Genomic DNA, 57,671 nt, shown 5'->3' on the forward strand with positions numbered 1-57,671 from the left:
TGTTGGGGTTTTGGTGGAGGGTGATTGCGTAGCGTTGGCTTAAGATAAAATAAAGAACGCTCTTTTTAAATTCTTTAATTTCTTTATCTCCCCACCAATTCGCCACAGCGATTTTTAGGGGGGGGGGAGATTTAGAGGCCATTTTTTCAATGGAAGCGCTTTCTACATAAGCGTCTAATAGGGGTTGGAACATGGTTATCCTTATGATTTAAAGGAGTATTTTACAAAAAAATTTTTTTAAATCAAAGGCTTGATTAGGGCTAAATCAGGCTCATTGATGCAATGCGTGGCGTGCTGTTTTAAAACCTCTTTAGCGTTGAAAGCGATTTTAATATGGGCATGTTTGAACATGCTCAAGTCATTCGCTCCATCGCCCACGACTAAAGTGTTCGTTTGACTGATATTTAATAAGCGTTGTAAGGAAAGGAGCATTTCGCCTTTAGAGTGTGAAAACATCATATGCCCGGTAACCAAGCCGTTTAAGGCGTTATTTTCCACTATCAGCGTGTTACTGAAAGCCGCATCTAAATTTAATAAATCCCTATAATAATTCGTCGCTAGATCAAAGCCCCCGCTGAAGCAAACCACCTTGTAATTTTTCTCTTTTAAGGCACTAATAAGCTCAAGCACCCCATCAAATAAAGGCAGATTTTCACAAACTTCTTTGGCTAGTTTTAAGGGCATGTTTTTGAGTTTAGACACCCTTAAAATAAGACTTTTATGAAAATCTGTCTCGCCATTCATAGCTTTCAAAGTGATCTTTTCCACTTCATCAAACACCCCCCACGCCCTCGCTAAAGACTCAATCGTCTCAGCATTGACTAGCGTGGAGTCAAAATCAAAAACGGCTAGTTTTTGCACTCAATGACCCTAAAATTAAGATTTCCTGCTTTTAGCGATCCCTTTGACATACTGATCAGCCAAATACAAGCCATGGTTTTCATTACCAATCAACTCAATTTTATCCAAAATATCCTTGAAAAGCACTTCTTCTTCATGCTGTTCAGACACATACCATTGCAAGAAATTGAAAGTCGCATGATCTTTGCCTTTTATGGCGTGATCGACGATATTATTAATAGACTCGCTGATGTGTTGCTCATGTTCATAGGCTTTTTGGAAAATTTGAGTCAAACCTTCAAACTTATGCTCAGGGGCGCTGATGCTGGTCAATTGCACAGGCACATTGTTTTCATTCAAGAAGATGATAAGCTTTTTGGCATGCTCGTATTCTTCAGCCGCATGATCAAACAAGAAAAGCCCCGCGCCATCTAAGCTATGGGTATAGCACCAAGAACTCATGCTCATATACAAGTTGGAAGAGTTCATTTCCTTATTCACTTGTTCGTTTAGCAACTTAATGATGTCTTTTGATAACATAGTATCTCCTTTGTGTTGGTTTAAGTTGTCCCATAATTATATCATAAATGATAATGAAAAAGTAAACAAGAGTATGAAAATTTTTAAAAACTTACAAAAATGAGAGAGAACACCAGCTAATGGCTTGACAGAGCTTAGATTTTATCATAAAAATCCTTTTAATGAGAATTAGGTGAAAAAAGGGGTTGGCACCAATTAGGAGGTTAAAAAGGGGGTATTATTATATAATGTATAAAAAGCATTCTTAAATCTAAAAATGCTACAATGTTTGTTTTTAAAACGAAAGGGCAATTCAACCATGGACTTTTTAGAAAAAGTATTAGACAATCAAGTTACTGAAAGTCAAGAATTAGTGAGGCTTTATGATTATGATTTATACACGCTAGGGGAAGTAGCGGATCGCATGCGCCAGAACATGCACCAAAAAATCGTGTATTTTAATGTCAATAGGCATTTAAACCCTAGCAATATTTGCGCGGACGCTTGTAAATTTTGCGCTTTTTCAGCCCACAGAAAAAACCCTAACCCTTATGAAATGAGCTTAGAAGAAATCCTAGAAAAGGTTAAAAACTCCTACAATAAGGGGATTAAAGAAGTCCATATAGTGAGCGCCCATAACCCTAATTACTCTTATGAATGGTATTTAAAGGTGTTTGAAACCATCAAGCAAGAAATGCCTAATTTGCATTTAAAGGCCATGACCGCTGCAGAAGTGCATTTTTTAAGCGCCAAATTCAACAAACCTTTTGAATTGGTGCTAGAAGACATGCTCAAAGCCGGGGTGGATTCCATGCCTGGTGGGGGAGCGGAGATTTTTGATGAAGAGATCAGGCGTAAAATCTGTAATGGTAAGGTGGGATCTTCTCGGTGGTTAGAAATCCATGCTTATTGGCACAAATTAGGCAAAATGAGTAACGCTACCATGCTTTTTGGGCATATTGAAAATAAAATCCATCGCATCGATCACATGCTAAGAATCAAAAAAATCCAAAGCCCTAAAGATAAAGTAGAAAATAAAGAAGGGGGCTTTAACGCTTTTATCCCTTTATTGTATCAAAAAGAAAACAATTATTTGAAAGTGGAAAAATCCCCTAGCGCGATAGAAATCTTAAAAACCATCGCCATATCTCGTATTCTTTTAAACAATGTCCCCCACATTAAAGCTTATTGGGCGACTTTGGGCTTGAATTTAGCTTTAGTGGCTCAAGAATTTGGTGCTAACGATTTAGACGGCACGATAGAGATAGAGAGCATTCAAAGTGCAGCAGGCGCGAAGAGCCGGCATGGTTTGGAAAAAGAAGATTTGATATTTAAAATCAAGGACGCTGGTTTTGTTGCGGTAGAAAGGGATAGTTTGTATAATTTTATACAAAAATTTTAATAATCTTTAGCGTTTTTAAGAATGATTAGTTATAATAACGCTACTAACAACACTCAAGCTAAAATCTATTAAGGAAATCAGTATTAAAAAATTAATTCTATCTTCTCTTGTTTTCGCATGTATCAATACCAGCGTTGAAGCTTTAGAAAATGACGGCTCTAAACCAAACGGTTTGACTCCACCAAAAGAAGCCTCTCAAGAATCTCAAAAAAATGAGACTCAAAGAAATGAAGCTCAAAACGAAACCTCTCAATCAAGTCAAACGCCTAAAGAAATGAAAGTCAAGTCCGTTTCTTATATCGGGCTTTCTTACATGTCTGACATGCTCGCTAATGAGATTGTAAAAATTCGTGTGGGCGATATTGTGGATTCTAAAAAAATAGACACCGCTGTTTTGGCTTTGTTCAATCAAGGGTATTTTAAAGATGTTTATGCCACTTTTGAAGGCGGCATATTAGAGTTTCATTTTGATGAAAAAGCCAGAATTGCCGGGGTAGAAATCAAGGGTTATGGGACTGAAAAGGAAAAAGACGGCTTAAAATCCCAAATGGGGATCAAAAAGGGCGACACCTTTGATGAGCAAAAATTAGAGCATGCTAAAACGGCTTTAAAAACCGCTTTAGAGGGGCAGGGCTATTATGGGAGCGTGGTGGAGGTGCGCACCCAAAAGGTCAGTGAGGGTGCGTTATTAATCGTGTTTGATGTGAATAGGGGGGATAGTATTTATATCAAACAATCCATTTATGAGGGAAGCGCGAAATTAAAACGCCGCATGATTGAATCTTTGAGTGCAAACAAGCAACGAGATTTCATGGGTTGGATGTGGGGCTTGAATGATGGGAAATTGCGTTTAGATCAATTAGAATACGATTCTTTGCGTATCCAAGATGTGTATATGCGTAGGGGTTACTTAGACGCTCATATTTCTTCGCCTTTTTTGAAAACGGATTTTTCTACCCATGACGCTAAGCTTCATTATAAAGTCAAAGAAGGGATCCAATACAGGATTTCAGACATTTTAATAGAGATTGACAACCCGGTAGTCCCCTTAAAAACCTTAGAAAAAGCGCTTAAAGTTAAAAGAAAAGATGTCTTTAATATTGAGCATTTAAGAGCGGATGCACAAATTTTAAAAACCGAAATTGCCGATAAGGGTTATGCGTTTGCGGTGGTGAAGCCAGACTTGGATAAAGATGAAAAAAACGGGCTTGTGAAAGTCATTTATCGTATTGAAGTGGGCGATATGGTGTATATCAATGATGTCATCATTTCAGGGAACCAGCGCACGAGCGATAGGATCATCAGAAGGGAGTTATTGTTAGGGCCTAAGGATAAATACAACTTGACCAAACTGAGAAATTCCGAAAATTCTTTAAGGCGTTTAGGGTTTTTCTCTAAAGTCAAAATTGAAGAAAAAAGGGTGAATAGCTCACTGATGGATTTGTTAGTGAGCGTAGAAGAGGGGCGCACTGGGCAGTTGCAATTTGGGTTAGGCTATGGCTCTTATGGAGGGCTTATGCTTAATGGGAGCGTGAGCGAAAGAAACCTTTTTGGCACAGGCCAAAGCATGAGCTTGTATGCTAACATCGCTACAGGGGGGGGCAGATCTTATCCTGGCATGCCAAAAGGAGCGGGGCGTATGTTTGCTGGGAATTTGAGCTTGACTAATCCAAGGATTTTTGACAGCTGGTATAGCTCTACGATCAATCTTTATGCGGATTACAGGATAAGCTACCAATACATCCAACAAGGCGGAGGCTTTGGGGTGAATGTCGGGCGCATGCTGGGTAACAGAACCCATGTGAGCTTAGGGTATAACTTGAATGTTACCAAGCTCCTTGGTTTCAGCAGCCCTTTATACAACCGCTACTATTCCTCTGTTAATGAAGTGGTTTCTCCAAGGCAATGTTCTACCCCCGCATCAGTGATTATCAACCGCTTATCAGGCGGTAAAACCCCCTTACAACCTGAAAGCTGTTCTAGCCCTGGAGCGATCACCACTTCACCAGAAATAAAAGGTATTTGGGATAGGGATTACCACACGCCTATCACTAGCTCTTTCACTCTTGATGTGAGCTATGACAACACCGATGATTATTACTTCCCTAGAAATGGGGTTATCTTTAGTTCCTATGCGACAATGTCTGGTTTGCCAAGCTCTGGCACGCTCAATTCGTGGAACGGGTTAGGCGGGAATGTCCGTAACACTAAAGTCTATGGTAAATTCGCCGCTTACCACCATTTGCAAAAATATTTATTGATAGATTTGATCGCTCGCTTTAAAACGCAAGGGGGCTATATCTTTAGGTATAACACCGATGATTACTTGCCCTTAAACTCCACCTTCTACATGGGGGGCGTAACCACGGTGAGAGGCTTTAGGAACGGATCGGTTACGCCTAAAGATGAGTTTGGCTTGTGGCTTGGAGGCGATGGGATTTTTACCGCTTCTACTGAATTGAGCTATGGGGTGTTAAAAGCGGCTAAAATGCGCTTAGCGTGGTTTTTTGACTTTGGTTTCCTAACCTTTAAAACCCCAACTAGGGGGAGTTTCTTCTATAACGCTCCCTTCACGACAGCGAATTTTAAAGATTATGGCGTTATAGGGGCTGGGTTTGAAAGAGCGACTTGGAGGGCTTCTACAGGCTTGCAGATTGAATGGATTTCGCCCATGGGGCCTTTGGTGTTGATTTTCCCTATAGCGTTTTTCAACCAATGGGGCGATGGCAATGGCAAGAAATGTAAAGGGCTATGCTTTAACCCTAACATGGACGATTACACGCAACATTTTGAATTTTCTATGGGAACAAGGTTTTAAAATGCGCATCAACAGAGAAGAAATTTTGGATTTAATGAAAAACGCGCCCTTGAAAGAATTGGGGCAAAAGGCTTTGAGAGTGAAGCAACGCTTGCACCCTGAAAACTTGACGACTTTTATTGTGGATAGGAATATCAATTACACCAATATTTGTTTTGTGGATTGCAAGTTTTGCGCGTTCAAACGCACCTTAAAAGAAAAAGACGCCTATGTGTTGAGCTATGAAGAAATTGATCAAAAGATTGAAGAATTGCTCGCTATTGGCGGCACGCAGATCCTTTTTCAAGGGGGGGTGCACCCGCAGCTAAAGATTGATTATTATGAGAATCTAGTCAGCCATATCGCTCAAAAATTCCCTACTATTACCATTCATGGTTTTAGCGCGGTTGAAATTGATTACATTTCTAAAATCTCTAAATTGTCTTTAAAAGAAGTTTTAGAAAGGTTGAAAAACGCTGGGTTAAGCTCCATTCCAGGAGCGGGAGCAGAAATACTAAGCGATAGGGTGCGCGATGTCATTGCTCCTAAAAAATTGAGCAGTGATCGGTGGATTGAAGTGCATAGAATGGCACACCTTTGTGGGATTAAAAGCACGGCTACCATGATGTTTGGGAGCGTGGATAATGAAGAAGATGTGGTGGAGCATCTACAAAGAGTGCGCGATTTGCAAGATGAAACCGGCGGCTTTAGGGCTTTTATTTTATGGAGTTTTCAGCCCGACAACACCCCTTTAAAAGAAGAAATCCCAAGTATTAAAAAAGCGAGTTCCAATCGGTATTTACGCTATTTGGCATGCAGTAGGATTTTTTTAGATAACATTCAAAACATACAAAGCTCATGGGTTACTCAAGGCTCTATGATAGGGCAGTTAGCCTTATTGTTTGGAGCGAATGATTTAGGGAGTGTGATGATGGAAGAAAATGTAGTGAAAGCGGCCGGAACGAGTTTTTGCATGAATGAAGCGGGAATGATAGAGCTTATTGAAGACATTGGGAGCGTGGCGGCTAAACGAAACACCGCTTATGAAATCTTAAAGCGTTATCCGGCTAAAGCAAAGGTATAAACAGCATGAAAAAAATTTTAATCACTTTATTATTAGGAGTTTTTATGGGGTTACAAGCGAGCGCTTTGACACACCAAGAAATCAATCAAGCTAAAGTCCCTGTGATTTATGAAGAAAACCATTTGTTGCCTATGGGGTTTATCCATTTAGCTTTTAGAGGGGGTGGGAGCTTAAGCGATAAAAACCAGTTGGGTTTGGCGAAATTATTCGCGCAAGTTTTAAACGAAGGCACTAAAGAGCTTGGTGCGGTGGGATTTGCGCAAGCGTTAGAGCAAAAAGCGATCAGTTTGAATGTGGATACCAGCACAGAAGATTTGCAAATCACTTTAGAATTTTTAAAAGAATACGAAGATGAAGCCATTACGTGCTTAAAAGAGCTTTTAAAATCCCCTAATTTCACTCAAAACGCTTTAGAAAAAGTCAAAACCCAAATGTTAGCCCAACTTTTACAAAAAGAAAGCGATTTTGATTATTTGGCTAAATTGACTTTAAAGCAAGAGCTTTTTGCTAACACCCCTTTAGCTAACGCAGCCTTAGGCACTAAAGAGAGCATTCAAAAAATCAAGCTAGACGATTTGAAACAGCAATTTGCTAAGGTCTTTGAACTCAATAAACTCGTGGTGGTGCTTGGGGGCGATTTGAAAATCGATCAAACCCTTAAGCGTTTGAATAACGCTCTTAATTTCTTGCCGCAAGGTAAAGCGTATGAAGAGCCTTATTTTGAAACGAGCGATAAAAAAAGCGAAAAAGTCCTCTATAAAGACACTGAACAGGCTTTCGTGTATTTTGGCGCGCCCTTTAAAATCAAGGATTTAAAACAGGATTTAGCGAAATCTAAAGTCATGATGTTTGTGCTTGGTGGGGGGTTTGGCTCTCGTTTGATGGAAAAAATCAGGGTTCAAGAGGGCTTGGCTTATAGCGTGTATATCCGTTCTAATTTTTCTAAAGTGGCACATTTTGCGAGCGGGTATTTGCAAACCAAGCTCAGCACTCAAGCTAAAAGCGTGGCCTTAGTTAAAAAAATAGTCAAAGAATTTATAGAAAAAGGCATGACGCAACAAGAATTAGACGACGCTAAAAAGTTTTTACTAGGCTCTGAGCCTTTAAGGAATGAAACGATCTCTAGCCGCTTGAACACCACTTACAATTATTTTTATTTGGGTTTGCCTTTAAATTTCAACCAAACGCTACTCAATCAAATCCAAAAAATGAGTTTGAAAGAAATCAATGATTTCATTAAAGCGCACACTGAAATCAATGATTTGACTTTTGCCATTGTGAGCAATAAAAAGAGTAAGGACAAATAATGCCATTTGAAGCTGTAATCGGGCTAGAAGTCCATGTCCAACTCAACACCAAAACCAAAATCTTTTGCTCTTGTTCTACAAGCTTTGGAGAAACCCCCAATTCTAACACCTGCCCTGTGTGTTTGGGTTTACCGGGAGCTTTGCCGGTATTGAATAAAGAAGTGGTCAAAAAAGCCATCCAATTAGGCACAGCCCTTGAAGCTCATATCAACCAGTATTCCATTTTTGCGAGGAAAAATTATTTTTACCCTGATTTGCCTAAGGCTTATCAAATTTCGCAGTTTGAAGTCCCCATTGTGAGCGATGGGAAGTTAGAGATTGACACCAAAGAGGGCGCAAAAATCGTGCATATTGAAAGGGCCCACATGGAAGAAGACGCCGGTAAAAATATCCATGAAGGTAGCTATTCTTTAGTGGATTTGAACCGCGCTTGCACCCCTTTATTAGAAATTGTCAGCAAGCCGGACATGAAAAATAGTGAAGAAGCCATAGCGTATTTGAAAAAGCTCCATGCTATCGTGCGTTTTATAGGGATTTCTGATGCGAACATGCAAGAGGGGAATTTCAGGTGCGATGCGAATGTGTCCATTAGACCCAAAGGCGATGAAAAGCTTTACACGAGGGTGGAGATTAAAAACCTAAATAGCTTTAGATTCATCGCTAAAGCGATTGAATACGAGATAGAGCGCCAAAGCGCGGCGTGGGAGAACGGGCGCTATAATGAAGAGGTGGTTCAAGAAACGCGCCTTTTTGACACCGCCAAAGGGATCACCCTTTCTATGCGCAATAAAGAAGAGTCAGCGGATTACCGCTATTTTAAAGATCCGGATTTGTATCCTGTTTTTATTGATGAGAAACTTTTAAAAGAAGCTCAAAAGATCAATGAATTGCCTAGTGCAAAAAAAACCCGCTACATGAAAGATTTTAACCTCAAAGAAGACGATGCGAATTTATTGGTGAGCGATCCTTTATTGGCGGAGTATTTTGAAAGCATGCTTAATCTTGGGGTTAAGGCTAAAACGAGCGTAACATGGCTTTGCGTGGAATTATTAGGGCGCTTGAAAGCCGAAACCACTTTAGAAAATTGCGGAGTTAGCGCTCATGCGCTAGGCACTTTAGCCAAACGCATTGATGAGGGCAAGATTTCAGGTAAGAGCGCTAAAGACGTGTTAGACAAGCTTTTAGAAGAGCGAGGGGGCGATGTGGATGCGCTCATTGAACAAATGGGATTGTCTCAAGTCAATGACACGGAATCGATTGTTAAAGTGGTAGAAGAGGTGCTTAAAAACAACGCTGATAAGGTGCTTGAATACAAAAGCGGTAAGGACAAGCTTTTTGGGTTTTTTGTAGGGCAAGCGATGAAAAATCTAAAAGGCGCTAATCCTAGCGTGGTGAATGCTATTTTGAAAGAGAAATTGGGTTGATGAGGAAAATTTTTTCTTATGTTTTGAAGGCTTTGTTGTTTATTGGGATCGTTTATGCAGAGCCGGAATCTAAAGTGGAAGCCTTAGAAGGGAGGAAGCAAGAGTCTTCTTTGGATAAAAAAATCCGCCAAGAGATAAAGAATAAGGATTTGAAAAATAAAAAAGAAGAAAAGAAAAACCCCGCAGAAAAGAAAGAAATAAAAGCCAAAAGAAAGCCCAGAGCAGAAGTCCATCATGGGGATGCCAAAAATCCCACTCAAAAAATAACGCCTTCTAAAATCAAAGAGGGCGCTAAAGGGGTTCAAAATCAAGGCACGCAAAATCAAGGCGTTCAAAATAACGCGCCAAAACTTGAAGAAAAAGAGACAACCTCTCAAACTCTTGAAAAAAATAAGGGGACAAGCCCTAGCTCTCAATTCAATTCTATTTTTGGTAATCCTAATAACGCTACCAACAACACCCTTGAAGATAAGGTCGTAGGGGGCATTTCATTGCTTGTTAATGGCTCGCCTATCACGCTGTATCAAATCCAAGAAGAGCAAAAAAAATCTAAAGTGAGCAAAGCTCAAGCCAGGGATCGTTTGATTGCGGAGCGCATTAAAAACCAAGAAATTGAGCGCTTAAAAATCCATGTAGATGATGACAAGTTAGACCAAGAAATGGCGATGATGGCGCAACAGCAAGGCATGGATTTGGATCATTTCAAACAAATGCTTATGGCTGAGGGGCATTATAAACTCTATAGAGATCAGCTTAAGGAGCATTTAGAAATGCAAGAATTGTTGCGTAATATCTTGCTCACGAATGTGGATACCAGCTCTGAAACTAAAATGCGCGAATATTACAACAAGCACAAGGAGCAATTCAGTATCCCCACTGAAATAGAAACCGTTCGCTACACTTCCACCAACCAAGAGGATTTAGAAAGGGCTATGGCAGACCCTAATTTGGAAATTCCAGGGGTGAGTAAGGCTAATGAAAAAATAGAGATGAAAACCCTAAACCCTCAAATCGCTCAAGTCTTTATCTCGCATGAGCAAGGCACTTTTACGCCCGTTATGAATGGAGGTGGGGGGCAGTTTATCACCTTTTATATCAAGGAAAAAAAGGGTAAAAACGAAGTGAGTTTCAGTCAAGCCAAGCAATTTATCGCCCAAAAATTAGTGGAAGAATCCAAAGATAAGATTTTAGAAGAGCATTTTGAAAAGTTGCGCGTTAAGTCTAGGATTGTGATGATTAGAGAGTGATTTTTAGATTGTGCAACACTTCAATTTTCTCTATAAAGATTCTTTATTTTCTATCGCTTTATTCACTTTCATTATCGCTCTTGTGATTCTGTTAGAACAGGCTAGGGCGTATTTCACCCAAAAGAAAAACAAAAAATTTTTACAAAAATTCGCCCAAAATCAAAACGCTTATGCGGGCAGTGAGAATTTAGACGAGCTTTTAAAGCATGCTAAAATTTCCAGTTTGATGTTTTTAGCCAGAGCGTATTCTAAAGCGGATGTGCAAATGAGTATTGAAATCTTAAAAGGGCTTTTGAATCGCTCCTTAAAAGATGAAGAAAAAATCGCTGTTTTAGATTTATTAGCCAAAAATTATTTTAGTGTGGGGTATTTGCAAAAAACAAAGGACACCGTGAAAGAAATTTTGCGCTTTTCCCCAAGGAATGTGGGAGCGTTGTTGAAACTTTTGCATGCGTATGAATTAGAAAAAGACTATTCAAAGGCTTTAGAGACTTTGGAATGTTTGGAAGAATTAGAAGTGGTTGAAATTGAAACGATTAAAAATTACCTTTATCTCATGCATTTAATAGAGAACAAAGAAGATGCGAGTAAAATGTTGCATGTGGCAAAAAATTCGCCAGATTTGAAAAAAATCGCTTTGAATTATTTAAAATCTTATGATGAAAATCTTTTTTGGCAAGAGATTGATACAACCGAACGGCTAGAAAATGTGATCGATCTTTTATGGGATATGAATATCCCTGCTTTTATTTTAGAAAAACACGCCCTTTTGCAAGACATTGCGCGATCTCAAGGGCTGCTTTTGGATAACAAACCTTGCCAAGTTTTTGAATTAGAGGTTTTACGCGCTCTATTGAATAGCCCTATAAAAGCGAGTCTGACTTTTGAATACCGCTGCAAGCATTGCAAACAAATCTTTCCTTTTGAAAGCCATAGGTGTCCTGTGTGTTACCAGTTAGCGTTTATGGATATGGTGCTTAAAATTTCCAGAAAAACGCATGTTATGGGAGTGGATTGAATGCAAGAAATTGAAATTTTTTGCGATGGCTCTTCTTTAGGCAATCCCGGTCCAGGTGGGTATGCGGCGATTTTACGCTATAAAGATAAAGAAAAAACCATCAGTGGGGGCGAAGAATTCACCACGAATAACCGCATGGAATTAAGAGCGCTCAATGAGGCGTTAAAAGTTTTGAAACGCCCATGCCGTATCACGCTTTATAGCGATTCGCAATACGTGTGCCAAGCAATCAATATGTGGCTAGCTAACTGGCAAAAAAAGAATTTTTCTAAAGTTAAAAATGTGGATCTATGGAAAGAATTTTTAAAAGTCTCTAAAGGGCATTTGATTGTGGCGGTGTGGATCAAGGGGCATAATGGGCATGCCGAGAATGAACGATGCGATAGCCTCGCTAAATTAGAGGCGCAAAAACGGATCAAAACGACCATTTAAAGGGAAAAATGATGAAAAACAAACGCTCTCAAAATAGCCCTTACATAACGCCTAATAGCTCTTATACGATGTTAGAAAAAGCTTTGGGGTATTCTTTTAAAGACAAGCGTTTATTGGAGCAAGCTTTAACGCATAAATCATGCAAGCTCGCTTTAAACAATGAACGCTTGGAATTTTTAGGCGATGCGGTGTTGGGTTTGGTGATAGGGGAGTTGCTATACCATAAATTCTATCAATACGATGAGGGCAAACTCTCTAAATTAAGGGCTTCTATTGTGAGCGCGCATGGTTTTACTAAATTAGCGAAAGCGATTGCTTTACAAGATTATTTGCGCGTTTCTTCTTCTGAAGAAATTTCTAAGGGGAGAGAAAAACCCTCTATTCTATCAAGCGCTTTTGAGGCTTTAATGGCTGGGGTGTATTTAGAAGGGGGGTTAGCTAAGGTGCGCAAAATCATGCAAAATTTACTCAATCGCGCTTACAAGCGTTTGGATTTGGAGCATTTGTTTATGGACTATAAAACCGCTTTGCAGGAATTAACCCAAGCGCAATTTTGCGTGATCCCCACTTACCAATTGCTCAAAGAAAAAGGCCCCGATCACCATAAAGAATTTGAAATGGCTCTATACATTCAAGATAAAATGTATGCGACCGCTAAAGGCAAAAGCAAAAAAGAAGCCGAACAGCAATGCGCTTATTATGCGCTTCAAAAACTGAAGGAAGCAAAATGAACACTTTAGGGCGTTTTTTAAGGCTAACGACCTTTGGGGAATCGCATGGGGATGTGATAGGGGGGGTATTAGACGGCATGCCTAGCGGGATTAAAATAGACTATGAATTATTAGAAAATGAAATGAAGCGCCGCCAAGGGGGGAGGAATGTTTTCACCACGCCACGAAAAGAAGACGATAAAGTGGAAATAACAAGCGGGGTTTTTGAAGATTTTAGCACAGGGACGCCCATAGGGTTTTTAATCCACAACCAAAGGGCTAGGAGTAAGGATTACGATAATATTAAAAACCTTTTTAGGCCTAGCCATGCGGATTTCACTTATTTTCATAAATACGGCATCAGAGATTTTAGGGGTGGGGGGAGGAGTTCGGCTAGAGAGAGCGCTATAAGAGTGGCTGCTGGGGCGTTTGCTAAAATGCTTTTAAGAGAAATCGGTATTGTTTGTGAAAGCGGGATTATGGAAATAGGGGGTATTAAAGCCAAAAATTATGATTTCAATCACGCCTTAAAAAGCGAGATTTTTGCCCTAGATGAAGAGCAAGAAGAAGCGCAAAAAACAGCCATTCAAAACGCTACCAAAAACCACGATAGCATAGGGGGCGTGGCTTTGATTAGAGCAAGGAGTGTAAAAACCAATCAAAAGCTCCCCATTGGCTTAGGTCAAGGGCTATACGCTAAATTAGACGCTAAAATCGCTGAAGCGATGATGGGGCTTAACGGGGTGAAAGCGGTTGAAATAGGCAAGGGGGTAGAAAGCTCTTTACTAAAAGGCTCAGAGTATAATGATTTAATGGATCAAAAGGGGTTTTTGAGCAATCGTAGCGGTGGGGTTTTAGGGGGCATGAGCAATGGGGAAGAAATTATTATAAGAGTGCATTTTAAACCCACGCCAAGCATTTTCCAACCTCAACAAACCATAGACATTAATAATAACGAATGCGAATGCTTGTTAAAGGGCAGGCATGATCCTTGCATTGCGATTAGAGGGAGTGTGGTGTGTGAGAGTTTGCTTTCATTGGTGTTAGCTGATATGGTATTACTCAATTTGACTTCAAAAATAGAGTATTTAAAAACGATTTATAATGAGAATTAAACGAAATTGGATACAATCAGCTTAAAAAGGATATAAAGTGGAAAAATTACCTAAAAAACGAGTTTCTAAAACCAAATCACAAAAACTTATCCATAGCTTAACAACCCAAAAAAACAGAGCCTTTCTCAAAAAAATCAGTGCTAGTGAAATGCTTTTAGAGTTAGAAAAAGGGGCGTTTAAAAAAAATGAAGCTTACTTTATTTCTGATGAAGAAGATAAAAATTATGTTTTAGTGCCAGATAATGTGATTTCTCTTTTGGCAGAAAACGCCAGAAAGGCTTTTGAAGCCAGGCTTAGGGCGGAATTAGAAAGGGATATTATCACCCAAGCGCCGATTGATTTTGAAGACGTGCGCGAAGTTTCCTTGCAACTATTAGAAAATTTACGCCAAAAAGACGGGAATTTGCCCAATATCAACACCTTAAACTTTGTCAAACAAATCAAAAAAGAACACCCTAATTTATTTTTTAATTTTGATACCATGTTCAAACAACCCCCTTTTAATGAAAATAATTTTGAAAATTTTGACAATAGCGATGAGGAAAATTTTTAATGCAAACCATTGATTTTGAAAAATTTTCACAATATTCAAAGCCCGGCCCACGATACACCAGCTACCCAACGGCGGTGGAATTTAAAGAAGATTTTAATGAAGAGAGCTTGAAAACGGCGTTTTTTAACCATGACCATCTCAAAAACCCCATGCCCTTATCGCTTTATACGCATTTGCCCTTTTGCAGGAGCGCGTGCTATTTTTGCGCTTGTTCAGTCATTTACACGAGCTTAGAAGAGAAAAAAACCCGCTATATCAGCTACCTTAAAAAAGAACTCGCCCTTTTAAAAAATGCGATGGATACCAACAGAGAAGTGGCGCAATTCCACTATGGAGGCGGCACGCCGACCTTTTTTTCGCCCACTCAATTAGATGAAATCACCCAAAGCATTCAAGAAGTTTTCCCTAATTTCAGTCAAGATATTGAGATGAGTTGCGAGATTGATCCTAGGCATTTCACTAAAGAACACATGCAAACCTTGTTTGATAGGGGGTTTAACCGCTTGAGTTTTGGGGTGCAGGATTTTGATTTTGAGGTTCAAAAAGCCATTCATAGGATCCAGCCTTTTGAAATGGTTCAAGAATCCGTGAAGCTCGCCAGAGATTACGGCATCAAATCCATTAATTTTGATTTGATTTATGGCTTACCCAACCAGACTAAAGAGAGTTTTTTAAAAACTTTGGAATGGGTTTTGAAATTAGATCCGGACCGATTAGCGGTGTTCAATTACGCGCATGTGCCTTGGGTGAAAAAAACGATGCGTAAAATTGATGAAACCTTATTGCCAAGCCCTAGAGACAAGCTAGAGATTTTAGAAGCTCTTATCAGTTTTTTAGAAAAAGCCAACTACCAAATGATAGGCATGGATCATTTCGCTAAAAGCGATAATGAATTGTATCTAGCCCTTCAAAAAGCAGAATTGCGCCGTAATTTTCAAGGCTATACCACGAAAAAATTCACTCAAACCATTGGCATTGGCGTTACAAGCATCGGCGAAGGGGGCGATTATTACACGCAAAATTATAAAGACTTGCACCACTATGAAAAAGCCCTTGATTTGGGGCATTTACCGGTAGAAAGAGGTGTAGCGCTCAGTCAAGAAGATGTTTTAAGAAAAGAAGTGATCATGCAGATGATGAGTAATTTAAAATTGGATTACTCTAAGATTGAAGAAAAATTTTCTGTTGATTTTAAAGCGCATTTTAAAAAAGAATTAGAAAAATTAAAGCCTTATGAAGAAGCGGGCTTGCTTTCTTTCAATTCTAAAGGCTTTGAGATGACAAGGACAGGGGGCATGCTCGTAAGAAACATGGCTATGGAGTTTGACGCGTATTTGCGTGGGGGCGAAAAACATTTCAGTAAAACGCTATGAATGAAAATATTAATGAAAATATCTTTGAAGAAGTAGGGGACGCTTGCGTTAAATGTGCTAAATGCGTGCCAGGCTGCACGATATACCGCATTCATAAAGATGAGGCGACTTCGCCTAGGGGCTTTTTAGATTTGATGCGCCTAAACGCTCAAAACAAGCTCCAATTAGACACGAATTTAAAACACCTTTTAGAAACTTGTTTTTTATGCACCGCTTGTGTGGAAATTTGCCCTTTTCATTTGCCCATAGACACCTTAATAGAAAAAGCCAGAGAAAAAATCGCTCAAAAATACGGCATCGCTTGGTATAAAAAATCCTATTTTTCCCTTTTAAAAAACCGCAAAAAAATGGATAGGGTGTTTTCAACTGCGCATTTTTTAGCCCCTTGTATCTTCAAGCAAGTGGGGGATAGCTTAGAGCCTAGAGTGGTGTTTAAAGGCTTGTTCAAACGCTTTAAAAAAAGTGCGTTGCCTCCCTTAAATCAAAAAAGTTTTTTACAAAAGCATGCAGAGGTTAAGCCTTTAGAAAAACCCATTCAAAAAGTGGCGATCTTTATAGGGTGCTTGAGCAATTACCATTACCAGCAAGTGGGGGAAAGCTTGTTGTATATTTTAGAAAAACTCAACATTCAAGCGATCATCCCTAAGCAAGAATGCTGCTCAGCGCCTGCGTATTTTACCGGCGATAAAGACACCACGCTTTTTTTAGTGAAAAAAAACATAGAATGGTTTGAAAGCTATTTAGATAAAGTGGATGCGATCATTGTGCCTGAAGCCACATGCGCTAGCATGCTCATCAATGATTATTACAAGGTGTTTTTAGGCGAAAAAGATAAGGATTTGTATGTGAAGCGCTTGGAAAAAATCACGCCCAAAATCTATCTGGCGAGCGTGTTTTTAGAGAAACACACCTCCTTAAAAAGTCTTTTAGAAAAAATCCCTAAGGGAAAAAAAGAGGCTATCACCTATCATAACCCTTGCCATGCTAAAAAAACCCTAAACGCTCATAAAGAAGTGCGCAATTTGCTCAATACGCATTATGAAATTAAAGAAATGCCGGACAATTGTTGCGGTTTTGGGGGGATTACGATGCAAACCGAAAAGGCGGAGTTTTCTTTAAAAGTGGGGCTTCTTAGGGCTAAAGAAATCATAGACACCAAAGCTAGAATTTTGAGCGCAGAATGTGGGGCATGCCATATGCAATTAAACAACGCTCTAAAGTCTTTAGACAACCCTAACACCCCGCCATTTTCACACCCTTTAGAACTCATCGCTAAAGCCTTAAAAAGCGCTGAATAAAAAGCCTTTTTAACCCCACTTTCCAACATCTTTTTATATAATACAGAGCTTTAACACCACTATCAAGGAATGAAAAATGCAAGAAATCAGCGCCTATAAACTCATCAAAGAAAAACTGCAAGCCATACCTAACCTTCGCCATAAAGGGAGCTTGTTTGAAAAGCTTTCTAAGCGTTTTTTAATAGAGCATGACAGCGCTAACGAATACGAGTCTATTGATCTTTGGAGCGATTTTAAATTAAGGGGGAATGAGGGCGATAGGGGGATTGATATGGTGATCACAACGACTTCAAAAGAATACATCGCCGTGCAATGCAAATTCCATCAAGACAGCATCTCATATAACGACATTTCAACTTTTTTAAGTCAATTACAAGCTGGGGTAGGCGAGGTTAGGTTTAAAAAAGGGATCATCATCTCCACTTCTAAATTAACCTCAACCGCTCTTGAAGAAATTGAACAAATCAGAAGCACAGGAATGGGTATTGATATTGATGAAATCACTGAAGAGGATTTTATCTATTCTCAGATTGATTGGGAAAAGTTTGATCCTATGCAAACGCAAAGCGAACTCCCCTTATGCGATAAGAAAAAGCCGCGCTCCCACCAAATAGAAGCCATAAACGCCACTAAAGAGTATTTTTCTGACCCTAAAAACGCTAGAGGCAAGCTCATTATGGCATGCGGGACCGGCAAAACCTACACTTCTTTAAAAATCATGGAAGCTTTAGACCCTAAGATCACGCTTTTTTTAGCGCCAAGCATCGCCTTGCTTTCTCAAACTTTTAGAGAATACGCGCAAGAAAAGAGCGAGCCTTTTTACGCTTCTATCGTGTGCAGCGATGATAAAGTCGGGAAAGGTAAGAAAAATAAAAGCGATGATGACACAGATGACATCAATTTTTCTGAGCTTCCTTTAAAGCCCTCCACCCGCCTTGAAGACATTTTAAGCGTTCACAAAAAAGCGCAAAAAGAAAACAAGCGCTTCATTATTTTTTCAACTTATCAAAGCGCGTTGCGTATTAAAGAAGCACAAGAAGCGGGATTAGGCGAAATTGATCTTGTCATTTGCGATGAAGCCCACAGAACGGTAGGGGCTATGTATTCTAGTAATGAAAGGGACGATAAAAACGCTTTCACGCTTTGCCATAGCGATGGAAATATCAAGGCTAAAAAACGCTTTTATATGACCGCCACGCCTAAAGTTTATAGCGAAAGCTCTAAAGCTAAAGCCAAAGAAAGCGATAATGTTATCTATTCTATGGACGATGAAGAGATTTTTGGCGAAGAAATCTATACGCTCAATTTTTCAAAAGCGATCGCTTTGGATCTCTTAACAGACTACAAAGTCATCATTTTAGCGGTGCGAAAAGAAAATTTAAGCGGCGTTACTAACAGCGTGAATAAAAAGATCAGTCGGCTTGAAGCCGAAGGCACTAAATTAGATAAAAAGCTCATCAATAACGAATTTGTTTGTAAGATTATCGGCACTCATAAAGGGTTAGCCAAGCAGGATCTAATCGTTTTAGATGAGGAAAACAAAGAAGATCACAACTTGCAAAACCAATACGACACCGCTCCTTCTCAAAGAGCCATAAACTTTTGTAAAAGCATTAACACGAGCAAGAACATTAAAGAATCCTTTGAAACGATCATGGAATGCTATGATGAAGAGCTGAAGAAAAAGAGTTTTAAAAACCTAAAAATCAGCATCGATCACATTGATGGCACCATGAATTGTAAGGATAGGCTTGAAAAATTAGAAAACTTGAACCAATTCAAGCCCAACACTTGCAAGGTTTTAAGCAACGCTAGGTGTTTGAGCGAAGGGGTGGATGTCCCAGCGCTTGATAGCATTGTCTTTTTTGATGGCAAAAGCGCGATGGTGGATATTATCCAAGCGGTGGGTAGGGTGATGCGCAAAGCCAAACGCAAGAAAAGAGGCTATATCATTTTGCCTATCGCTTTAGAAGAGAGTGAAATCCAAAACCTAGATGAAGCCGTCAATAACACCAATTTCAAAAACATTTGGAAAGTGATAAAAGCCTTAAGAAGCCATGACCCAAGCCTGGTTGATGAAGCCACTTTTAAAGAAAAAATCAAAATCTTTGGGAGCGATGATAACAAAAAGCAAAACGATGAAAAAACCCTTTTTGACGCTATCTTATTGCAAGATCTAGCGGACGCTGTGTATAATGTCATGCCCACTAAATTAGGGGGACAGGAATTATTGGGAAAATTTCACCAAAAAAACGGGCAACATCGCAAGGACCTTGAACAACCGCCTAAAAATGATTTTTGACAAAAACCCTGAAATTTTCCACGGCTTTTTGGATTCCTTAAGAGGCAATATCCATCAAAACATCAAAGAAGATGAAGCCTTGGATATGATCACCTCTCATATCATCACTAAGCCCATTTTTGATGCGATTTTTGGGGACAATATCAAAAACCCTATCGCAAAAGCCTTGGATAAAATGGTTCAAAAACTCTCCACTCTAGGCTTAGAAGGGGAAACTAAAGATCTTAAAAACCTCTATGAAAGCGTGAAAACCGAAGCAATGCACGCTAAAAGCCAAAAAAGCCAGCAAGAACTCATTAAAAACCTCTACAACACTTTCTTTAAAGTAGCCTTTAAAAAGCAAAGCGAAAAACTAGGGATCGTTTATACGCCCATAGAAGTGGTGGATTTCATTTTAAGAGCCACTAACGGCATTTTGAAAAAGCATTTCAATACGGATTTTAACGATCAAAACATCACGATTTTTGACCCATTCACCGGCACCGGGAGTTTTATCGCTCGTTTGCTTTCTAAAGAAAACGCGCTCATTAGCGATGAAGCCTTAAAAGAGAAATTTCAAAAAAATTTGTTCGCTTTTGACATCGTGCTTTTATCTTATTATATCGCTTTAATCAATATCACTCAAGCCGCGCAAAATAGGGACAGCTCGTTAAAAAATTTCAAAAATATCGCGCTCACGGACAGCCTAGATATTTATGAAGAAAAAAACGATAAGGGGGTGTTCGATCTCTTTAAGGATTTGGAAGAAAACAAAGACATCAAAGACACTCTGGCCGGCCAAAATATCAGAGTCATCATCGGCAACCCGCCTTATTCAGCCGGCGCTAAAAGCGAAAACGATAACAACCAAAACCTTTCACACCCTAAGCTTGAAAAAAGGGTTTATGAAAAATACGGCAAAAATTCCACCGCCAAAGTGGGGGCAACCACACGAGACACGCTCATTCAAAGCATCTACATGGCAAGCGAACTTCTTAAAGATAGGGGGGTGCTAGGCTTTGTGGTGAATGGGAGTTTTATTGACTCTAAAAGCACAGACGGATTCAGAAAAAGCGTGGCGAAAGATTTTGCGCATCTTTATGCGCTGAATTTGAGGGGCAATCAGCGGACTTCAGGGGAAGTGTCAAAAAAAGAGGGAGGGAAAATCTTTGATAGCGGATCGAGGGCGACGGTATCGATTATCTTTTTTGTGAAAGATAAGAGCGTAAACAACAATACAATCCATTACTATGAAGTGGAAGATTATTTGAAAAGAGAAGCCAAACTCAACTTGCTCGCCAATTTTGAAAATTTAGATTCGGTGCCTTTTAAGGAAATCACCCCGAATAATAAAGGCGATTGGATCAACCAAAGGAACGACGGCTTTGAAAAGCTCATCCCTTTAAAAAGAGACAAAAATCTCCAAAACCCTAGCATTTTTGACATCAATTCTAGCGGCGTGAAAAGCGAGCGTGATCCTTGGGTGTATAACTTTTCTCCAGAAGCTTTAATGCAAAATGTGCAAAAATGCATTGAGACTTATAACGCTGATTTGAAGCGCTTCAATGCGGTTTTTAGGGAAGCCTTCAAACAACGCACTCAAGGCGTCAAATCAGGCGATCTTTATAAACAACTTAATGATAAAGAAATCACCACCGATAAAACGAAAATCGCTTGGACTTGTAGCTTGAAACAAGAATTTATCAAAAATAAAAATCTGCAAGAAAGCAGAAAGGAGAGCGCGCGGTTGGCGTTGTATCGCCCTTTTAATAAACAATGGCTTTATTTTGATAAAAATTTAAATGAAAGCCAATATCAATTGCCAAAAATTTTCCCGGATAAAAGCACTCAGAATGTGGTGATCAATACCGGTGTGGGTAATGGCAAGGATTTTAGCACTCTTGTAAGCGATTGTATTTCTGATTATAATTTGATCTCGCCCAATCAAGCTTACCCCTTGTATTATTACGACGATTTGGGGAACCGCTATAACGCTATCAGCGGCTATGCGCTCAACCTCTTTAGGAGGCATTATAAAGATAATGCTATTACTGAAGAAGAGATTTTTTATTACATTTATGCGATTTTCCACCATAAAGGCTATTTGGAAAAATACAAAAATTCCCTCGCCAAAGAAGCGCCGCGCATCGCTTTGAGCGAGGATTTTAAAGAACTCTCTACTCTTGGCAAGGAATTAGGAGAGTTGCATTTGAACTATGAGAGCGGGGAAATGCACACAAGCGTTAAATACACCACACTGATGAACGCCGAAGTGGGAGGCTATTATGATGTGGTTAAAATGAAAAAGGATAAAAAAAAACAACCCGAACGATTACGCCGGCGGCAAATATGTTTTTGAACTCCTTTGTAGGGTCATCAAACTCTCTGAAAAAAGCGTGGATTTGATAGAAAAGATCAGCATGAAGAGGTTTGAGTGAATAACCAACAAAAAAAAGAGTCAATAAAAAGGGTATAAGAGGGCGTGAAAACAAACGCTTTTTATCCCAACCTATCCCAAAATCCCCCAAAAACAGAAAAAATCACCGAGTCAAACCGCTAAAACCCCCTAGAAAATTTAAAATTTTAAGTTTTAGGGGTGTTTTTCTTAAGAATTTAGGTTTTTTATAGATTATTATGTTATTATTATACGAAATGTAGACTTTTAGAAGGAAAAATGTTGTATGAAAAAGTTTGTAGTGTTTAAAACGCTCTGTTTATCGGTAGTGTTAGGTAATAGTCTTTTGGCAGCAGAAGGTAGCACAGAAGTGCAAAAGCAATTGGAAAAGCCAAAAGAGTATAAAGTAGTGAAAGGCGAGAAAAACGCTTGGTATTTGGGGATTAGCTATCAAGTCGGTCAGGCTTCGCAAAGCGTTAAAAACCCCCCCAAAAGCAGTGAATTTAACTATCCTAAGTTCCCTGTGGGTAAAACCGACTATCTAGCCGTTATGCAAGGCTTAGGGCTTACTGTGGGTTATAAGCAGTTTTTCGGGGAAAAGAGATGGTTTGGTGCGCGCTATTACGGCTTCATGGATTATGGGCATGCCGTGTTTGGAGCGAACGCTTTGACATCAGATAATGGTGGGGTGTGTGAGCTTCACCAACCATGTGCGACCAAAGTAGGGACAATGGGCAATCTGTCTGACATGTTCACTTATGGTGTGGGTATTGACACTTTATACAATGTCATCAATAAGGAGGATGCGAGTTTTGGATTCTTTTTTGGGGCTCAAATTGCGGGTAACTCTTGGGGGAATACGACAGGGGCCTTTTTGGAAACTAAAAGCCCTTACAAGCACACCTCCTATAGCCTTGATCCGGCGATTTTCCAGTTCCTTTTTAATTTAGGGATTCGCACCCATATTGGCCGACACCAAGAATTTGACTTTGGCGTGAAGATTCCCACTATCAATGTTTATTATTTTAACCATGGGAATTTGAGCTTCACTTACCGCCGTCAATACAGCCTTTATGTAGGGTATCGTTACAATTTCTGATTTAAAACGCTTGTTTTTCTCTAATTGGATTTTCAATTAGAGTTTTCTCGCATAAACCACCGCTTTCTTTTGAAACATTTTTAAAAGTTTTTTGAAAATTAGAATTAAAATCTTTTTGATCATGTTATGATAGTTCAAAAAATTAACAAGGATTAAGCATGTTATATTCCTCTAAAATCCAATCCCTTTCAGAATCCACAACGATCGCTATCAGCACACTCGCTAAAGAATTAAAATCGCAAGGAAAAGATATTTTAAGTTTTTCAGCGGGCGAGCCTGATTTTGACACCCCGCAAGCGATTAAAGATGCGGCTATAAAAGCCCTAAATGACGGCTTTACAAAATACACTCCAGTGGCTGGGATTCCTGAATTACTCAAAGCGATCGCTTTTAAATTGAAAAAAGAAAACAACTTGGATTATGAGCTGAGTGAAATTTTAGTGAGTAATGGCGCTAAGCAAAGCTTGTTCAATGCGATTCAAGCTTTAATAGGGGAGGGCGATGAGGTGATTATCCCTGTGCCTTTTTGGGTAACTTACCCTGAGCTTGTGAAATACAGCGGAGGGGTGAGTCAATTCATTCAAACCGATGAAAAAAGCCATTTTAAAATCACCCCCAAGCAACTTAAAGACGCTTTAAGCCCCAAAACAAAAATGCTCATTCTCACCACCCCATCAAACCCTACCGGCATGCTTTATAGTAAGGCGGAATTAGAGGCTTTAGGCGAAGTTTTAAAAGACACTCTAATTTGGGTGCTTAGCGATGAAATTTATGAAAAGCTTGTTTATAAGGGGGAGTTTGTTTCTTGCGCAGCGGTGAGTGAAGAGATGAGCAAACGCACCATTACCATTAATGGCTTGAGCAAGTCAGTAGCGATGACAGGTTGGCGTATGGGCTATGCGGCGAGCAAGGATAAAAAGTTAGTCAAATTGATGAATAACTTGCAAAGCCAATGCACTTCCAATATCAATTCTATCACGCAAATGGCTTCTATTGTGGCACTTGAGGGGTTGGTGGATAAAGAAATTGAAACGATGCGTCAGGCTTTTGAAAAACGCTGTGATTTAGCCCATGCAAAAATCAATGCGATTGGAGGGCTGAGTGCTTTAAAACCTGATGGGGCGTTTTATTTGTTTATCCATATCGGTAGCCTTTGTGGGGGGGATTCAATGCGATTTTGCCATGAGTTGTTAGAAAAAGAAGGCGTAGCGTTAGTGCCTGGAAAGGCTTTTGGATTGGAAGGCTATGTTCGTTTGTCTTTTGCATGCTCAGAAGAACAGATTGAAAAGGGGATTGAACGCATCGCTCGCTTTGTCAAATCAAAGGGATAAAAAATTGGTATTTAAAAAAGGAGGGACTTAATCTTGTTTGGAATTTGATATTGTGGTTAGTGGCATAGCGTGGTATAATGGTTTGATTTAAAAGTTTGAAAAGTGCAGTTTTCATAACTAAAAGAGATTTTAAGGAATAGAGGTGTTGGATGTTATTGAATTATGATTTTTTAGAATTTGAAAATGACAAAAAAGTTAGAGTGATAAACGATAAGTTGCATGTAGATATTTTCGATTTTTTTGGCATTGGCGATGAGAACGATAAGATTTTTTCTTGGCGATGAAATCTCTAATATTAAGGACAACCCTACTGAAGCTTATGCTGCTGAAGTTTATGCAATTGAGGGCGCTAAGCTTAATAGAGTGTATGAGAAAATTAGAAGCGGACTACCTTTTGGGATTATCTCAGCGTTTAGACCTTTTAAAGGAGTTTTTACAAAGGATTTTACTGATGAAGAGCAGAAAGCACTTATAAAAGTAGCTAAAAGCGATTCTTTAACTAAGGATTTCCTTAAAGAAAATGATGGCATTTATAGAAAACTCTGTAATTGTAAAACATTCAATAAAGCTTTTGTGGATAAATTCACAACAGATAAGAGCAAAGCGACAATGAAAGATTTCATGTCTACTCAAGGATTTATTACTAGATACAAATACTCTTATAGCGACTATGTGCAAGAAACACAACGCCTAAAATCTTTTTTAGATGGAAAGCGTGATTTTCTTGGTTATATTCAAGCGATTGGTTATTGGAAAGAAGAGATAAAAAACGATCTTTTGCCTAACAAAGAAATAAGTTTTTTTGTATTTCAAAACGAGCCAAGCAAGACATTCAATTTAAGAAATTATTTGTTGTTATTGGCAAGATTGTTTGATCAAGAGGCGATCTGTTATTGTAAAAACGCTATTCATGATAAAGAGAACATTTATAAGGTAGAATTGGTGAGTGCTTTATCTAGTGATTTTAATGAGGTGTGGGCTAAATTCTCAAATATTACATTCTCAGTGCCTAGTCAATTACCGCAATCTCTCACACACTTAAAAAATAAGGTAGCTGCATTCTTTTCAAAACAGCCTGGTGGCAATTGTGGTATGAGTTTTAAGGAAATTGATAAGGTTCAAATAAAAGCGACATGCATGCCTAATATTGTTACTGGGGCATTTGAAGATGACATAAAATTATCTATCAAGCATAGTCAGTGGTGCGGTTATCCTAAAGTTTTTGATATTGAAAAGATAGAGAGCATAGAAAGAGAAGTTATTGAAGAAAGAGAACAACATAAAATAGGTTCGGCACAGAACCTTAAAATCAATCAAATTGCTGATGATTTAAAACAAGGTGAGGTAGTTAGTAATAAAATTATTGCGAACGCGCTTGTAACGCAAAAAGCACCTAGTGATACGCCACATGATGACGATTTAGATTAGTTTAAAAACCCTAAATGAAACACCCCCTAGAAGAATTAAAAGACCCTATAGAAAATCTTTTGCTATGGATTGGGCGTTTTTTGCGTTACAAATGCACAAGCCTGTCTAATTCCCAAGTGAAAGACCAAAACAAGGTTTTTGAATGTTTGAACGAACTAAATCAAGCGTTCATCAATTCAAGCCAATTAGAAAAAGTTTGCAAAAAAGCCCGTAATGTTGGATTACTAGGTATCAATACCTACGCATTGCCCCTACTCAAATTTTACGAATACGCTCAAAAGCTTTCTTTAAAATCGCTCAAAAGCATAGACGAAGTCATGTTGGCTGAATTTTTGAGTATTTATACCGGAGGTTTGAGTTTAGCCACTAAGAAAAACTACAGAATTGCTCTGCTAGGGCTTTTTAGCTATATAGACAAGCAAAATCAAGATGAAAATGAAAAATCTTATATTTATAATATCACGCTTAAAAACATCAGCGGAGTCAATCAAAGTGCAGGTAATAAGCTCCCTACTCATTTGAATAATGAAGAATTAGAAAAATTTTTAGAAAGCATTGATAAAATAGAAATGTCCGCTAAAGTGCGCGCCAGAAACCGCCTACTCATTAAAATCATCGTTTTTACAGGCATGCGTTCTAACGAAGCCTTACAGCTTAAAATAAAGGATTTTACTTTAGAAAATGGCTGTTATACGATTTTGATTAAAGGTAAGGGCGATAAATACAGAGCGGTGATGCTCAAAGCTTTCCACATTGAGAGCCTTTTGAAAGAATGGCTGATAGAAAGGGAATTATATCCCGTTAAAAATGATTTATTGTTTTGCAACCAAAAAGGCAGTGCTTTAACGCAAGCGTATTTGTATAAGCAAGTGGAACGCATCATCAATTTTGCAGGACTCAGGCGAGAGAAAAATGGGGCGCACATGTTAAGGCATTCTTTTGCGACCTTGCTTTATCAAAAACGCCATGATTTGATTTTAGTTCAAGAAGCTCTAGGGCATGCGAGCTTGAATACGAGCAGGATTTACACGCATTTTGACAAAGAGCGTTTAAAAGAAGCGGCGAGCATTTGGGAAGAAAATTAAAAACACCCCCCTACTCCCTTAAAAAAAGGATTTTTACCATAAAACGACTAAAACCCCATTTTTTAAGAAATTAAAGAGTTTTTAGCTTGCTCATTTAAAATTTTGCTTTCAAATTCTAATAGCCACTTTTTGACTTCTATGCCCCCATTATACCCCCCTAAAGCACCATTTTTACGCACCACTCTATGACAAGGCACGATCAAAGAAATAGGGTTATTATGATTAGCGTTGCCAATCGCTCTGCAAGATTTAGGGTTATTAATGAGTTTTGCGATTTCATCATAACTTTTTGTCTTGCCATAAGGGATAGTCATTAACGCAGACCAAACTTGTTTTTGAAAAGAAGTCCCTATCAAATCTAAAGGCGTATCAAATTCAAAAAGTTGTCCCAAGAAATAACGCTCTAAGACTTGAACGCTGAGTTTTAATGGGGTATTCATAGGGGTATTATGAGAAAAATTGGCCGTATCAAAATCCAATCTCAATAAATGGCTCTCATTAGCGCACAAATGCAAATACTCTAAAGGGAAGCTCTTAGGGGTCTTAAAATAGTAGTGGTATAAAACCATCAATTAAAAAAAGAGTTTGTATAAAATAATCAACAGCGACAAACCATACACCCCCAAAATCAAAGCTTTATGCATTTTTTCATTCAAAAGCCCCATGATCCATTTAATCCCAATGCTCACGCCCATAACAGAGCCTAAGCCCACAATCGCCCCTGCTAAGAGCACTTCTTTATTGATGATGTGGTGATAGATTAAAGAAAAAGCTCCTGAAATGGAAGAAAACAAGATAAAAAATAACCCTAACGCCACGCATTTTTTAGAATCATACCCTAAAAAATAATGCATCAAAGGCACCATGAGCATCCCCCCACCAATCCCTAAAGTGATGGCAAAAAACCCTGTGAGCGCGCCAATTAAAAATAATTTTAAACCTTGCAAATGATAGTGTTTATTATCCGCTATAAAATCTTTTTTTTTGGGTTTCAAAACAAATTGGATCATAGAATACACGACTAAAAGCGCGAAAATAACCATTAAAATTTTACTGGAAACGATTTTTAAAACAAATCCGCTAAAACTCGCCCCTATCAGCCCCCCTGCCCCTATCAACAAGCCTAAAGAAAAATCAAGCGATTTTTTTTTGAAATTCAAAACAGATCCCACGAACGATGAAAGCGCCATTTGCAAAATGGAAATGCCGATGGATTCTTCAAAAGAATGCCCGGTTGCGAGCATGATAGGGACAATGATCAACCCCCCACCAATGCCAAAAATCCCTGACAGAATGCCAGTAAAAAGCCCTATCGCCATGTATAACGCATAAATATCCATAAAAACCCTTAAAAAAGTAAAAACCCCCTCTTAAAAGAAAATTAAAAACAACCCTATTCTAATCAAATGCAAATAACCAAACCCCCCTAAACAACGCTTCTAAAAGTTATGTTTTTATTGGTCTGTTTTGTTTTTGCAACACAAAACATGCGAATCTTCATTGGGTTCGCTAAGAGAGAGATTCCTTAATTCATAAGCCAATTTAATAGACGCCATAGCTTCATCTAAACCAAACCCCCCTTGAGCTAAAATCTGTTTGTAGCTTTCTATATACAAGTTATCAAAGCTCTGCGTGAGATTGACTTCTTCGCCCTCTAGGATCATTTTATGATAAACTTTTTCTTTAGCCACTCCCATGTGTTCTGGATTGATGGAAAAAAACCATCTTATTTTGGCATGCTCTAAAAAGAGTACCCCGCACACGCAGTCAGGCTCTTCTCTATTGATAACCTTGTCTTTAACGCCTCCAAACAAATACAATAAAGTGTCAAAAATATTCACTCCCATCTGAGTGGCTAACCCCCCACTCCTATTCACATCCGCTCGCCATGAAGAAAAATACCATTTCCCTTGAACGCTGATATAAGTGAGCGTGATGTCAAACACCTTTTCAGGGTTTTTGTCTAATTCGCTCTTAATTTTTTCTTTCAAAGCCAGCGTGTCGCAATGCAAGCGCAAGGGCAGAAGACTGAACACCCTTTTTTGGTGTTTCACCTCTAAATCTTTCAATTCTTGTATTTCGCCAGGGTCTAAAACTAAGGGTTTTTCACAGATCACATGCATGCCGTTTCTCAACCCGAAACGGATGTGATCAAAATGCGTGTGCGTAGGCGTGCAAACACTCAAATAGTTGATTTCTTTACCCATAGCCTTAGATTGCTCTAAATGCTTTTCAAAATCTTCAATATTGGTAAAAAACTCTGATTGCGGGAAATACTCATCTAAAACCCCCACGCTATCATGAATATCAAAAGAGCAATCCAAAAAATGCCCTGTATCTCTAATCGCTTGCAAGTGCTTGGGAGCGATAAACCCCCCTGAACCAATCATCGCAAAAAGCATTCATCTTCCTTAAATCATTTTGAATCTCATTTTAGCAAAGATTAGCTTATTTAAGCTTATATTATTGGCAATTAAAACACTCCACCGAGCGATCCAACACGCTTTTTTCATCTATGCTAGGGCTTTCGCTGCGCAAATAGTAAGTGGATTTTAACCCTAATTTCCAAGCGAGCGTGTAGATTTCATGCAAGGTTTTACCGCTAGCGTTTTCTATGCGTAAAAACACATTAATGCTTTGGCCTTGATCGATCCATTTTTGGCGCACGGCCGCTGCTTTAATCAAATCTTTAGCGTCAATATCATAAGCCGATGTGTAAAAATTCCAGGTTTCTACATTCAAATTAGGCACTACAACTGGAATTAGCCCGCTCAAATTTTCTTCAAACCACTTTTTCTTATAAATGGGTTCAATCGTTTGGGTTGTGCCTACTAAAATAGAAATGGAGCTTGTGGGAGCGATCGCCATTAAATAGCCATTACGCATGCCATTAGTTTTGACTTTTTCCCTCAAACCTTGCCAATCGCAAGCATGATTGAAAAGCCCTTTTTCGGTGAGCTTTAAGGCTTCATTGTTGGCTTTATCAATAGGGAAAATCCCCTTACTCCATTCTGAATTTTCAAAATCCTTATAAACCCCTTTTTCTTCCGCTAAATTCGCGCTCGTGTCAATCGCATGGTAGCTGATTTGCTCCATTAAAGCGTCAATTTTTTCTAAATGCTCTTTAGACCCCCAAGCGATTTGGTGTTCTGCAAGCATTTGCGCTTCACCCATAACCCCTAACCCTATGGCCCTATTTTGTAAATTAGTGGCTTTGACTTTGCGGTTAGGGTAGAAATTCAAATCAATCACATTGTCCAAAAGCCTGACCATGATCGGCACGACCCTTTTAATGTCTTCTTCAGTGTTGATCTTGCTTAAATTGATGCTCGCCAGATTGCACACCGCCGTTTGCCCGTCTTTAGCGACTTTAGTAGCGATATAGATTGGTTTGCCTTTTAGAATATCGGTGCTAGTGAGCTTGTTAGCGCATTTAGTGATATTACTATCTGTCGTTACCAACTCTTTTTCTTCAAAAAATTCTATGGCGCCATCGGTGTATTCTATTTGCATGTAGTAGTGGTTGGGTGCGGTATTTTGAAAAATCTCCGTGCACAGATTGCTGGATCGAATGATTCCTGCATGAGCGTTTGGGTTGCACCGATTGGCGTTATCTTTAAAGGCCAAGAAAGGCAAGCCGGCTTCAAAATAATTCATTAAGATTTTTTTCCATAAATCTTTAGCGTTGATGTATTCTTTAATGATCTTGGGATCTTTTTCATATTCTAAATAGCGTTTTTCAAAATCCTGCCCATAAAGCTCAGTCAAATCCTTACACTCATAAGGGTCAAACAAAGTCCACATTGCGTCTTCTAAAACCCTTTTCATGAACAAATCGCACACCCAAAGAGCCGGGAATAAATCATGCGCTCTTCGCCTTTCATCGCCGCTATTTTTCCTTAAATCAATGAACTCCATCACATCAATATGCCAAATTTCCAGATACACCGCAATCGCGCCCTTCCGTGTGCCTAATTGATCCACCGCAATCGCCACATCGTTAGCGATTTTTAAAAAAGGGATCGTGCCAGCGCTCGCATTTTTATGCCCATCAATATAACTCCCGATAGAGCGCACCAAAGAAAAATCCCAGCCAATCCCTCCGCCGTATTTGGATAATAATGCCATTTCCTTATAGCTGTCAAAAATCCCCTCAATATTATCCGGCGTGCTGCCAATATAGCATGAGCTGAGTTGGTGTTTGGTGGTGCGGGCATTCGCCAAAGTGGGGGTCGCGCACATCGCTTCAAATTTGCTCAAAACTTCATAAAATTCTAAGGCGATTTTATTGGGTTCTTGTTCGTTTTGCGCTAAAAACATCGCAATGCTCATAAACATGTGTTGGGGCAATTCAATGGGATTATTGTTAGCGTCTTTTAACAAATAACGATCATACAAGGTTTTAATCCCCAAATAATTGAATTGGAAATCCCTTTCAGGCTTGATCTGGCTGTTTAAAAACTCTAAATCAAATTTTTCCTTAAAGCCCTTAAGGATGCGGCCCTTTTCTTCAGCGTTTTCAAAATACTCTTTCAAATGCCTATACCCTGTAAAACCACTCACTTTGTGGTATAAATCATACAAAAAAAGCCTTGAGGCGACAAAGCTCCAATTAGGCGTGTCAATATCTATCTTATCCACAGCGGTTTTAATCAAAGTTTGTTGGATTTCTTCAGTAGTGATCTTGTCCCTGAATTGCAACCTCGCATCCACTTCCAGCTCACTTTGGCTCACGCCCTCTAAATTGTCCGTAGCGTCCTTAGTGTATTTTTGGATTTTGGTAATGTCCAAAGGCTCAATGCGCCCGTTTCGTTTAACCACCGTAATCAAAATTTTTCCTTAAATTTGAATTAAATCGTTTTCTTTTAAATTTGGCATTGTATCAATAAAAAACTTAAGAAAAAGAAAAGTTCAAGTTGGATCTGTTTTATTAATAAGAATGAGTTTTAAAGTTTTTTAATTTTTTTATACCCCCTCCATTTAATGACATTTGGATTAAATCACCACCCCCATTTAGCGCAAAGCTTAAGAAAACCTTGAAACCCCAAAATGACCAAACCCTCTACAAAGAAGTTGCTAGTATGCCCGCAATACGCCGAAATTTCATGCATAGCGATACCAAAAGGTATCGTTAAAAGCACCATATAGAAATCCCTTAGTCTTGCTCCTAACACAGCGTCATAAAACGTGCCAAAAAACCTAGCCTTAAAAATGGCTTTAAAAAACTTGGGGAATCCTTGCCAAGTTTCAATAATGAAATAACCTGACGACCTGCCTTTTGGGTTGAACAAGAGGTTAGACAATAAAGCCGCTATTAGACCCACTAACCACACATAATAGCTGTATTTAGGGTCAAAAAGTGGATCGCTAGCTGAACCATTTATGTCATAAAAAATCCTAGTGGTTATGGAGATACATCCTCCATAGACTAGAGCCATTGCCCATTGATATTCCCAGTCGCTCAAACGCTCTTTGATATTCATGCTCTCTCCTTTCTTCCCCAAAACTACCTATCATACACGAAATGACGATCATAGGTGGGTTCTCTTGGGGCTTGCGGCTCTCTATCAACACCACGGATATAATCTTCTACCCTATCACCTATTTCAGCCCCAGAATATGCCCCTATTCCACCACCAATGCCTGCACCAAACACAGTACCCCACGGACCTCCAAGAGCCCCAATCATTCCACCCATTGCACCACCCATTCCAGCTCCAACACCTTCTCCTATATCTCTGCCAAGCTGACCCCTTGCCTCTATTTTAGGACTAGCTATAGCCACATTAGACATTGCACCGCATAAAACCACTACACAAGTTCTTAATCCACTCATAACAAATCCTTTCATAAAATTGAGATTCAAAAATTGAGACTCAAGGCATGTTTGGCACACCTTGATAAGAATATTTATACCACAACCCTATTAAAAACATTGTTACAAATCAGCCAAATATCACAACAAGCTAATTGAATGTTTTATTTCTACTCAAATTACAGAATTAAAGTAAATGATTATAATATTTTAGGATTTTTCATTATTCAAACAAATTAAGGTTTCTTAAAAAACTTAAAATACCCGTTTTCAATGTTAATTTGAGGGGCGCGTGAAAGGCTCAACGAACCGCTAGGAATGTCTTTAGTGATGGTGGTGCCGCTGCCGATTAAGACATTAGAGCCGATATTTATGGGGGCGACTAGCTGGCTATCGCTCCCTATAAAGACATTTTCACCGATGATCGTTTGGTGTTTCTTTTTACCATCGTAATTGCAAGTGATCACGCCAGCCCCCACATTTGTGTTTTTCCCTATCTCACAATCTCCTAAATAGCTCAAATGCCCTGCTTTAGTGCCTTGAAGTTTAGCGTTCTTAGTTTCTACAAAATTCCCCACATGGCTATTACAAATCACGCTTTTAGGGCGTGCATGGGCGAACGGCCCCACACTGCTATTAACAATTTGGCTTTCTTCTATCACGCTATAAGCCTTAATGTGCACATTTTCTATCAAACAATTCCCACTCAAACGCACCCCTTGCTCTAAAACACACTCCCCCTTAAAACTCACGCCTTTTTCTAAATAAATGCTATTAGGCAATTGCATCACTACCCCCAAGTCCATGGCGTTTTTTCGCAGTCTTTCTAGCATGATTTCTTCAGCCTTCGCCCTTTCTGTTTGGCTATTCACCCCTAAAAAGCACTCTTCTTCTAAAAAAATAGCGTCAATTGTTTCGTTTTTATTGATTCCTAGAGCGATTAAATCCGTGAGATAATATTCTTTTTGGGCGTTTTGATCGTTTAGTTGGGGCAAATATTTTTCCAAAAACTCCCTTTCAAACCCATACACGCCAGCATTCACGCTTTTAATGGTTTTTTCTTCATCATTAGCGTCCTTTTCTTCTACAATCTTTTTAACCTGATAATCTTCTAAAACAACGCGCCCATAACCTTTAGGGTCAGCCAAATGGAGTAAGCCTATAGCGTTATTATGGCTTTCTAATAAGGGGGTGAGAGCGTCTTTAGTGATTAAGGGCATGTCCGCATTCAAAATCAAAACCCGATCATGTTTTGTAGGAATAGGCGTTTTATCTTCTTGCATGATGGCCCCACCTGTTCCTGAATATTTTTCCACGATTTGAGTGTGGAAAATTACGCCCTTAAAACGCTTCAACACCGCTTCTTTAATGCGTTCTTGTTGGTGGTGTAAGATAAGATGCACATCATCGCTGATTGAAAAAGCCGTTTCTAAAATATAAAACAACATAGGCTCCCCGCAAATCGTGTGTAAAGTTTTAGGCAGGCTAGAATGCATGCGAGTGCCTTTACCGGCGGCTAGTATGATGACAGAAAGCATTAAAATCCTTTTTTTAGGGAATTTTAACATGCCTTATCTTATAATTTGGCTTTGTTTCATCAAAGATTTAAGGCTAGAATTTTGCGTTTTTTCATTTTTTTAATCCTCATTTGCCCTTTAATATGCCCTTTAATGAGCGCTGATAGCGCATTGCCCAGCGTCAATCTCTCTTTAAACGCTCCTAATGATCCTAAACAGCTTGTAACCACCCTTAATGTCATCGCCCTACTCACGCTGTTAGTTTTAGCCCCATCATTGATTTTAGTGATGACGAGTTTCACCCGTTTGATCGTGGTGTTTTCTTTTTTAAGGACTGCTTTAGGCACGCAACAAACCCCACCCACTCAAATTTTAGTCTCGCTCTCTTTGATATTGACTTTTTTCATCATGGAACCTAGCTTGAAAAAGGCTTATGACACAGGGATGAAGCCTTATATGGATAAAAAAATTTCTTACACCGAAGCGTTTGAAAAAAGCGCTCTGCCTTTCAAGGAATTCATGCTTAAAAACACACGAGAAAAGGATCTAGCCCTTTTTTTTAGGATTAGAAACCTCCCTAACCCTAAAACCCCTGATGAGGTGAGTTTGAGCGTTTTAATCCCGGCATTTATGATAAGCGAGTTGAAAACAGCGTTTCAAATCGGCTTTTTACTCTACTTGCCTTTTTTGGTGATTGATATGGTTATCAGCTCTATTTTAATGGCGATGGGCATGATGATGCTCCCGCCTGTAATGATTTCTCTGCCTTTTAAAATTTTAGTGTTTATTCTGGTAGATGGGTTTAATTTATTGACCGAAAATTTAGTGGCGAGTTTTAAAATGGTTTAATATTAACAAGCATTCAAGCGATAAAAGCTTGAAGCTAGTTTAAAACTCATAATTCAAATACGCTGTAATGGATCTCCCTGGTGCAGGCTCTCTTCCTGTAGGGCTTGTGCCAATTCCCCTAAAATAATACTTCATGTTGAAAAGGTTATTGATTTGCAAGCTTCCTGTGATTTTATGCCTACCGCTTTGCCATAAAACTGAGCTTACTTGAACATTCAACACAAAATACAAGGGCAATAACCCCACAGAATTACAACCATACTCTAGCCCTCCTGTGTATTTTGGGTTTAAGGGCAAGCACACGGTTTGGCTTTTGGCTTGATTGAGCATGGAACTATAGGCGCGACTATAAAAATAGCTACTAATACCAAAAGTCGTGTGCTTGTAAGTATACATCATGTCAAATATGAATTGGTTAGGACTCACATAAGGCAAACGCTTCCCTTTAATGTCAAAGGGTTTATTGACAATGCCTGTAAAATAATAAGCAATGTCATCAGCGTTAGAAGTGATGCGCGCATCAATGTAAGTGTAAGCTACATGAAATTGCAAACCCCTAATCGGCGCGTAATACAATTCCAATTCCACCCCTTGGCTCCTAGCATTCACAGGCTGTGGACTATAGCCTCCCGCATAGTAACGATTGGCAAAAATCACAAAATAATTGGTATTAAAGCTCAATAGATTTTTATAACTATAGCGTTGCCCCACTTCAATTTCATTAAAAATTTGGTTGTAATTAGTCCTAGTAATGCCTACCACTGTGTGTTGTGGGGGGATAAAACTGCGGCGGTAGTTCGCATACCATATCCAATTTTCCATAGGTTTATAGCCAATGTTAAGGGCGGGACTCCATTCGTTTTGACGCTGTTTTTTACTGGTCCATACGGAAAAATCGTTCTTTTCTGGCTCTTTGTTATCGTAGTTTAAAAAGGTGTATCTAAGCCCTGGAGTTATCACCAATTTAGAATCAAAAAGTTCTATTTTATCGCTCAACCATACCGCTGTATAGTTGTTAAACATTTCTTGATTGTTACTAGGCTTTTTAGAAAGAACATATGGGGGCATATGGCACACCCCATCAATAATATCTGATTTTTCGCATGTGCTTTGATCGGATCTAATGAACATGTCCATCGTCATAAAACGCATGCCCACATTAAAAGTTTGCTTAACTTTATTGGTATTGACAACTAAGTTCAAATTAGGCTCAAAAGCGTTCATCACATAACGCCTTAAATGATCAAAAATAAAAAATCCTGGATAATTTTGATTGGTATAAACAGGGCCTAATTTAGGATTGGTATTGACATTTAAATAGTTAGAATCAAATTTAAAATCCCTTGACATGTCATGCCCATAGTAACTGAAAGTGAAATCCCCACCTATTTTATCCGTGTCCCCAAAAAAGTTTTGATACACAGCTCCCCATCGCTTCGCTCTCCCGCTTTTATCGTTATTAGGGCGGTTATTTTGAAAACGATTTTCATTATAGGCAGCTATACCTAAAGACCCAGGGTCTGTTAAAAAATAGCTGTAATATTGAAAAAAAGCAGTGATCTTATTGCTATCATTGATTTGATACAACGAATCTAGCAAGTAGTTTTGAATGTTGGTAGGGCTGTTGTATCTAAACCCTTGCCCTTTGAGCCAATTGACTTGAGCTTGGATTCCAAAATGCTTATTCATCATACCCCCCGTTCTTAAATAGGTATTAAAAAGCATGTTATTAACTAAGCTTTTATCAATGTTTTTAGAATTTTGATTGAAAAACCCCCCATTTTCAGATTTACCCCAAAAAGTGGTCCTCTCGCTCACCTGACTTTCCCACTTGGTAGGAATGCCTTTGGTGATAATGTTGATCACACCGCCAAAAGCGTTAGGGCCATAACGCACGCTCTCCCCACCTTTAGTTACACTGATTCTATCCACAGATTGAAAGGTTACAGGAAAAATAACCGTGCCAATTTCAACATAGGGTGCGACATAAATAGGAATCCCATTGACTAGAATCATTCCCGTATTAGAATGCCCTGGGCCTCCCGCACCAAACCCCCTAATGGAAATGCTAGGCACAGCTCCAATACCCGTAGAGTTTCTAATATGCACGCCCGGCACATTTTGCAAAGCTTCTTCAATGCTTTGATTCGCACTTTTAGTGAGTTGCTTGTTAGAAATCACCGTGCGAGAACCCATATAATTTCTAACTTCCTTACTCCTCCAGCTTAAAGGCGCTTCTTTATCGTTAGCCACCCCTGAAGCTTCTACCCTTTCCAAATTATGAGTTTTGACAGCATGCGTGCTATGACTCAAAACAGCCAAAGAGACTAAAATTCTTTTCATTTACCACCTTTTATGAAAAATGTTCTTTTTTACAACAAGGTGAAATTTATAATAATCATTATTAATTTTAGCTTAAATTTTTAAAAAATTATTATTTAGATAATATTAATGACTTTTTTATCAAAAATACCGATTAATGCGAATGTTTATAGAAAAGATTGGGATATAAAGAAAAATAAAAATTTTTTAATATTTCTAATGGGGGGAATTTTAAATAAATAAAGGGTTTTTAAGCCCTTTATGGCTAGCCTTTAAACCAAAATTTGAGTCGCATAAAAAGCTATCAAGGAAAACGCATACGCTACAACGGTTGTGAAGATGAATAAATACGCTACAAACTTTATCCCCCCAGCTTCCCTACCAAAAGTAATGGTCGCTGCAAAACAAGGGATATAAAACATCACAAACACGATAAAAGCGATCCCGCTAGGCACGCTGACTTCTTTTCTTAAGATTTCTCTGAAAGCGTCCGATTTTTCATTTTGATCCCCTAAAGAAAACAACACCCCCAAAGTAGAAACCACCACCTCTTTAGCCATAAATCCGGTTACAAGCGACACACTCAAACGCCAATCAAAATCCATAGGGCTAAAGACTTTTTCTAAATACGCCCCACCTCTCCCTACAATGCTGTTTTTTAAATTCTTTTTATCCAATTCTGTTTTTAATTCTTTTAATTTTTCTTCTTTGGCTTCGCTTGAAAGAGTGGTGTTTTTATCCACTAACAAGCTTTCTTGTTTATAAGTTTTCATAGCCGCATCGCTTTTAGGGTATTGAGACATAAACCAGATTAAAATCGCCCCCACTAAAATATAAGTCCCGGCTTTTTTTAGATAGGAAAGCGATTTGGTGTAGATACTGAAATAGACCATTCTCCAACTGGGAAAGCGGTATTTGGGCATTTCCATAATAAAAGATTCGGTTTGCCCTTTAAACACGCTTAATTTGAGTAATTTGGCCATCACTAACGCCACAACCGCCCCCAAAATATAAATGCAAAACAGCACAAACCCCGCGCTTGAAGAAGGGAAAAACGAGCCTACAAACAGCACATAAATGGGGAGTCTTGCTGAGCAGCTCATAAACCCTATCACAAAAAGCGTGATCAATCGTTCGTTATAGTTTTGTAAGGTTCTTGTCGCCATGTAAGCGGGCACAGAGCAGCCAAAACCGGTGATTAAAGGGATAAAACTCTTCCCATGCAAGCCAAATTTATGCAAGATCCCATCTAATAAAAACGCTACCCTACTCATATAGCCTGTCGTTTCTAGTAAAGAAATCCCAAAATACAACACCACAATTAAGGGCAAGAATGAAACCGTCGCTCCCACTCCCCCAATAATGCCATCGCCCACCAAAGACGCTAAATCTTCATTAGCCACATTTTCTTTAACGCTATCGCTCAAAAATTTAAACCCTGCTTCAAGCGCTTTTTGCACTCCCCCCCCTATTAAAAAGCTCAAGGAAAAAATGATAAACATAAACCCTAAAAAAATGAAAATCCCATAACGCGGATGCATTAAAATCTTATCAATCTTATAAGTGTGTTCAAAGCTCGCGTTTTGTTGGTTTTCACTGATCACCAATTTAGCGATTCTTTGAGCGCTCTGGCTGTATTTTAAGGACTCTTTAAAGCTTTGAGACGGGACTTTTATGTTTTCATTGTTTATAGTGTTTTGAGAATAAAGCCTTACAATTTCGTCTAATAAAAGCTCTGTATTCAAGCGATCTTCTTTGGATCTTGCGCTTGTTGGCACGCACACAACCCCTAATTCTTTAGAAAGCTTTTCTGTATTGATTTTAATGCCTTCTTTTTGCGCCTCATCCCACATGTTGAGTGCAAGAAGCATTTTTTTATTCGTGTCTAATAGCTGTGCGCTTAAGGCTAAATTACGCTCTAAATTGGTGGAATCCACCACATTAAGAATGAGATCGTATTGCCCTTTTTCTAAAAAATCTTTAGTAACCTTTTCTTCAGTGGTGAAGTCATTGAGCGCGTAAGTGCCAGGTAAATCAATGATAGTGATTTGACGCTCTTTGTGGATCAAACTCACTTCCATTTTATCCACGGTAACCCCGGCAAAATTCCCCACTTTCAAATGGGCGTTGCTCAAAGCGTTGATAAGGGAGGATTTCCCTACATTAGGTTGGCCCACAAGAGCGACAATGATTTCTTCCACTTCCAATCCTCCAAATAAGTTTTTTAATTTTTGGTTATATAGTTTTGATATTAAAATTTAGCACTATAGCGCTATAAGACTAATTGTTATATAATAAAAGCGAAACAAGAATGTTAAAATGCGAAAGGAGCGTGTAATGTTGTGCGTGTTTGATATAGAAACCATTCCTAATATAAGCCTGTGTAAAGAGCATTTCCAATTAGAAGAAAATGATGCGCTAAAAATCTGTGAACGGAGTTTTGAAAAGCAAAAAGAAAAAAGCGGGAGCGAGTTTTTGTCTCTTTATTTGCATGAAATTATCTCTATTGCAGCGGTCATAGGCGATGATTACGGGAAGTTTATCAAAGTGGGGAATTTTGGTCAAAAACACGAAAATAAAGAGGATTTTACAAGCGAAAAAGAGCTTTTAGAGGACTTTTTCAAATACTTTAACGAAAAGCAACCGCGCTTGATAAGCTTCAATGGCAGAGGTTTTGACATGCCCCTACTCACGCTCAAAGCCCTTAAATACAATTTAACTTTAGACGCTTTTTACAACCAAGAAAACAAATGGGAAAATTACCGCGCGCGCTATAGCGAGCAGTTTCATTTGGATTTAATGGATAGCTTGAGCCATTATGGATCTGTTAGGGGGTTGAATTTAAATGGCGTTTGCTCCATGACGAATATTCCTGGTAAATTTGATGTGAGCGGGGATTTAGTGCATGCGATTTATTACAACCCTAATATAAGCCAAAAGGAGAAAAAAGGCGTTATTGACAGCTATTGCCAAAGCGATGTGCTTAACACTTACTGGCTTTTTTTAAAATACGAAGTGTTAAAAGGCGCTTTAAATAAGGAGCAATACCTTGGGCTATTGAGCGATTTTTTAGAAAAATTCCCTAAAGAAAAATCCTATTCAAGCGTTTTTATTAACGCTTTAGAGAAAGAAATTAGGGAGTTTGCTTGAATTTCTATGATTATATGAATAATCTATCTAAATATTTTCAATAAAGAGTCTTTTATGCCTACAATATCAAAAAATAAACCATATAGTCTTATTAAAAACCTTGAGTTTTACACAATTAAACGCATTAAGGATATGGGTTCTCACCCTAGCGAAGACCATTTAAATAAATTGCTGGAATTGTTTAAACAAGATCTAAGTATTGATCTAAAAAGAGAGATAGCAAGCTCTATTGGTAGGCAACTTGATGATGATATTATTTATAATTTTTTAAAGCAAGAAGCTTTTAAAGAACATTACATGGAAGTTGTTTATCAATTTTTACGCACTGCTTTATATAAATCTAAGGATATGCGATTCGCAAAATTATGCGATGACTTGTTGCAATACTATCAAAATGAAAACATGCAAAAAATGAAACAATACTATGACTATCGCCATACCAAAAAACCACCTTTCAAAATTATAGAAAGTATTATTAAAAAACCTTCTTTATTAATTGGGGATAATGCACAAACGCTCAATAAAATTGTTCCTAATTCTATCAATCTTATTTTTACTTCACCACCCTACTATAATGCTAGAATTTATAGTGATTATAAAAATTACAAAGATTATCTAAATGCCATGTCTCAAAGTTTAAAAGCTTGTTTTAGAGTGTTAGAAGAGGGGCGTTTTATTATCATTAATGTTTCACCTGTGATTACCAAGAGAGCTGGGCGTGAGTTTGAAAGTGTGCGTTATCCTATTCATTTTGATTTCCATCAAATTTTAATTGACAATGGATTTTACTTTGTAGATGAAATCCTATGGATTAAACCTGATTTTAGCGTGCCTAATCGTATTGGAGGATATTTACAAAATAAAAAACCTTTAGGATACAAGCCTAATTGTGTGAGTGAAAGTTTGTTAGTTTATCGTAAAAAAGCCCCTTTTCTACTAGATAAAAATATTAAAATAGCTGAAAAACGATTAAAATCAAGCAAACAAAATAATACTTTATTTGGAAAAAAAGAATTGCCTATAGAAACTACCAATTGTTGGTATATTACTCCAAAGTCTAGTAAAGACCATCCGGCTGTATTCCCTGAAAGTCTTTGTGAAAGAGTGCTAAATTACTACTCTTTTGAAAATGAAGTTGTATGCGACCCTTTTGCCGGTAGTGGTACTTTTGGAATGGTTGCAAAATCTATGGGGCGTATTCCTTTATTATGTGAACAGCATCCAAAATATGCTCAAAATCTAATCAAACTTGGTTTTAAGGAAATCTAAAAATGAATTTTAATGAATTAGCTTTAAATCATACGATTGATTTACTCTTAAAAGGAAAAGATTATAGAGAAGTAGTTTTAAACACTATTAACACAGAGTTTTTAGATTTTGCTATATCTTTTTTTAAAGATATTATTTACGCAAAAATGCATGATAAATCTATAGATTTTAGTTGGTATCAGCAATATGTTTTGGATAATAAAGATCCAAAAGATATAGCCATTCTATGTGGAACCAATATCAAAACCATTTTTAATACTTATGGGACTTCTACTAAAGAAGTTGTTTTAGATATTGCACAAAATAATTTAAAATATCTATATGAAATATTGCAGAACTTAGAAAACAACAATATGGCAGATTTAGGTATCAATATTAAAATTACCTATAAGGATATTAGTGTTAATTTAGACTTAAAAGAAAGCTTGCTTGTTATTAATGCCTTAGCAACCAAGAAAATTGCTTTGAGAGGAAGTGCATATTCTATGATAGGTAAAAGAATTGAAAAGCCTTTAATGTTAGAATTGTGTAAGCGTTGCGGTATTTCAGAAAGTCATATTGACGCAACTAATTTTAAGAAAGACAAAAAATTGGAGTATGATAGAGAAGTAGATTTTAAACTTTATAATAAAAATAGGAGTAAAGTTTATAGGGTAGAAGTTAAATTAATGAGTAAAGGCAATCCCGAAAGTGCTGATGCAGTCATTGCAAGAGATACAGATATTTTTATAGCTTATACCCTAAGCGAACAGAATAAACAACAGCTTGAAAATTTAAATATTGTTTATTTAGAACTAAAAAATAATCCCAATATTCTATTAGATTTTAAAAAACTCTGTAAGCGTTTAGATATACCATTAATAAATCATGCATGACAAACTTATACTCTATTATTTAAGGTGTTGTGAATTTTAGAAAAACTACCTATTAAAATTTTTCAAAAACCCCTAAGAATATTTTTTATGATTGTGGGAAAATTACCGCGCGCGCTATAGCGAGCAGTTTCATTTGGATTTAATGGATAGCTTGAGCCATTATGGATCTGTTAGGGGGTTGAATTTAAATGGCGTTTGCTCCATGACGAATATTCCTGGTAAATTTGATGTGAGCGGGGATTTAGTGCATGCGATTTATTACAACCCTAATATAAGCCAAAAGGAGAAAAAAGGCGTTATTGACAGCTATTGCCAAAGCGATGTGCTTAACACTTACTGGCTTTTTTTAAAATACGAAGTGTTAAAAGGCGCTTTAAATAAGGAGCAATACCTTGGGCTATTGAGCGATTTTTTAGAAAAATTCCCTAAAGAAAAATCCTATTCAAGCGTTTTTATTAACGCTTTAGAAAAAGAAATTAGGGAGTTTGCTTGAAGCTTTATTAAACTCCTATTAAAACCTTATTGGATAATCAAAATCAAAATATGGGTATTTATACCAACTTATAAGATAGGCTATAGCTTAAAAGCTAATAATGATAGTTTTAAACCAATTTGTGTTGAATGTAAATAATATTTTTGTGAAAAAAATAAACGGATCGCTCTCAATCTAAAACAAAACCTAAAACAAAATCAAACCCATTAGGGTGTCAATCACCTAAAAGTGATACTATGGATCAATAAATCAACTTAAAGGCAAAAACATGAATGAAGTGGTTGTAGTGGCGGCAAAACGAAGCGCTATAGGGAGTTTTCTAGGCTCTCTAAAGAGCGTGGGTGCTAGAGAAATGGGCGCTGTCGTGCTTAAAGACGCTTTGAATGCGAGCGGTCTTGAGCCTAGCGATGTGGATTCTGTCATTTTAGGCAATGTTTTAGGCGCCGGTTTGGGTCAAAATATCGCCAGGCAGATCCAATTGGACGCCGGCATCCCTAATGACAAAAACGCTTTTAGCGTCAATATGGTTTGTGGATCGTCTATGAAAGCTATTCAATTAGCGCATGATGCCATCATGCTTGGGCGTGATGAGGTGGTGGTGTGCGGTGGCGTGGAAAACATGAGCAAAGCACCCTATTTGTCGTTTGACATGCGAGATGGGAAAAGAATGGGGAATGCGAACATGATAGACTCCATGATCCATGATGGATTATGGGATGCTTTCAATGATTACCACATGGGGATCACCGCTGATAATGTCGCTCAAGCATACCACATCAGTCGAGAAGAGCAAGATAATTTCGCGCTCCAATCGCAACTCAAAGCAAGAGCCGCCATTAATGCAAAGAAATTCCAAGAAGAAATCACGCCTATTGAAATAGCGAATAAAAAAGGCGTGGTTGTTTTTAAAGAAGACGAATACCCTAGAGACACGACGCTAGAATCCCTTGCAAAGCTCAAACCCGCTTTCAAAAAAGACGGATCGGTAACGGCAGGGAATTCATCAGGGATCAATGATGGCGCGAGCATTATCATTTTATGCAACGCTCAAAAAGCGCAAAAATTGGGGTTAAAAACCATGGCAACTATCAAGGGGTTTGGTTTGGGTGCTTGCAGTCCGGATATAATGGGCATATGCCCTAGCATTGCGATTAAAAACAACCTTAAAAATGTCAAAATGAATCTCAAGGACATCAATCTTTTTGAACTCAATGAAGCCTTTGCCGCGCAAAGCCTAGCCGTGTTAAAAGAGCTTGAATTAAACCCTAATATCGTGAATGTGAATGGAGGCGCAATAGCGATTGGCCACCCTATTGGCGCGAGTGGTGCTAGGATATTGGTAACTTTATTGCATGAAATGAAAAGAAGTGCTCATGGCGTGGGCTGCGCGTCATTGTGTGTGGGCGGCGGACAAGGGCTATCAGTGGTAGTGGAACAAAAATAAGGAGAATGAGATGAATAAGGTTATAACTAATTTAGACAAAGCGTTGAGCGGGTTAAAAGACGGAGACACTATTTTAGTGGGCGGTTTTGGGCTGTGTGGGATACCCGAATACGCCATTGATTACATTTATAAGAAAGGCATCAAGGATTTGATTGTCGTGAGCAATAATTGCGGCGTTGATGACTTTGGGCTTGGCATTCTTTTAGAAAAAAAACAGATTAAAAAGATTATCGCTTCCTATGTGGGAGAAAATAAGATTTTTGAATCGCAAATGCTGAACGGAGAAATTGAAGTCGTTTTGACACCGCAAGGCACTTTGGCTGAAAACTTGCGCGCTGGAGGGGCTGGGATACCCGCTTACTACACCCCAACCGGTGTTGGGACTTTGATCGCTCAAGGCAAGGAATCAAGGGAATTTAACGGCAAGGAGTATATTTTAGAAAGAGCGATCACAGGCGATTACGGGCTTATTAAAGCCTATAAAAGCGATACTTTGGGGAATTTGGTGTTCAGAAAGACAGCCAGGAATTTCAATCCCTTGTGCGCGATGGCGGCAAAAATATGCGTCGCTGAAGTGGAAGAAATTGTCCCGGCCGGGGAATTAGACCCAGATGAAATACACTTGCCAGGAATCTATGTGCAACACATCTATAAGGGCGAGAAATTTGAAAAACGGATAGAAAAAATCACAACAAGGAGCGCGAAATGAGAGAGGCTATCATTAAAAGAGCGGCAAAGGAACTAAAAGAGGGCATGTATGTGAATTTAGGGATAGGCTTGCCTACGCTTGTGGCTAATGAAGTGAGCGGGATGAATATCGTTTTCCAGAGCGAGAATGGGTTATTAGGGATTGGCGCTTACCCTTTAGAGGGGGGCGTTGATGCGGATCTCATTAATGCAGGCAAGGAAACCGTGACCGTGGTGCCGGGCGCCTCGTTTTTCAACAGTGCGGATTCGTTTGCGATGATTCGTGGGGGGCATATTGATCTAGCGATTTTAGGAGGGATGGAAGTCTCACAAAATGGGGATTTGGCTAATTGGATGATCCCTAAAAAGCTCATAAAAGGCATGGGAGGGGCTATGGATTTGGTGCATGGCGCTAAAAAAGTGATTGTCATCATGGAGCATTGCAACAAATACGGGGAGTCTAAAGTGAAAAAGGAATGCTCACTGCCCTTAACGGGAAAAGGCGTGGTGCATCAATTGATAACGGATTTAGCGGTGTTTGAATTTTCCCATAACGCCATGAAATTAGTGGAATTGCAAGAGGGTGTCAGCCTTGATCAAGTGAGAGAAAAAACAGAAGCTGAATTTGAAGTGCACCTATAGCTTATAAAAGGGGGTGTTTATGTTTTTATTAAGGCATTTGACTTCAGCGTGCGTGTTTTTAGCGTCTAAATGTTTGCCGGACTCCTTTGTCTTGGTCGCTCTTTTATCGTTTGTCGTGTTTGTTCTTGTTTATTGCTTGACAGGGCAAGACGCTTTTTCTGTCATTTCTAGTTGGGGGAATGGCGCTTGGACGCTTTTAGGTTTTTCTATGCAAATGGCTCTTATTTTGGTGTTGGGTCAGGCTTTGGCTAGCGCTAAATTAGTCCAAAAACTTTTAAAATACTTGGCGTCTTTGCCTAAAGGGTATTACACGGCTTTATGGTTGGTTACTTTTTTATCGTTAATCGCTAATTGGATCAACTGGGGTTTTGGCTTGGTGATTAGTGCGATTTTTGCAAAAGAGATCGCCAAAAATGTTAAGGGGGTGGATTACAGACTGCTTATCGCTAGCGCTTATTCGGGTTTTGTCATCTGGCATGGGGGTTTATCAGGCTCTATCCCTTTAAGCGTTGCCACCCAAAATGAAAATCTGTCCAAAATAAGCGCTGGGGTGATTGAAAAAGCTATCCCTATCAGTCAGACGATTTTTTCTTCTTATAATTTGATCATTATAGGAATCATTCTTGTAGGGTTACCTTTTTTAATGGCAATGATCCACCCTAAAAAAGAAGAAATCGTTGAGATTGATTCAAAGCTTTTAAAAGACGAATACAAAGAGATTGAACTCATTGACCACCAACAAGACAAAACGATCGCGCATTTTTTGGAAAACAGCGCTTTGCTTTCTTATCTTTTGGTTTTTTTGGGTTTTGGGTATTTGGGTGTTTATTTTTTTAAAGGGGGAGGAATTAGTTTAAATATTGTCAATACGATTTTCCTTTTTTTAGGGATTTTGCTCCATAAAACCCCTTTAGCTTATGTGAAAGCGATCAATCATTCCGCTAGGAGCGTGGCTGGGATTTTATTGCAATTCCCTTTTTATGCCGGGATTATGGGGATGATGGCAAGCCATAGCGTGGGGGGTCATTCTTTAGCGCAAATGCTTTCTTTAGCCTTCACGCACATCGCTAATGAAAAAACTTTCGCGCTCATGACTTTTTTGAGCGCAGGGATTGTCAATATTTTCATCCCGTCTGGAGGAGGGCAATGGGCGATTCAAGCTCCTATCATGCTTCCGGCTGGGCAAAGCTTGGGGGTGGATCCGGGCGTGGTTTCTATGGCTATCGCTTGGGGAGACGCTTGGACGAATATGATACAGCCTTTTTGGGCTTTGCCTGCGTTAGCCATTGCCGGTTTGGGCGCTAAAGATATTATGGGCTATTGCGTTTTGACTTTAATTTTTGTAGGTCTGGTCGTGTGTGGGGTGTTTTATTTTTTAGTGTGAGTTTTTTATGCCTAAAACCACGCTCTTTTCAATGGGTAAAGTTTTCTCTTTTTACCCTTTAAACGCTCTTGTAATTAAGCCTTATTTCGTTACAATAACCCCATAATAACCTAAGGAAGTGTTTTGTTTTTCAAATTTATTTTATGTTTATTATTAGGAGTGTTTGCATGGGCAAAAGAGGATATTCCTACCCCATTAACGCCCTCTAAACGCTATTCTATCAATTTGATGACTGAAAATGATGGTTATATCAACCCTTACATTGATGAGTATTATACCGCAGGCAATCAAATAGGCTTTTCTACTAAAGAGTTTGATTTTTCCAAAAATAAAGCGATGAAATGGACTTCGTATTTAGGGTTTTTCAATAAAAGCCCTAGGGTTACTCGTTTTGGCATTTCTCTCGCCCAAGACATGTACACCCCCTCACTTAAAAACAGAAAACTGGTGCATTTGCATGACAACCACCCTTATGGGGGGTATTTGAGGGTGAATTTGAATGTGTATAACCGCCATCAAACTTTTATGGAATTATTCACGCTTTCTTTAGGCACGACAGGGCAAGATTCTTTGGCCGCTCAAACGCAGCGTCTCATTCATAAATGGGGTCATGACCCCCAATTTTATGGCTGGAACACACAGCTCAAAAACGAATTTATCTTTGAATTGCACTACCAATTGCTCAAAAAAGTCCCTCTTTTAAAGACTCGTTTTTTTTCTATGGAGTTAATGCCTGGGTTTAATGTGGAATTGGGTAATGCGAGGGATTATTTCCAACTCGGCTCGCTCTTTAGGGCTGGGTATAACCTGGACGCTGATTATGGGGTCAATAAGGTCAATACCGCTTTTGATGGAGGCATGCCTTATAGCGATAAATTTTCCGTCTATTTTTTCGTAGGGGCTTTTGGGCGCTTCCAACCCCTTAACATATTCATTCAAGGCAATAGCCCTGAAACTAGGGGCATTGCTAATTTGGAATACTTTGTTTATGCTAGTGAAATAGGAGCGGCGATGATGTGGCGCAGCTTTAGGGTGGCTTTTACGATTACCGATATTAGTAAAACCTTTCAATCCCAGCCTAAGCACCATCAAATCGGCACTTTAGAATTGAATTTCGCCTTTTGATTTAATATTAGGTTTAATATTTTTCTTCCTATATGATATTTTTTTGAATAAACTTATCACTTTTCTTCACTTCACACACTAAATTTTCACTGATTAGCTTAAAAAAAAAAAAAAAACGATTTCCATTTTAAAATTTGTCCTATAATTCAAATAGGTTACCTTGATAGGTTACCTCGAGCAACACTTCAATACAAGGAGTCTAAAAAATGAAAGACGCAAAAGTTCAGGTGATGGGCATTGATGCCGGTGGCACCATGACGGACACGTTTTTTGTGAAAGAAAATGGCAGTTTCGTGGTTGGTAAAGCCCAAAGCAACCCAGAAGATGAGAGCTTAGCTATTTACAATAGCTCGCAAGACGCTTTATCGCACTGGCAATCGGATGTGAGTAAGGTTTATCCAGAGTTGGTCACTTGCGTGTATTCAGGCACGGCGATGCTCAATCGGGTCGTCCAAAGGCGTGGGATGGAAGTGGGCCTAATTTGCAATAAGGGTTTTGAGCAAATGCATTCTATGGGCAGAGCGTTGCAATCCTACTTGGGGTATGCGCTAGAAGAAAGGTTGCATATCAACACGCACAAGTATGATGATCCGCTGATTCCTTTAAAAAGGATTAGAGGCGTTACAGAAAGAACCGATGTCAAGGGGCAAGTGGTTATCCCGGTGCGTCAAGAAGAGGTTAAAGTTGCTGTTAAGGAGCTTTTAGAAGCAGGCGCAAAGGCCATTGTGATTTGCTTGTTGCAATCTCATAAAAACGCTGAAAGCGAGCGGATCGTTAGAGATATAGCGTTAGAAGAGATTGAAAAATTGGGTAAAAATATTCCTGTATTCGCTTCGGTGGATTACTACCCTCAAAGAAAAGAAAGCCATAGAATGAACACCACTATCTTAGAAGCTTATGCGGCTGAGCCAAGCAGGCAAACTCTCTCTAAAGTCAGCAACCGCTTCAAAGAGCATGGTGCTAAATTCGATCTTCGTGTGATGGCAACGCATGGAGGCACTATCAGTTGGAAAGCTAAAGAGCTTGCCAGAACGATCGTGAGCGGTCCTATTGGAGGCGTGATCGGATCCAAATTGCTAGGCGAAACGCTTGGTTATGACAATATTGCATGCAGCGATATTGGCGGCACGAGCTTTGATATGGCGCTTATCGTTAAGAGCAATTTCAACATCGCTTCTGACCCTGATATGGCACGCCTTGTTTTATCTCTACCGCTTGTGGCTATGGATTCCGTTGGTGCAGGTGCGGGGAGTTTTGTGCGCATTGATCCGCACAGCCGATCTGTCAAACTAGGACCTGACAGTGCGGGGTATAGAGTTGGCACTTGTTGGAAAGACAGCGGATTAGACACGGTTTCAGTAACCGATTGCCATATTGTTTTAGGCTATTTGAACCCGGATAATTTCTTAGGCGGTTTGATTAAATTAGATGTGGATAGGGCTAAAAAACACATTAAAGAACAAATCGCTGATCCGCTAGGCATTAGCGTAGAAGATGCGGCTGCGGGTGTGATTGAGTTGCTTGATTTGGAGCTTAAAGAATACTTGCGATCCAACATTAGCGCTAAAGGGTATAGCCCGTCTGATTTTGTGTGCTTTTCATATGGTGGTGCGGGGCCTGTGCATACCTATGGCTATACAGAAGGTTTAGGGTTTAAGGATGTGGTAGTGCCTGCGTGGGCGGCTGGATTTAGTGCTTTTGGTTGTGCTTGCGCTGATTTTGAATACAGATACGATAAGAGCGTGGATATTGCCATTCCGCAGTATTCTTCAGACGAGTCAAAAGTAGAAGCATGTAAGATCATTCAAGACGCATGGGATGAATTGACTCTCAAAGTGATTGAAGAGTTCAAGATCAACGGATTTTCTCAAAAAGATGTGATTTTAAGACCTGGATACAGGATGCAGTATATGGGGCAATTGAATGATTTAGAAATCACTTCTCCTGTGTCAAAAGCTGCAAGCGTGGCTGATTGGGAAGAGATTGTCAAAGAATATGAAAAAACCTACGCTCGCGTTTATTCTGAATCAGCGTGTTCTCCAGAGCTTGGTTTTAGCGTGACCGGCGTGATCATGCGTGGTGTTGTGGCTACGCAAAAACCTGTGATTCCGGTTGAAAAAGAGCATGGTGCTACGCCTCCAAAAGAAGCCAAAATAGGCGTTAGAAAATTCTATCGGCATAAAAAATGGGTGGATGCAGATGTGTGGCAAATGGAAAAATTACTGCCTGGAAATGAAGTCATAGGGCCTGCGATCGTGGAATCAGATGCGACCACTTTCGTGATACCCAAAGGCTTTGCGACAAGACTAGACAAACACCGATTGTTCCACTTGAAAGAAATTAAATAAAGGAGTTCAAAATGGCAAATTTATTGAAAAACGGCAAAACTTTAAAACAAGCTAGAGATGAAATCCTAGCCAGGACAGAAAAAACAGGGCATTATAATGGTCTCAAAAAACTAGAGTTTAAAGAAAGAGATCCGATCGGTTATGAGAAGATGTTCTCTAAACTAAGGGGCGGTATCGTGCATGCCAGAGAAACGGCTAAAAGGATTGCGGCAAGCCCTATTGTTGAGCAAGAGGGGGAATTGTGCTTCACGCTTTATAACGCTGTGGGCGATAGCGTGCTGACTTCTACGGGTATCATTATCCATGTAGGCACTATGGGATCAGCTATCAAATACATGGTAGAGAATAATTGGGAAGATAACCCCGGCATCAATGACAAGGATATTTTCACCAATAACGACTGCGCGATTGGGAATGTGCACCCATGCGATATTATGACACTTGTGCCTATTTTTCACGATGAAAAATTGATTGGGTGGGTAGGCGGCGTTACGCATGTGATTGATACCGGTTCGGTTACTCCAGGATCAATGAGCACCGGACAGGTTCAAAGATTTGGGGATGGATACATGATCACTTGCCGTAAGACAGGGGCGAACGATGAAAGCTTTAAAGATTGGTTGCATGAATCTCAAAGATCGGTTCGCACGCCTAAATATTGGATTTTGGATGAAAGGACTAGGATTGCAGGATGCCACATGATTAGGGATTTAGTGATGGAAGTCATTAAAGAAGACGGCATTGATTCTTACATGCGGTTTATTGATGAGGTGATTGAAGAAGGCAGAAGAGGCCTTATCTCTAGGATCAAATCCATGACCATACCGGGCAAGTATAGAAAGGTAGCGTTTGTGGATGTACCTTATGCACATAAGGATATTGGCGTGTGCTCTGAATTTGCTAAACTAGACACGATCATGCACTCTCCCGTGGAAATCACTATCAATAAAGACGCTACATGGAAATTAGATTTTGAAGGCGCGTCAAGGTGGGGATGGCACTCTTTTAATTGCAACCAAGTGTCTTTCACTAGCGGTATTTGGGTGATGATGACTCAAACGCTGATACCCACTGCTCGCATCAATGATGGTGCTTATTTCGCTACGCAGTTCAAGCTCAAAAAAGGGACTTGGATGAATCCAGATGACAGGCGCACTGGGCATGCTTATGCGTGGCATTTCTTGGTATCAGGCTGGAGCGCTTTGTGGAGAGGCTTGTCTCAAGCGTATTACAGCCGAGGGTATTTAGAAGAGGTCAATTCCGGGAACGCTAACACTTCCAATTGGCTGCAAGGCGGTGGTATCAACCAGGATGGAGAAATCCATGCGGTGAATAGCTTTGAGACGAGTTCTTGTGGGACTGGAGCTTGCGCGATAAAAGACGGCTTGAATCACGCAGCGGCTATTTGGAATCCAGAAGGCGATATGGGCGATGTTGAAATTTGGGAAATGGCAGAGCCTCTTCTTTATCTAGGCAGGAATGTCAAAGCCAATACCGGTGGGTATGGAAAATATCGAGGCGGTAACGGGTTTGAAACCTTAAGAATGGTGTGGGGCGCGCATGATTGGACCATGTTCTTTATGGGTAATGGCTATATGAATAGCGATTGGGGTATGATGGGGGGCTATCCAGCGGCCAGTGGCTATAGGTTTGAAGCGCACAACACCGATTTAAAAAACAGGATTAAAAATAACGCCAGCTTGCCTTTGGGGGGCGATTTTAACCCGACTGATCGAGATTATGAAAAGCACATTTCTCATGCGTCTCAAGTCAAAAGGGATAAGCAATGCATCACCACCGAGAACTGCTTTGATAACTATGACTTGTATTTGAATTACATCAAAGGCGGTCCTGGATTTGGCGATCCGATTGAAAGGGATTTGAATGCGATTTTAGAAGATCTCAACAGCAAACAGCTATTGCCAGAATACGCTTACAAGGTTTATGGCGCGGTGGTGAGTCAAAATAAAGACGGCATTTGGGTAGGAGATGAAGCCAAAACGAAAGCCAGAAGAAAAGAAATTCTTGAAAACAGAAAGGCTAGATCCATACCGGTAAAACAATGGATGGAGCAAGAAAGAAACGCTATCCTTGAAAAAGAGGCTTCCAAACAGGTTAAGCACATGTATGCGACTAGCTTTGATCTCTCGCCTAAGTTTTTAAGCGATTTTAAAACATTCTGGAACTTGCCAAAGAATTGGACCATGAAAGAAGATGAGCTTGGCGTATTCACCTATGGGTCTAAATACAGGATGGATTTGAGCAAATTGCCTGATGTGCGCACGGTTGTGTTGGTTGATGAGAAATAAAGAAAGGAGAATGGTTATGTCAAAATACACACAAGAACAAATTAAAAACTTGGTAGAGGGGAACTTGGATTGGAACACTGTCTTAAAAATGCTTAGCATGCCTAAAGATCATGAAAGGTTCCAAATGTATTTGAAAGTGTTGCAAGATAAGGTAGATTTTGATGACAAGATCGTCCTGCCCTTGGGGCCACATTTGTTTGTGGTGCAAGATTCTCAAAAAAAGTGGGTGATCAAGTGTTCATGCGGTCATGCGTTTTGCGCTCCAGAGGAGAACTGGAAATTGAATGCAAACATCTATGTGCGCGATACAGCAGAAAAAATGGAAGAGGTGTATCCTAAACTCTTAGCCAGTGATACTAACTGGCAAGTGTATCGGGAGTATATTTGCCCGGATTGTGGCATCCTTTTAGATGTTGAAGCCCCAACTCCTTGGTATCCTGTGATCCATGATTTTGAGCCGGATATAGAGGCGTTTTATAAAGATTGGCTAGGCATACAGCCCCCAGAAAGACGCTAAGATCGCTCAATCCTTTTTATGAAGAGGCTTTGTGCCTCTTGGCACTACAAGCTTGGGTTAATTTAACTCAAGCAAGTTTTCTTCAATCCTAACAAATTTAGCTACAAATTAAAAAATTTAAGCTTTTTTCTTTTTTTTTACTTTAATACTCGGTATAATTTTAATCCACCTAAAAGGAAAAGCTATGAAAGTAACACAAGGCATTACTAACGATTTTTTTGCCCTAACAAACACGATATTTTCTATTCTAAAAATAAGAAAATGTATTTTATGAGTTCTATCATTATGCTTTCAATAAAATAAAGGATTTTTTTTGACTAAAAAATTCATGTCTTGGGTGGTGATTATCGGGGCTTTAATTTGCGTGCTTTTAGGGGTGTTTATCTTCTTTACTAGCATGTCGGTTAAAAAATCTTTAAGCGCTTATCTTAACGCTTATTTAGATCAACGCCCTAAGATTAAGGGCGTGGGGATTGTAGGCGCTCCTTTTGAATGCGAAGGGTTTTTTAAAATCGCATGCACTTCTAAAGAGCTCAGTTTTTTAGATTCTCAAAACTCCCCTATTGTGGATTTTAAAGATTTGAGTATTAAGCTCAATTCTTTAGATAAAAGCTCTCTTACCCTTTCTGTCCATTCTCAAATCAAATCCCCTATTTTAGAACAAGATATTCAGCAAAAAATCAGCCAAATCCCCCTAAAAGATTTGAATATCTTATTAGAAAAAATGAAACCCACGCACTTGAATTGCTCTTTAAAATTCAACGCTTTAGATGAAAAAACCTTAAACGACCATTTAAAATGCGATTTGACCAATGCAGAGAATATCCTTGCTTACACATTTTTTCAAGAGGGTTTAATGGAAGTGCAAGAAAATCTATCCCTTAAAAATATTTTTAAAACCTTGAGTTCTAAAGACGCTAAAGCCATAGAAGAGTTGCAAGACAAACTGCGTTTTTCAGTGCCAAAGTTGGGCGTTTCTATCCAAGCGCGCCATCTTAAAAACCTTTTAGAAGCCTTTTACCACCAAAATAAAGAGAGTTTAGGCTTTTTTTCCCCTTATTTTAGCTTGCGTTCTCAAACCCCTAGCGTTTCTTATGAAAGCGCGTTGGCTTCTTTAGAAAACTATTTTATGGCCTTGTTCCAATCCCGTTTTAAAGACGATGCAGCGCTCCAACAAGATTTTAAAGGATTGTTGCAAGCCTTTGTTTCTATGGCTAAAGACAAACGATCCCAAATCGCTCTTAACGCCCAAGCTAAAGACAACGCCAAGCTGACTTTTAACGCCCTGTTAGAAAACCTTAGCGTGAATTTCTTTCAATCTTACAAAATAAGCCATGAGTGATTTCAAAGTCCCCCCCAAAGCTAAAGGGTTTAAACGCCTTTTTAAAGCCCTTTTTTATTCTAAAGACGGGCTTAAATGCGCGTGGGCTGAAGAGAGTGCGTTCAGGCAAATTATTATCTTGGCTCTTTTTTGTATCGTTCTAGCGAGCTATCTAGCTAAAGATTTTTTAGAATGGGGGCTATTGATTGCGCCTTGTTTTTTATCGGTGGTGGTTGAACTCATCAATAGCTCTATTGAAAAGGCTGTGGATTTTACTGGCACCGAGTTCCACCCTTTAGCCAAAAAGGCTAAAGACATGGCTAGTTCGGCCCAACTGATAGGGCTTATTTTTTGGGCTTTGATTTGGGGGCGTTATCTTATAACGCTTTATTTGAAGTAATTGAATTTTAGGGAGACACATGCAAGATAATTTAATCAATGAAACAAAAAACATTGTAGAAGTGGGGATTGATTCTTCTATTGAAGAGAGCTATTTAGCTTATTCAATGAGCGTGATCATAGGGCGCGCTTTACCGGACGCTAGAGATGGTTTAAAGCCTGTGCATAGGCGTATTTTGTATGCGATGCATGAATTAGGTCTCACTTCCAAAGTCGCTTATAAAAAAAGTGCTAGGATCGTGGGTGATGTGATTGGTAAATACCACCCCCATGGCGATAACGCGGTTTATGATGCGCTAGTGAGAATGGCGCAAGATTTTTCTATGCGTTTGGAATTAGTGGATGGGCAGGGCAACTTTGGCTCCATTGATGGCGATAACGCTGCAGCGATGCGTTACACTGAAGCCAGAATGACCAAGGCGAGTGAAGAAATTTTAAGGGATATTGATAAAGACACCATTGATTTTGTGCCTAATTATGATGACACCTTAAAAGAGCCAGATATTTTACCAAGCCGTCTGCCTAACCTTTTAGTCAATGGGGCTAATGGGATCGCTGTAGGGATGGCGACTTCTATCCCCCCTCACAGGATCGATGAAATCATAGACGCTTTAATTCATGTCTTAGAAAACCCTAACGCTGAATTAGATGAAATTTTAGAATTTGTCAAAGGGCCTGACTTTCCCACTGGTGGGATCATTTATGGCAAGGCGGGTATTATTGAAGCCTATAAAACGGGGCGAGGGCGCGTGAAAGTGCGGGCCAAAGTGCATGTGGAGAAGACGAAAAATAAAGAAATCATCGTTTTAGATGAAATGCCTTTTCAAACCAATAAAGCCAAATTAGTGGAACAAATCAGCGATTTAGCGCGAGAAAAACAAATTGAAGGCATTAGCGAAGTGCGCGATGAGAGCGATAGAGAGGGCATTAGAGTGGTGATTGAATTAAAAAGAGACGCGATGAGTGAAATTGTCTTAAACCACCTTTACAAACTCACCACCATGGAGACCACTTTTAGCATCATTTTACTCGCTATTTATAATAAAGAACCTAAGATTTTCACGCTTTTAGAGTTGTTGCGCCTTTTCTTAAACCACAGAAAAACCATTATTATAAGACGCACTATTTTTGAATTAGAGAAGGCTAAGGCTAGAGCGCATATTTTAGAGGGCTATTTGATCGCATTAGACAATATTGATGAAATCGTGCGACTCATTAAAACAAGCCAAAGCCCAGAAGCAGCTAAAAACGCCTTAATGGAGCGTTTTACTTTGAGCGAAATCCAGAGCAAAGCCATTTTAGAAATGCGTTTGCAGCGCTTAACAGGCCTTGAGAGAGATAAAATCAAAGAAGAATACCAAAATTTGTTGGAGCTTATTAGTGATCTCAATGGTATTTTAAAGAGCGAAGATCGCTTGAATGAAGTCGTCAAAACAGAGCTTTTAGAAGTCAAAGAGCAATTTTCTTCTCAAAGGCGCACTGAAATTCAAGAAGCTTATGAAAATATTGACATAGAAGATTTGATCGCTAATGAGCCTATGGTGGTGAGCATGAGCTATAAAGGCTATGTGAAAAGAGTGGATTTAAAAGCTTATGAAAGGCAAAATCGTGGCGGTAAGGGCAAGCTTTCAGGCAACACTTATGAAGACGATTTCATTGAAAACTTTTTTGTGGCTAACACGCATGATATTTTGCTCTTTATCACCAATAAGGGGCAATTGTATCATTTGAAAGTCTATAAGATCCCAGAAGCGAGCCGGATCGCTATGGGTAAAGCTATCGTGAATTTAATCTCGCTCGCTCCTGATGAAAAGATCATGGCGACTCTAAGCACCAAAGACTTTAGCGATAAACGCTCTTTAGCTTTCTTCACCAAAAATGGCGTGGTGAAGCGCACCAATTTGAGCGAATTTGGCAGCAATAGGAGTTATAGCGGTATCAGAGCGATTGTTTTAGATGAAGGCGATGAATTAGTGAGCGCAAAAGTTGTGGATAAAAACGCTAAGCATTTGCTCATCGCATCGCATTTGGGTATTTTCATTAAATTCCCTTTAGAAGATGTGCGCGAGATGGGAAGGAATGCTCGTGGGGTTATAGGGATTAGGCTGAATGAAAACGATTTTGTTGTCGGCGCGGTCGTTATTAGCGATGATGGCAACAAGCTTTTGAGCGTGAGTGAAAACGGGCTTGGCAAGCAAACTTTAGCCGAAGCGTATAGAGAGCAATCTCGTGGAGGTAAGGGGATGATTGGCATGAAGCTCACTCAAAAAACCGGCAATCTGGTGAGCGTTATCAGCGTGGATGATGAAAATTTGGATTTGATGATCCTTACTGCAAGCGCGAAAATGATCAGAGTTTCTATTAAAGATATTAGAGAAACCGGAAGAAACGCTAGTGGGGTAAAGCTCATAAACACCGCCGATAAAGTCATGTATGCCAATTCTTGCCCTAAAGAAGAAAAGCCAGA

General features: G+C 39.2%; 42 protein-coding genes and 4 pseudogenes (1 of these 46 running past the window's edge). 34 read left to right on the plus strand and 12 right to left on the minus strand.

What is annotated here, in order from left to right; translation table 11 throughout:
- The 3 genes and pseudogenes from KX581_RS05475 to KX581_RS05485 form a co-directional block, all read right to left on the minus strand.
- Positions 1–193 (minus strand): annotated as a pseudogene (locus tag KX581_RS05475) (glycosyltransferase family 10 domain-containing protein); the annotation flags it as partial.
- Between the two features lie 44 nt (positions 194–237).
- The gene (gene serB, locus KX581_RS05480) at positions 238–861 is read right to left on the minus strand and encodes a phosphoserine phosphatase SerB (RefSeq protein ID WP_120873119.1); all 624 of its coding nucleotides are present in this window, start codon (positions 859–861) and stop codon (positions 238–240) included.
- Between the two features lie 15 nt (positions 862–876).
- Complete coding sequence (locus KX581_RS05485) at positions 877–1,380, minus strand: ferritin (RefSeq protein ID WP_000949189.1); 504 nt, start codon at positions 1,378–1,380, stop codon at positions 877–879.
- Positions 1,381–1,678: 298 nt separating this feature from the next.
- Between KX581_RS05485 and mqnE the strand changes: the two genes are divergently transcribed.
- The 18 genes and pseudogenes from mqnE (at position 1,679) to xerH (ending at position 26,738) form a co-directional block, all read left to right on the plus strand.
- Positions 1,679–2,761 carry an aminofutalosine synthase MqnE gene (mqnE, locus tag KX581_RS05490; RefSeq protein ID WP_231175793.1) on the plus strand — a complete coding sequence of 361 codons (1,083 nt, stop codon included), beginning with the start codon at positions 1,679–1,681 and terminating at the stop codon, positions 2,759–2,761.
- 82 nt (positions 2,762–2,843) lie between these two features.
- Positions 2,844–5,579: an outer membrane protein assembly factor BamA gene (gene bamA, locus KX581_RS05495; protein ID WP_231175828.1), complete on the plus strand. Its 2,736-nt coding sequence runs from the start codon at positions 2,844–2,846 to the stop codon at positions 5,577–5,579.
- Between the two features lies 1 nt (position 5,580).
- The gene (locus KX581_RS05500) at positions 5,581–6,642 is read left to right on the plus strand and encodes a dehypoxanthine futalosine cyclase (RefSeq protein WP_162970564.1); all 1,062 of its coding nucleotides are present in this window, start codon (positions 5,581–5,583) and stop codon (positions 6,640–6,642) included.
- Between the two features lie 5 nt (positions 6,643–6,647).
- Positions 6,648–7,949: a M16 family metallopeptidase gene (locus tag KX581_RS05505; RefSeq protein WP_231175794.1), complete on the plus strand. Its 1,302-nt coding sequence runs from the start codon at positions 6,648–6,650 to the stop codon at positions 7,947–7,949.
- Positions 7,949–9,373: an Asp-tRNA(Asn)/Glu-tRNA(Gln) amidotransferase subunit GatB gene (gatB, locus tag KX581_RS05510; RefSeq protein ID WP_231175795.1), complete on the plus strand. Its 1,425-nt coding sequence runs from the start codon at positions 7,949–7,951 to the stop codon at positions 9,371–9,373. The genes KX581_RS05505 and gatB overlap by 1 nt, the downstream gene beginning before the upstream one ends.
- Positions 9,373–10,620 (plus strand): SurA N-terminal domain-containing protein, encoded by a 1,248-nt coding sequence (locus tag KX581_RS05515; protein WP_120873123.1) that lies wholly within the window; start codon positions 9,373–9,375, stop codon positions 10,618–10,620. Before gatB ends, KX581_RS05515 begins: the two co-directional genes overlap by 1 nt.
- Before the next feature lie 10 nt (positions 10,621–10,630).
- The gene (locus tag KX581_RS05520) at positions 10,631–11,638 is read left to right on the plus strand and encodes a hypothetical protein (protein WP_231175796.1); all 1,008 of its coding nucleotides are present in this window, start codon (positions 10,631–10,633) and stop codon (positions 11,636–11,638) included.
- Complete coding sequence (rnhA, locus tag KX581_RS05525) at positions 11,639–12,070, plus strand: ribonuclease HI (RefSeq protein WP_231175797.1); 432 nt, start codon at positions 11,639–11,641, stop codon at positions 12,068–12,070.
- 11 nt (positions 12,071–12,081) lie between these two features.
- Positions 12,082–12,801, plus strand: coding sequence for a ribonuclease III (gene rnc / locus KX581_RS05530; protein WP_231175798.1), 720 nt, complete (start codon positions 12,082–12,084; stop codon positions 12,799–12,801).
- A complete protein-coding gene (aroC, locus tag KX581_RS05535; protein WP_231175799.1) occupies positions 12,798–13,895 on the plus strand; it encodes a chorismate synthase in 1,098 nt (365 codons plus the stop codon). Before rnc ends, aroC begins: the two co-directional genes overlap by 4 nt.
- A gap of 37 nt (positions 13,896–13,932) precedes the next feature.
- On the plus strand, positions 13,933–14,448 hold the full coding sequence (locus KX581_RS05540) for a DUF2603 domain-containing protein (RefSeq protein WP_231175800.1): 516 nt from the start codon (positions 13,933–13,935) through the stop codon (positions 14,446–14,448).
- A complete protein-coding gene (gene hemN, locus KX581_RS05545) occupies positions 14,448–15,821 on the plus strand; it encodes an oxygen-independent coproporphyrinogen III oxidase (protein WP_231175801.1) in 1,374 nt (457 codons plus the stop codon). Before KX581_RS05540 ends, hemN begins: the two co-directional genes overlap by 1 nt.
- The gene (locus KX581_RS05550) at positions 15,818–17,119 is read left to right on the plus strand and encodes a (Fe-S)-binding protein (protein ID WP_231175802.1); all 1,302 of its coding nucleotides are present in this window, start codon (positions 15,818–15,820) and stop codon (positions 17,117–17,119) included. Before hemN ends, KX581_RS05550 begins: the two co-directional genes overlap by 4 nt.
- Before the next feature lie 76 nt (positions 17,120–17,195).
- Positions 17,196–21,838, plus strand: a pseudogene (locus KX581_RS05555) (type ISP restriction/modification enzyme).
- A 243-nt stretch (positions 21,839–22,081) separates the two neighbouring features.
- A complete protein-coding gene (locus KX581_RS05560) occupies positions 22,082–22,894 on the plus strand; it encodes an outer membrane protein (RefSeq protein ID WP_108539783.1) in 813 nt (270 codons plus the stop codon).
- Between the two features lie 158 nt (positions 22,895–23,052).
- Positions 23,053–24,225, plus strand: coding sequence for a pyridoxal phosphate-dependent aminotransferase (locus tag KX581_RS05565; RefSeq protein ID WP_050840215.1), 1,173 nt, complete (start codon positions 23,053–23,055; stop codon positions 24,223–24,225).
- A 149-nt stretch (positions 24,226–24,374) separates the two neighbouring features.
- Positions 24,375–25,653, plus strand: a pseudogene (locus tag KX581_RS05570) (hypothetical protein).
- Positions 25,654–25,667: 14 nt separating this feature from the next.
- Positions 25,668–26,738, plus strand: a complete 1,071-nt coding sequence (gene xerH, locus KX581_RS05575; RefSeq protein WP_231175803.1) for a tyrosine recombinase XerH — start codon at positions 25,668–25,670, stop codon at positions 26,736–26,738.
- Between the two features lie 62 nt (positions 26,739–26,800).
- Here the strand turns inward: xerH and KX581_RS05580 are convergent, their stop codons facing one another.
- The 7 genes from KX581_RS05580 to glmU form a co-directional block, all read right to left on the minus strand.
- Positions 26,801–27,307: a methylated-DNA--[protein]-cysteine S-methyltransferase gene (locus tag KX581_RS05580; protein ID WP_231175804.1), complete on the minus strand. Its 507-nt coding sequence runs from the start codon at positions 27,305–27,307 to the stop codon at positions 26,801–26,803.
- Between the two features lie 3 nt (positions 27,308–27,310).
- On the minus strand, positions 27,311–28,078 hold the full coding sequence (locus tag KX581_RS05585) for a sulfite exporter TauE/SafE family protein (protein WP_231175805.1): 768 nt from the start codon (positions 28,076–28,078) through the stop codon (positions 27,311–27,313).
- 114 nt (positions 28,079–28,192) lie between these two features.
- On the minus strand, positions 28,193–29,140 hold the full coding sequence (locus tag KX581_RS05590; protein WP_231175806.1) for a Gfo/Idh/MocA family protein: 948 nt from the start codon (positions 29,138–29,140) through the stop codon (positions 28,193–28,195).
- 61 nt (positions 29,141–29,201) lie between these two features.
- Positions 29,202–31,568, minus strand: a complete 2,367-nt coding sequence (locus KX581_RS05595; protein WP_231175807.1) for a ribonucleoside-diphosphate reductase subunit alpha — start codon at positions 31,566–31,568, stop codon at positions 29,202–29,204.
- Between the two features lie 170 nt (positions 31,569–31,738).
- The gene (locus tag KX581_RS05600; RefSeq protein WP_231175808.1) at positions 31,739–32,221 is read right to left on the minus strand and encodes a hypothetical protein; all 483 of its coding nucleotides are present in this window, start codon (positions 32,219–32,221) and stop codon (positions 31,739–31,741) included.
- 23 nt (positions 32,222–32,244) lie between these two features.
- Positions 32,245–32,589 (minus strand): pantothenate kinase, encoded by a 345-nt coding sequence (locus tag KX581_RS05605; RefSeq protein ID WP_231175809.1) that lies wholly within the window; start codon positions 32,587–32,589, stop codon positions 32,245–32,247.
- 200 nt (positions 32,590–32,789) lie between these two features.
- A complete protein-coding gene (glmU, locus tag KX581_RS05610; RefSeq protein ID WP_231175810.1) occupies positions 32,790–34,091 on the minus strand; it encodes a bifunctional UDP-N-acetylglucosamine diphosphorylase/glucosamine-1-phosphate N-acetyltransferase GlmU in 1,302 nt (433 codons plus the stop codon).
- An 81-nt stretch (positions 34,092–34,172) separates the two neighbouring features.
- Here glmU and fliP point away from each other — a divergent pair, with 81 nt between their 5' ends.
- Positions 34,173–34,919 (plus strand): flagellar type III secretion system pore protein FliP, encoded by a 747-nt coding sequence (gene fliP, locus KX581_RS05615; RefSeq protein ID WP_231175811.1) that lies wholly within the window; start codon positions 34,173–34,175, stop codon positions 34,917–34,919.
- A gap of 39 nt (positions 34,920–34,958) precedes the next feature.
- Here fliP and KX581_RS05620 read toward each other — a convergent pair whose 3' ends face one another.
- Both KX581_RS05620 and feoB read right to left on the minus strand, forming a co-directional pair.
- On the minus strand, positions 34,959–37,262 hold the full coding sequence (locus KX581_RS05620) for a TonB-dependent receptor family protein (protein ID WP_231175812.1): 2,304 nt from the start codon (positions 37,260–37,262) through the stop codon (positions 34,959–34,961).
- A gap of 251 nt (positions 37,263–37,513) precedes the next feature.
- The gene (gene feoB, locus KX581_RS05625; RefSeq protein WP_231175813.1) at positions 37,514–39,442 is read right to left on the minus strand and encodes a ferrous iron transport protein B; all 1,929 of its coding nucleotides are present in this window, start codon (positions 39,440–39,442) and stop codon (positions 37,514–37,516) included.
- Positions 39,443–39,578: 136 nt separating this feature from the next.
- Between feoB and KX581_RS05630 the strand changes: the two genes are divergently transcribed.
- The 15 genes and pseudogenes from KX581_RS05630 to gyrA form a co-directional block, all read left to right on the plus strand.
- Positions 39,579–40,391: a 3'-5' exonuclease gene (locus KX581_RS05630; protein WP_231175814.1), complete on the plus strand. Its 813-nt coding sequence runs from the start codon at positions 39,579–39,581 to the stop codon at positions 40,389–40,391.
- 54 nt (positions 40,392–40,445) lie between these two features.
- Positions 40,446–41,660 carry a DNA-methyltransferase gene (locus KX581_RS05635; protein WP_014533457.1) on the plus strand — a complete coding sequence of 405 codons (1,215 nt, stop codon included), beginning with the start codon at positions 40,446–40,448 and terminating at the stop codon, positions 41,658–41,660.
- Between the two features lie 2 nt (positions 41,661–41,662).
- On the plus strand, positions 41,663–42,535 hold the full coding sequence (locus KX581_RS05640; RefSeq protein WP_231175815.1) for a CfrBI family restriction endonuclease: 873 nt from the start codon (positions 41,663–41,665) through the stop codon (positions 42,533–42,535).
- Positions 42,536–42,629: 94 nt separating this feature from the next.
- A pseudogene (locus KX581_RS05645) lies at positions 42,630–43,028 on the plus strand (3'-5' exonuclease); the annotation flags it as partial.
- A 268-nt stretch (positions 43,029–43,296) separates the two neighbouring features.
- Positions 43,297–44,472, plus strand: a complete 1,176-nt coding sequence (locus KX581_RS05650; RefSeq protein WP_231175816.1) for an acetyl-CoA C-acetyltransferase — start codon at positions 43,297–43,299, stop codon at positions 44,470–44,472.
- Between the two features lie 10 nt (positions 44,473–44,482).
- Positions 44,483–45,181, plus strand: coding sequence for a CoA transferase subunit A (locus tag KX581_RS05655; RefSeq protein WP_001045221.1), 699 nt, complete (start codon positions 44,483–44,485; stop codon positions 45,179–45,181).
- Complete coding sequence (locus KX581_RS05660) at positions 45,178–45,801, plus strand: 3-oxoacid CoA-transferase subunit B (RefSeq protein WP_100981304.1); 624 nt, start codon at positions 45,178–45,180, stop codon at positions 45,799–45,801. The genes KX581_RS05655 and KX581_RS05660 overlap by 4 nt, the downstream gene beginning before the upstream one ends.
- Before the next feature lie 19 nt (positions 45,802–45,820).
- On the plus strand, positions 45,821–47,185 hold the full coding sequence (locus KX581_RS05665) for a TIGR00366 family protein (RefSeq protein WP_120873176.1): 1,365 nt from the start codon (positions 45,821–45,823) through the stop codon (positions 47,183–47,185).
- Between the two features lie 123 nt (positions 47,186–47,308).
- Entirely contained in the window at positions 47,309–48,310 is a 1,002-nt protein-coding gene (locus KX581_RS05670; protein WP_220876987.1) for a lipid A deacylase LpxR family protein, read from the plus strand.
- A 206-nt stretch (positions 48,311–48,516) separates the two neighbouring features.
- Positions 48,517–50,658: a hydantoinase/oxoprolinase family protein gene (locus KX581_RS05675; protein WP_231175817.1), complete on the plus strand. Its 2,142-nt coding sequence runs from the start codon at positions 48,517–48,519 to the stop codon at positions 50,656–50,658.
- 11 nt (positions 50,659–50,669) lie between these two features.
- On the plus strand, positions 50,670–52,967 hold the full coding sequence (locus KX581_RS05680; protein ID WP_180391460.1) for a hydantoinase B/oxoprolinase family protein: 2,298 nt from the start codon (positions 50,670–50,672) through the stop codon (positions 52,965–52,967).
- A 16-nt stretch (positions 52,968–52,983) separates the two neighbouring features.
- Positions 52,984–53,484, plus strand: a complete 501-nt coding sequence (locus tag KX581_RS05685) for an acetone carboxylase subunit gamma (RefSeq protein ID WP_231175818.1) — start codon at positions 52,984–52,986, stop codon at positions 53,482–53,484.
- 313 nt (positions 53,485–53,797) lie between these two features.
- Positions 53,798–54,826, plus strand: a complete 1,029-nt coding sequence (locus KX581_RS05690; protein WP_231175819.1) for a hypothetical protein — start codon at positions 53,798–53,800, stop codon at positions 54,824–54,826.
- A complete protein-coding gene (locus KX581_RS05695) occupies positions 54,819–55,205 on the plus strand; it encodes a diacylglycerol kinase (protein ID WP_120848651.1) in 387 nt (128 codons plus the stop codon). The genes KX581_RS05690 and KX581_RS05695 overlap by 8 nt, the downstream gene beginning before the upstream one ends.
- Before the next feature lie 19 nt (positions 55,206–55,224).
- Positions 55,225–57,671, plus strand: partial view of a DNA topoisomerase (ATP-hydrolyzing) subunit A gene (gene gyrA, locus KX581_RS05700; RefSeq protein ID WP_231175820.1) — the 5' portion only. 37 nt of this gene lie beyond the right edge of the window; only the first 2,447 of its 2,484 coding nucleotides appear in the window; the start codon lies at positions 55,225–55,227; its stop codon lies off the right edge, out of view.

Source organism: Helicobacter pylori (assembly GCF_021062735.1).
Taxonomy (GTDB): Bacteria; Campylobacterota; Campylobacteria; order Campylobacterales; family Helicobacteraceae; genus Helicobacter; species Helicobacter pylori_DN.

Coding starts and splice junctions, on each gene's coding strand:
- KX581_RS05485 (WP_000949189.1), bottom strand. CDS start 1,380: ATGTTATCAAAAGACATCATTAAGTTGCTAAACGAACAAGTGAATAAG.
- mqnE (WP_231175793.1), top strand. CDS start 1,679: ATGGACTTTTTAGAAAAAGTATTAGACAATCAAGTTACTGAAAGTCAA.
- KX581_RS05500 (WP_162970564.1), top strand. CDS start 5,581: ATGCGCATCAACAGAGAAGAAATTTTGGATTTAATGAAAAACGCGCCC.
- KX581_RS05505 (WP_231175794.1), top strand. CDS start 6,648: ATGAAAAAAATTTTAATCACTTTATTATTAGGAGTTTTTATGGGGTTA.
- gatB (WP_231175795.1), top strand. CDS start 7,949: ATGCCATTTGAAGCTGTAATCGGGCTAGAAGTCCATGTCCAACTCAAC.
- KX581_RS05515 (WP_120873123.1), top strand. CDS start 9,373: ATGAGGAAAATTTTTTCTTATGTTTTGAAGGCTTTGTTGTTTATTGGG.
- rnhA (WP_231175797.1), top strand. CDS start 11,639: ATGCAAGAAATTGAAATTTTTTGCGATGGCTCTTCTTTAGGCAATCCC.
- rnc (WP_231175798.1), top strand. CDS start 12,082: ATGAAAAACAAACGCTCTCAAAATAGCCCTTACATAACGCCTAATAGC.
- aroC (WP_231175799.1), top strand. CDS start 12,798: ATGAACACTTTAGGGCGTTTTTTAAGGCTAACGACCTTTGGGGAATCG.
- hemN (WP_231175801.1), top strand. CDS start 14,448: ATGCAAACCATTGATTTTGAAAAATTTTCACAATATTCAAAGCCCGGC.
- KX581_RS05550 (WP_231175802.1), top strand. CDS start 15,818: ATGAATGAAAATATTAATGAAAATATCTTTGAAGAAGTAGGGGACGCT.
- KX581_RS05560 (WP_108539783.1), top strand. CDS start 22,082: ATGAAAAAGTTTGTAGTGTTTAAAACGCTCTGTTTATCGGTAGTGTTA.
- KX581_RS05565 (WP_050840215.1), top strand. CDS start 23,053: ATGTTATATTCCTCTAAAATCCAATCCCTTTCAGAATCCACAACGATC.
- xerH (WP_231175803.1), top strand. CDS start 25,668: ATGAAACACCCCCTAGAAGAATTAAAAGACCCTATAGAAAATCTTTTG.
- KX581_RS05580 (WP_231175804.1), bottom strand. CDS start 27,307: ATGGTTTTATACCACTACTATTTTAAGACCCCTAAGAGCTTCCCTTTA.
- KX581_RS05585 (WP_231175805.1), bottom strand. CDS start 28,078: ATGGATATTTATGCGTTATACATGGCGATAGGGCTTTTTACTGGCATT.
- KX581_RS05590 (WP_231175806.1), bottom strand. CDS start 29,140: ATGCTTTTTGCGATGATTGGTTCAGGGGGGTTTATCGCTCCCAAGCAC.
- KX581_RS05600 (WP_231175808.1), bottom strand. CDS start 32,221: ATGAATATCAAAGAGCGTTTGAGCGACTGGGAATATCAATGGGCAATG.
- KX581_RS05605 (WP_231175809.1), bottom strand. CDS start 32,589: ATGAAAGGATTTGTTATGAGTGGATTAAGAACTTGTGTAGTGGTTTTA.
- glmU (WP_231175810.1), bottom strand. CDS start 34,091: ATGCTTTCTGTCATCATACTAGCCGCCGGTAAAGGCACTCGCATGCAT.
- KX581_RS05620 (WP_231175812.1), bottom strand. CDS start 37,262: ATGAAAAGAATTTTAGTCTCTTTGGCTGTTTTGAGTCATAGCACGCAT.
- KX581_RS05630 (WP_231175814.1), top strand. CDS start 39,579: ATGTTGTGCGTGTTTGATATAGAAACCATTCCTAATATAAGCCTGTGT.
- KX581_RS05635 (WP_014533457.1), top strand. CDS start 40,446: ATGCCTACAATATCAAAAAATAAACCATATAGTCTTATTAAAAACCTT.
- KX581_RS05640 (WP_231175815.1), top strand. CDS start 41,663: ATGAATTTTAATGAATTAGCTTTAAATCATACGATTGATTTACTCTTA.
- KX581_RS05650 (WP_231175816.1), top strand. CDS start 43,297: ATGAATGAAGTGGTTGTAGTGGCGGCAAAACGAAGCGCTATAGGGAGT.
- KX581_RS05655 (WP_001045221.1), top strand. CDS start 44,483: ATGAATAAGGTTATAACTAATTTAGACAAAGCGTTGAGCGGGTTAAAA.
- KX581_RS05660 (WP_100981304.1), top strand. CDS start 45,178: ATGAGAGAGGCTATCATTAAAAGAGCGGCAAAGGAACTAAAAGAGGGC.
- KX581_RS05665 (WP_120873176.1), top strand. CDS start 45,821: ATGTTTTTATTAAGGCATTTGACTTCAGCGTGCGTGTTTTTAGCGTCT.
- KX581_RS05675 (WP_231175817.1), top strand. CDS start 48,517: ATGAAAGACGCAAAAGTTCAGGTGATGGGCATTGATGCCGGTGGCACC.
- KX581_RS05680 (WP_180391460.1), top strand. CDS start 50,670: ATGGCAAATTTATTGAAAAACGGCAAAACTTTAAAACAAGCTAGAGAT.
- KX581_RS05685 (WP_231175818.1), top strand. CDS start 52,984: ATGTCAAAATACACACAAGAACAAATTAAAAACTTGGTAGAGGGGAAC.
- KX581_RS05695 (WP_120848651.1), top strand. CDS start 54,819: ATGAGTGATTTCAAAGTCCCCCCCAAAGCTAAAGGGTTTAAACGCCTT.